Origin of the sequence: Paenibacillus sp. FSL H3-0333, from assembly GCF_038002805.1 — a bacterium.
GTDB classification, from domain to species: domain Bacteria; phylum Bacillota; class Bacilli; order Paenibacillales; family Paenibacillaceae; genus Paenibacillus_AQ; species Paenibacillus_AQ silagei.
On sequence record NZ_JBBODG010000001.1, the window covers coordinates 980417 to 1038087 of the forward strand.

At 53.9% G+C, this 57671-nt stretch carries 44 protein-coding genes (2 of these 44 running past the window's edge); 26 read left to right on the top strand and 18 right to left on the bottom strand.

Annotated features, from left to right (window positions below):
* Positions 1–1614, top strand: the 3' portion of a protein-coding gene (mprF, locus tag MHH78_RS04445) for a bifunctional lysylphosphatidylglycerol flippase/synthetase MprF (RefSeq protein WP_341170277.1). 1041 nt of this gene lie to the left of the window's left edge; only the last 1614 of its 2655 coding nucleotides appear in the window; its start codon lies off the left edge, out of view; the stop codon is at positions 1612–1614.
* Positions 1615–1775: 161 nt separating this feature from the next.
* Positions 1776–2165 carry a hypothetical protein gene (locus MHH78_RS04450; protein WP_341166709.1) on the top strand — a complete coding sequence of 130 codons (390 nt, stop codon included), beginning with the start codon at positions 1776–1778 and terminating at the stop codon, positions 2163–2165.
* Between the two features lie 840 nt (positions 2166–3005).
* Here the strand turns inward: MHH78_RS04450 and MHH78_RS04455 are convergent.
* Complete coding sequence (locus MHH78_RS04455; RefSeq protein ID WP_341166710.1) at positions 3006–3614, bottom strand: biotin transporter BioY; 609 nt, start codon at positions 3612–3614, stop codon at positions 3006–3008.
* A gap of 226 nt (positions 3615–3840) precedes the next feature.
* Here MHH78_RS04455 and MHH78_RS04460 point away from each other — a divergent pair, with 226 nt between their 5' ends.
* Together MHH78_RS04460 and MHH78_RS04465 are read left to right on the top strand one after the other, a co-directional pair.
* Positions 3841–4653 carry an ATP-binding cassette domain-containing protein gene (locus MHH78_RS04460; RefSeq protein WP_341166711.1) on the top strand — a complete coding sequence of 271 codons (813 nt, stop codon included), beginning with the start codon at positions 3841–3843 and terminating at the stop codon, positions 4651–4653.
* Positions 4650–6443, top strand: coding sequence for an ATP-binding cassette domain-containing protein (locus MHH78_RS04465; protein ID WP_341166712.1), 1794 nt, complete (start codon positions 4650–4652; stop codon positions 6441–6443). The genes MHH78_RS04460 and MHH78_RS04465 overlap by 4 nt, the downstream gene beginning before the upstream one ends.
* 75 nt (positions 6444–6518) lie before the next feature.
* Here MHH78_RS04465 and MHH78_RS04470 read toward each other — a convergent pair whose 3' ends face one another.
* The 4 genes from MHH78_RS04470 to MHH78_RS04485 all read right to left on the bottom strand — a co-directional run bounded on the left by MHH78_RS04470 (position 6519) and on the right by MHH78_RS04485 (position 12975).
* The gene (locus tag MHH78_RS04470) at positions 6519–6923 is read right to left on the bottom strand and encodes a hypothetical protein (protein ID WP_341166713.1); all 405 of its coding nucleotides are present in this window, start codon (positions 6921–6923) and stop codon (positions 6519–6521) included.
* A 1649-nt stretch (positions 6924–8572) separates the two neighbouring features.
* The gene (locus MHH78_RS04475; protein ID WP_341166714.1) at positions 8573–10057 is read right to left on the bottom strand and encodes an alpha-amylase; all 1485 of its coding nucleotides are present in this window, start codon (positions 10055–10057) and stop codon (positions 8573–8575) included.
* A 116-nt stretch (positions 10058–10173) separates the two neighbouring features.
* On the bottom strand, positions 10174–11019 hold the full coding sequence (locus MHH78_RS04480; RefSeq protein WP_341166715.1) for a DUF72 domain-containing protein: 846 nt from the start codon (positions 11017–11019) through the stop codon (positions 10174–10176).
* Positions 11020–11382: 363 nt separating this feature from the next.
* On the bottom strand, positions 11383–12975 hold the full coding sequence (locus tag MHH78_RS04485) for a histidine kinase N-terminal 7TM domain-containing diguanylate cyclase (protein WP_341166716.1): 1593 nt from the start codon (positions 12973–12975) through the stop codon (positions 11383–11385).
* 338 nt (positions 12976–13313) lie between these two features.
* On the opposite strand from MHH78_RS04485, the gene MHH78_RS04490 reads away from it, so the two are divergent.
* The 6 genes from MHH78_RS04490 to MHH78_RS04515 all read left to right on the top strand — a co-directional run bounded on the left by MHH78_RS04490 (position 13314) and on the right by MHH78_RS04515 (position 19923).
* Complete coding sequence (locus tag MHH78_RS04490) at positions 13314–14096, top strand: ABC transporter ATP-binding protein (RefSeq protein ID WP_076086420.1); 783 nt, start codon at positions 13314–13316, stop codon at positions 14094–14096.
* Between the two features lie 2 nt (positions 14097–14098).
* A complete protein-coding gene (locus MHH78_RS04495; RefSeq protein WP_340980633.1) occupies positions 14099–14911 on the top strand; it encodes an ABC transporter permease in 813 nt (270 codons plus the stop codon).
* Positions 14911–15765 (top strand): ABC transporter permease subunit, encoded by an 855-nt coding sequence (locus MHH78_RS04500; protein ID WP_083685814.1) that lies wholly within the window; start codon positions 14911–14913, stop codon positions 15763–15765. The genes MHH78_RS04495 and MHH78_RS04500 overlap by 1 nt, the downstream gene beginning before the upstream one ends.
* A gap of 86 nt (positions 15766–15851) precedes the next feature.
* Entirely contained in the window at positions 15852–16961 is a 1110-nt protein-coding gene (locus MHH78_RS04505) for an ABC transporter substrate-binding protein (RefSeq protein WP_341166717.1), read from the top strand.
* Positions 16962–17061: 100 nt separating this feature from the next.
* Complete coding sequence (locus MHH78_RS04510; protein ID WP_341166718.1) at positions 17062–18525, top strand: CoA-acylating methylmalonate-semialdehyde dehydrogenase; 1464 nt, start codon at positions 17062–17064, stop codon at positions 18523–18525.
* Between the two features lie 30 nt (positions 18526–18555).
* Positions 18556–19923, top strand: a complete 1368-nt coding sequence (locus tag MHH78_RS04515) for an aspartate aminotransferase family protein (protein WP_341166719.1) — start codon at positions 18556–18558, stop codon at positions 19921–19923.
* Here MHH78_RS04515 and MHH78_RS04520 read toward each other — a convergent pair.
* Positions 19889–21577 (bottom strand): PucR family transcriptional regulator, encoded by a 1689-nt coding sequence (locus MHH78_RS04520; protein WP_341166720.1) that lies wholly within the window; start codon positions 21575–21577, stop codon positions 19889–19891. The two genes, MHH78_RS04515 and MHH78_RS04520, sit on opposite strands and share 35 nt — an antisense overlap.
* 304 nt (positions 21578–21881) lie before the next feature.
* Here MHH78_RS04520 and MHH78_RS04525 point away from each other — a divergent pair, with 304 nt between their 5' ends.
* From MHH78_RS04525 to MHH78_RS04540, 4 genes are read left to right on the top strand one after another with little or no spacing between them, the layout of a single operon-like run.
* Complete coding sequence (locus tag MHH78_RS04525) at positions 21882–23273, top strand: NAD(P)-dependent oxidoreductase (RefSeq protein WP_341166721.1); 1392 nt, start codon at positions 21882–21884, stop codon at positions 23271–23273.
* 32 nt (positions 23274–23305) lie between these two features.
* Positions 23306–24595 (top strand): NAD-dependent dihydropyrimidine dehydrogenase subunit PreA, encoded by a 1290-nt coding sequence (gene preA / locus MHH78_RS04530; protein WP_340994820.1) that lies wholly within the window; start codon positions 23306–23308, stop codon positions 24593–24595.
* 1 nt (position 24596) lies between these two features.
* On the top strand, positions 24597–26024 hold the full coding sequence (gene hydA, locus MHH78_RS04535) for a dihydropyrimidinase (RefSeq protein WP_341166722.1): 1428 nt from the start codon (positions 24597–24599) through the stop codon (positions 26022–26024).
* A gap of 1 nt (position 26025) precedes the next feature.
* A complete protein-coding gene (locus tag MHH78_RS04540) occupies positions 26026–26265 on the top strand; it encodes a hypothetical protein (protein WP_340994818.1) in 240 nt (79 codons plus the stop codon).
* Between the two features lie 375 nt (positions 26266–26640).
* On the opposite strand, the gene MHH78_RS04545 is transcribed toward MHH78_RS04540, so the two are convergent.
* Positions 26641–26928 carry a GNAT family N-acetyltransferase gene (locus tag MHH78_RS04545; protein ID WP_341166723.1) on the bottom strand — a complete coding sequence of 96 codons (288 nt, stop codon included), beginning with the start codon at positions 26926–26928 and terminating at the stop codon, positions 26641–26643.
* 125 nt (positions 26929–27053) lie between these two features.
* Positions 27054–27728 carry a cohesin domain-containing protein gene (locus MHH78_RS04550; protein WP_341166724.1) on the bottom strand — a complete coding sequence of 225 codons (675 nt, stop codon included), beginning with the start codon at positions 27726–27728 and terminating at the stop codon, positions 27054–27056.
* A 426-nt stretch (positions 27729–28154) separates the two neighbouring features.
* Here MHH78_RS04550 and MHH78_RS04555 point away from each other — a divergent pair, with 426 nt between their 5' ends.
* The 3 genes from MHH78_RS04555 to MHH78_RS04565 all read left to right on the top strand — a co-directional run bounded on the left by MHH78_RS04555 (position 28155) and on the right by MHH78_RS04565 (position 31475).
* Complete coding sequence (locus MHH78_RS04555; protein ID WP_341166725.1) at positions 28155–29258, top strand: YrpD family protein; 1104 nt, start codon at positions 28155–28157, stop codon at positions 29256–29258.
* Between the two features lie 96 nt (positions 29259–29354).
* Positions 29355–30728 (top strand): WG repeat-containing protein, encoded by a 1374-nt coding sequence (locus MHH78_RS04560; protein WP_209989264.1) that lies wholly within the window; start codon positions 29355–29357, stop codon positions 30726–30728.
* 33 nt (positions 30729–30761) lie between these two features.
* A complete protein-coding gene (locus MHH78_RS04565; RefSeq protein ID WP_341166726.1) occupies positions 30762–31475 on the top strand; it encodes a DsbA family protein in 714 nt (237 codons plus the stop codon).
* Between the two features lie 102 nt (positions 31476–31577).
* Here MHH78_RS04565 and MHH78_RS04570 read toward each other — a convergent pair whose 3' ends face one another.
* Positions 31578–32714: a response regulator gene (locus MHH78_RS04570; RefSeq protein WP_341166727.1), complete on the bottom strand. Its 1137-nt coding sequence runs from the start codon at positions 32712–32714 to the stop codon at positions 31578–31580.
* A gap of 2 nt (positions 32715–32716) precedes the next feature.
* Positions 32717–35836 (bottom strand): ATP-binding protein, encoded by a 3120-nt coding sequence (locus tag MHH78_RS04575; RefSeq protein WP_341166728.1) that lies wholly within the window; start codon positions 35834–35836, stop codon positions 32717–32719.
* Positions 35837–36017: 181 nt separating this feature from the next.
* Here MHH78_RS04575 and MHH78_RS04580 point away from each other — a divergent pair, with 181 nt between their 5' ends.
* Positions 36018–36656: a TVP38/TMEM64 family protein gene (locus tag MHH78_RS04580; RefSeq protein ID WP_036728222.1), complete on the top strand. Its 639-nt coding sequence runs from the start codon at positions 36018–36020 to the stop codon at positions 36654–36656.
* Here MHH78_RS04580 and MHH78_RS04585 read toward each other — a convergent pair.
* The 6 genes from MHH78_RS04585 to MHH78_RS04610 form a co-directional block, all read right to left on the bottom strand.
* Positions 36642–38156, bottom strand: coding sequence for an aminotransferase class V-fold PLP-dependent enzyme (locus MHH78_RS04585; RefSeq protein WP_341166729.1), 1515 nt, complete (start codon positions 38154–38156; stop codon positions 36642–36644). The two genes, MHH78_RS04580 and MHH78_RS04585, sit on opposite strands and share 15 nt — an antisense overlap.
* 181 nt (positions 38157–38337) lie before the next feature.
* Positions 38338–38814, bottom strand: coding sequence for a DsrE/DsrF/DrsH-like family protein (locus tag MHH78_RS04590; protein WP_076080972.1), 477 nt, complete (start codon positions 38812–38814; stop codon positions 38338–38340).
* 374 nt (positions 38815–39188) lie between these two features.
* Positions 39189–39500, bottom strand: a complete 312-nt coding sequence (locus MHH78_RS04595) for a hypothetical protein (protein ID WP_339252019.1) — start codon at positions 39498–39500, stop codon at positions 39189–39191.
* Between the two features lie 83 nt (positions 39501–39583).
* Positions 39584–41728 carry a bifunctional diguanylate cyclase/phosphodiesterase gene (locus MHH78_RS04600; RefSeq protein ID WP_341166730.1) on the bottom strand — a complete coding sequence of 715 codons (2145 nt, stop codon included), beginning with the start codon at positions 41726–41728 and terminating at the stop codon, positions 39584–39586.
* Positions 41729–41988: 260 nt separating this feature from the next.
* Positions 41989–42612: an acetate uptake transporter gene (locus MHH78_RS04605; RefSeq protein WP_036692138.1), complete on the bottom strand. Its 624-nt coding sequence runs from the start codon at positions 42610–42612 to the stop codon at positions 41989–41991.
* A gap of 122 nt (positions 42613–42734) precedes the next feature.
* Positions 42735–45104: a bifunctional diguanylate cyclase/phosphodiesterase gene (locus MHH78_RS04610; RefSeq protein WP_341166731.1), complete on the bottom strand. Its 2370-nt coding sequence runs from the start codon at positions 45102–45104 to the stop codon at positions 42735–42737.
* A 171-nt stretch (positions 45105–45275) separates the two neighbouring features.
* Between MHH78_RS04610 and MHH78_RS04615 the strand changes: the two genes are divergently transcribed.
* The 4 genes from MHH78_RS04615 to MHH78_RS04630 are packed head-to-tail and all read left to right on the top strand — an operon-like array spanning position 45276 to position 49014.
* Positions 45276–46196, top strand: a complete 921-nt coding sequence (locus tag MHH78_RS04615; RefSeq protein ID WP_341166732.1) for a prenyltransferase — start codon at positions 45276–45278, stop codon at positions 46194–46196.
* Between the two features lie 48 nt (positions 46197–46244).
* Positions 46245–47018, top strand: a complete 774-nt coding sequence (locus tag MHH78_RS04620; protein WP_341166733.1) for a DUF6081 family protein — start codon at positions 46245–46247, stop codon at positions 47016–47018.
* Between the two features lie 32 nt (positions 47019–47050).
* Entirely contained in the window at positions 47051–48004 is a 954-nt protein-coding gene (locus MHH78_RS04625) for a 1,4-dihydroxy-2-naphthoate polyprenyltransferase (RefSeq protein WP_076080964.1), read from the top strand.
* A 14-nt stretch (positions 48005–48018) separates the two neighbouring features.
* The gene (locus MHH78_RS04630) at positions 48019–49014 is read left to right on the top strand and encodes a Gfo/Idh/MocA family protein (RefSeq protein ID WP_076080962.1); all 996 of its coding nucleotides are present in this window, start codon (positions 48019–48021) and stop codon (positions 49012–49014) included.
* Between the two features lie 110 nt (positions 49015–49124).
* Here the strand turns inward: MHH78_RS04630 and MHH78_RS04635 are convergent, their stop codons facing one another.
* Entirely contained in the window at positions 49125–50495 is a 1371-nt protein-coding gene (locus tag MHH78_RS04635; protein ID WP_341166734.1) for a dicarboxylate/amino acid:cation symporter, read from the bottom strand.
* Between the two features lie 234 nt (positions 50496–50729).
* Between MHH78_RS04635 and MHH78_RS04640 the strand changes: the two genes are divergently transcribed.
* The 3 genes from MHH78_RS04640 to MHH78_RS04650 all read left to right on the top strand — a co-directional run bounded on the left by MHH78_RS04640 (position 50730) and on the right by MHH78_RS04650 (position 55422).
* Positions 50730–51530, top strand: coding sequence for an ABC transporter ATP-binding protein (locus MHH78_RS04640; RefSeq protein WP_076080960.1), 801 nt, complete (start codon positions 50730–50732; stop codon positions 51528–51530).
* On the top strand, positions 51523–53187 hold the full coding sequence (locus MHH78_RS04645) for a hypothetical protein (protein ID WP_341166735.1): 1665 nt from the start codon (positions 51523–51525) through the stop codon (positions 53185–53187). The genes MHH78_RS04640 and MHH78_RS04645 overlap by 8 nt, the downstream gene beginning before the upstream one ends.
* A 225-nt stretch (positions 53188–53412) precedes the next feature.
* The gene (locus MHH78_RS04650) at positions 53413–55422 is read left to right on the top strand and encodes a putative bifunctional diguanylate cyclase/phosphodiesterase (RefSeq protein WP_341166736.1); all 2010 of its coding nucleotides are present in this window, start codon (positions 53413–53415) and stop codon (positions 55420–55422) included.
* 100 nt (positions 55423–55522) lie between these two features.
* On the opposite strand, the gene MHH78_RS04655 is transcribed toward MHH78_RS04650, so the two are convergent.
* Positions 55523–57217, bottom strand: a complete 1695-nt coding sequence (locus MHH78_RS04655) for a methyl-accepting chemotaxis protein (RefSeq protein WP_341166737.1) — start codon at positions 57215–57217, stop codon at positions 55523–55525.
* Positions 57218–57467: 250 nt separating this feature from the next.
* On the opposite strand from MHH78_RS04655, the gene MHH78_RS04660 reads away from it, so the two are divergent.
* Positions 57468–57671, top strand: partial view of a MarR family winged helix-turn-helix transcriptional regulator gene (locus MHH78_RS04660; protein WP_076080951.1) — the beginning only. It continues 228 nt past the right edge of the window; 204 of the gene's 432 nt are visible here — the first part of the coding sequence; it begins with the start codon at positions 57468–57470; the stop codon falls past the right edge of the window.

A 57671-nucleotide genomic window follows, 5' to 3' on the forward strand; every position in this document is an offset into this window, starting at 1 on the left:
TGGCCCGGTCAATATACCTTCCTCAGCGATCTGGGCGTATGGGCACTCGGCAAGCTGGTCTTGGCCAGCGGTCTGCTTCTGCTGCTGTCGGCAGCTACGCCTGAGCTGCTCTACAGGCTGAAGGTGACAGAGGAGCTCCTGTCGCTGCCAGTGATGCAGATCTCGCACCATCTGTCCGTGCTAATCGGCTTTATGCTGATTCTGCTGTCGCGGGGAATCTCCCTGCGTGTCCGCAGGGCTTATGTCTGGACGAGCCTGCTCCTATTGGGTGGGGCGGTCTTTGCATTTACGAAGGGGTTCGATTACGAGGAGGCCTTGTTCCTGCTGGTGGTGGCGATGATTCTGTGGATCTCACGAAGCCGGTTCTACCGGATCAGCGTTCCGTTTAGCGCCAAAAGTACCTTATGGTGGCTGCTCCTGACTTCGGCTGTAGCCCTCAGCTATTACGGGCTGGCGAGTTATACCCATCACGGCTTCCTGAAGCATCTCCCGCCCGGAATCCAGCCGGAATGGCTGCGGCAGCACAGTAATGTGGCCGCCACGGCGGCCGGCGGACTGATTTTCTCTTGGCTGCTGCTGACGATGGTTGTAGCCCTCAGGCCGCAGCACAAGGCAGATACGCTTCTCGCGAATAAGGATATGGCGCGGCTGGAGCGCTTCCTCTCGGAGGGCTGGGGCAATGCCTTAAGCCATATGCTGTTTCTTGGCGACAAAAGCTTCTATTGGGCCCAGGAAGGCAAGGTGCTGTTCGCCTTCGCCAGAGTCCGGGACAAGCTGGTGGTACTGGGTGATCCGCTTGGGCCGATGAATCTGCTTAATAACGGAATCAGTGAATTCAGGCAGGCTGCTGATTTGTATGGACTATCTGTAGTCTTCTATCAGGCGACCCCGGCGCATCTTCCGCTCTATCATGAGCAGGGCTACCGCTTCTTCAAGCTGGGGGAAGAAGCGCTGGTCCCGCTGGCGGACTTCAGTATTAGCGGTTCGCGGAACGCCAGCCTGCGTAATGTGAAGGGGCGGTTCGAGCGCGAGGGCTACCGTTTCGAGATCACAGAGGCTCAGCATTCGAAGGAGCTGCTGCAGGAGCTTCGCCTGTTGTCAGAGGAATGGCTGGCCGGGCGCAAGGAGAAAGGCTACTCGCTGGGCTGGTTCAGCGAGCCGTACCTCCAGCTCGCACCGTTGGCGCTGCTGCGTGGAGCAGACGGCCATTTGCTGGCTTTTGCCTCCATGGCTCCTGGTTATAACGGGCAGAAGACGGTCTCGGTGGATCTGATGCGCCATCACAAGGATACCCCGAACGGGACTATGGACTACCTGTTCCTGTGTCTGCTGGAATGGGCGAAAGCGCGCGGTTACAGAAGCTTCAATCTGGGGTCTGCCCCGCTGTCCAATGTCGGGGGCCGCTTTGGAGCGCTGCGGGAGGAGAAGCTTGCCCGGCTGGTTTTTGAACGCGGAGGCCACTGGTACGGCTTCTCCGGTCTGCGCCGGTATAAGGAGAAGTTCAACCCGGTATGGGAGCCGCGGTATCTGGCCTATCCCGCTGCGGTGACTCTCCCTCTCTTGACTCTGGATCTGGTGAGGCTGGTCTCCAGGCATCCGGAGGAGGGGAATTGAGATGAATAGCCTGCTTGCGATTGGCGAATAAGCCTTGTAGTAGACGGGAGGCCGGATACGGCAATAAGGGGTTGCGGAAAATATTTGATTTTCTGCAACTTTTTATATGTCTATGCGTCATAAACAAGGATTCGAAAATCGCGTAATAGGAGGATTATTCTATGTTCAAGAAGGTATTGGTTATTTCCGCGTTGACTATGGGCCTGCTGATTTCCGCCGGTCCGGCGAACGCCAGTCCCAAAGAGCAGCCGCTTAATGAGCAGACCGATGTGGTATGGATTAGCGGAAATGCAGTGGCACTTGTGGATCATGTGAATAATAAAGCAGATATCGTTGACATACATACAAACACTGCGATTACGATATCAGAGGACTCCAGCCGTATCCTGGACCTACAGGTGATGAGCAGTCCGCCGAAAATTGTACTTCTTAAACAAGGCAAAGGCACTAAAATTTCGAAATCTGTATTCTCCTCTGATGGACGTCTCCTCAGCAAAACGGATATCCCGCTTAAAACGGCAGGGGATCTCGGTGATTGCGAATGCAATTAAATAATGGATATTCCCGGAAGTGGTTTTGCTAACTTTGTTCATGAATCTGTAAGTCTGTAAGACAGTGTTCAAACCATTCTAGGCTGGAAGAAGTTTAAGGCGAAACATACGTGCCTTCCTGTGTCGTTCAGATGATTGAACAAGACTTCGAGGCTGCAAAAGGGTTCGCTCAAGTGCTACTGCTCTTGGAACGGCTGGATGCGTGTCACCCTGCGTCCAAACCCAGCATGCATCTGGTGACGAGAGCGAAATCAAATGTTGTCGCCTACGAGCGTCCCCTAACAAAAACCCGAGACCGTTCCATTGTGTGGCAGAGATGAACATGTTCAATTTCTTTGTCTAAATCTGTTATGGAGCCAAGGCTGTAACAGGAACTGCGCTTTGTGCTGATGTTACAAGAAAGTGGCTGCTCCATTTATGTCAGTACGGATTTGAGTCTGGCAGCCACGGACATCAAGCAGAAAAACGCTGATGTGGAGCGTGATTCGCTGGCTTCTTAAAGGTGTAGAAATTTTGACTGTCCAGTACTCATCCCACCCATCTTCGGAGCGGAAATCATATGAACGAGAGCACATTAGCAGAGGAGTCATATGTGGGAAGAGTCACTGTATAAAAGTAAATTCGTCCTTCGAGTGATTCTGCTGCAAAGAGAGTTACCCCCGACCTTATCCACATTTTATCCACAACATGATTAACATCTGATGGATACCGACAGAGTTCCTATTGTGAATAACACGAAATAGATGAATCCACGCCACAGAGGCTATGAATTCGCCTATTTAAGCTGAGCAAGACATAGCTTGCAGTTAGCATTTGCATTTATTGGTTAATAGCTTGCGGTTAACGAGTTGTGGTTGTGTTGTCCCCGTCAGCCCAGACGCCTGTGTCATGGTTCAGAATACGTTCGATCGGATATACCTTCCATACCGCCGTTACTACAGCCGAACACAAGACTGCTTTGAGCAGGTCCCCCGGAAGAAACGGCCACATTCCTGCCGTCAGTGCCTTGGCGAGTGAATCCATGCCAGTGGAATAGGCCAGCCATCCCACACCGCCCGGATAAACTAACAGTGCCCCGAAGATAAAGTTAGCGGCCAACAGCTTCACGAAGGTGTATTTGTCCTGCTTGATGCGTTCGGCGAAAAAGCCGATCAGCCAGGCCACTAACGGCCAGGAGAAGATATATCCGGCGGTAGGGCCAACCAGGACCGCTAATCCTCCACTTCCGCCCATCACCTGGAATCCGGCAGCAGCGAGTCCGATCACGATCAGTACAGCAAGCGCCCCGTAACGGGCCCCAAGGATCGAACCAGCCAGCATTACCGCGAGGGTCTGCATGGTGATGGGTACCGTGGAGAAGGGCAGCGAGATTTTCAAATAACTCAGAGCTATCATGACAGCGGCGAATAAGGCACTGAATATCAGGCCGCGGGTGGTCCATTTCTTCATGGCCGGGAGGTCCCCCCTTTTTTTAAAAATATAAGCAATTTATATGTTTCACGCTACAAATTATCCTTCTATTTCTCGCCAAAACGGTACCGTCCTTTAAAAGGACGGCAAAGCCGTTTCCACTTGGGATCACTATAACATCACCCTCCAGATACAGCAATCCTGAAATCTTTGTTATAATGGGTAGCAATTGTTGACTAGAGCTGGACGGAAAGCAGGCATGAGGATGATCAGGGCGCATAATGTAAGCTTGTCCGTGCGGGAGGGGCAGCATCGCCGTACGGTACTGCAAGGGATTAACATTCATATAGAGCCTGGGGAATGGGTAGCGCTCACTGGGGCCAACGGCTGCGGCAAAACCTCGCTAATCCGCTCCTTCAACGGACTGAACACCCCCTCCGGCGGCAGTCTGTCCGTGGCCGGACTGGACCTGCGCCTGCCGGAGAACCGGACAATAGTGAAGCAGCGGGTGCAGCTCGTATTTCAGAATCCCGAAGCGCAGACGGTAGGCTCCACCCCCTTCGAGGATATCGCCTTCGGGCTGGAGAACCGGGGATTGGAGCGGGGCCAGATGATTGCGCGAATCCATGAGATTCTACAGCAGGTAGGACTAAGCCATAAAGCGGAGGCAGAGGTATCTACGCTGTCCGGTGGAGAGCGCCAGCGTCTGGCGGTAGGCTGCTGCCTGGCACTGGAAGCCGAAATGATTATTTTCGATGAGGCTACCTCGATGCTGGACCCTGAGGGAAGATCGGATATTCTGGAGCTGGCCCAGGGGCTATGGCAGGCAGGGACTACCATCCTCTGGGTCACGCAGCGGATGGAGGAGCTGGCCGCAAGCCCGCGCATTGCGGTGCTGGGCAAGGGGCAATTGCTCTGTGACGGCAGCCCGCGCAGCCTGTTCTATACCTCGGAGCTGCCGGAGATCCTCGGCTGGCTTCCTTCTCCGGCCGTCCGGGTCGGGAAGCTGCTGCAGAAGCAGGGCTGGCCGCTTCACCTGCTGCCGCTGACCGGACAGGATCTGGAGGAGCTGCTATGAGAATTCGTACGGAGCATCTTTCCTTCTGCTATGAAGGCGGCAGGCCAGCGGTTCAGGATATCTCTCTGGATATTCCTACAGGTACACTCACTGTCCTCTGCGGAGTGAACGGGAGCGGTAAGTCTACGCTGCTCCGTCTGCTCGCGGGCCTTGCACAGCCCTCCTCCGGGCAGATACTTTACGATCACGGGAAGAAGACGGACTACAAGACTGCCGAAGCTGTGTCCATGGTATTCCAGCAGCCGGAGACTCAGCTGTTCGCGGGTACGGTACATAAGGATATCGAATACGGTCTGATGGAGCGCGGGGTGTCCAAGGAGAAGCGGACGGAGATCATCGCCAGCGCCCTGGCTAAGACCGGGCTGGCTTACGATGAATTCGCCGGGCGCTCTCCCTTTCTACTTAGCGGGGGCGAGAAGCGGCGCGTATGTATTGCGGGTGCCCTGGCCGTACAGCCGGGGCTCCTGATTCTGGATGAGCCGACCGCAGGGTTGGACCCGCAGGCAGCGCAGGCACTGCTCGAAATGGTGCAGGAGCTGCGCAGTAGCGGTCTGACCCTAATCATCGGCACCCATGATCTGGACGGCTTCTTGCCGATTGCTGACAAGGTCGTTGTGATGAAGCAGGGCTCTATCCATTATGACGGTCCTGCTCCGGCATTGACTGCTGATCCCAGCCTGCTGGCAGACGCCGGACTCACGCCCCCCGTCTATGCTTCTATGGGACGCAGAGCGGTGCAACATGGCCTGCTGGAAGCAGTCCCGGACAATCTGGAGGAGCTGCTGATAGGGCTGGAAAAGCACCCGCTGCCTATGCCGCAGACGGACAGGTGGCCAGCAGGCACCGGCGCCTCTGCCCGCAGCAGCGCCATGCCACCCGGCAACCAGAATACCAAGACCAGCGAACAACACAGTACGGAATACAGCTTAGAAGGCACCTGGAAGCGAGATAATTCTTCTCGATCCTCCAGAACAGAGAGGGCTCAGACGATAATCGGGCCTGGAAATCCAAGACAAGAACAGAACACCCCGCGCAGGTCCGGCTGGCAAGGACTCGATCCCCGGGCCAAATGGCTGGGGATGATTCTCGGCTCGCTGGCCCTGTTAGGGATGAACACTCTGCTCCCGCTGCTGCTTACCACCGGGCTGCTGGCCGGGCTCGCGGCTTCGGCTCACATCTCCTGGCGCCGGGCCTTCTGCTTCTTCCGCCCGTTCCTGCTGATGTTCCTGTTCCTCTGGCTCCTGTCCGGGCTTAGCTGGAGCTCTCCCGACTTCGCACTCGGGCCGCTCAGCTTCAGCTATGCAGGACTCGTGCGCGGGGGAATTAACGTGCTGCGCTTCCTGCTGTTAATTGCCCTGGGCTTCCTGTTCACCGAGACGACCACCGGAGCTCCCTTGCGCGAGGGTCTGGAATGGGGCATCGCTCCGCTGCGGACCCTGGGCATCCGCACCCGTAACTGGTCGCTTGCCGTATCCGTGACCCTGCAGTTCGTGCCGTGGATTCTCGGCAAGCTGGCCCAGCTGCAGCTTGCGCTGGGCTCACGCGGAAGACGCGCCCGCGGAGTGGCCCGCTGGTCCCCGAGGCAGATCGCCCTAATCATCGTGCCTCTGCTGATTCTTGTCCTGGGTATGGGCGACGAGCTGGCGACAGCCGTAGAATCGCGGGGGTACGATCCCGCCAAGCAGCGGACCCCCGTCTATCAGCTCCGCTGGAGCAGGCGTGATACGCTGGCAGCGCTAGGTATCCTGGCGGTTGCAGCCTTGCTGTGGTGGTTTATCCGGATTAGCTGATTTAAAAACTCCTCATATTCCCAATTTGGGAATATGAGGAGTTTTTTCTTAACATATTAAAGTTTAACCCTTATTTTAATACGTAACGGTAAATGTTCCAGTGAAGCTAGAGGATACATATATTCTATAATATCCAGGACCGCCCCAAATTTGGGCGGTTAAAGAATTTGATCCAATTATTTCACCTAGATCATAATAACTACCTGATTCACTTATAGCGTAAACTACAAAATTACCGCCATTAGGAGCATTAACACTCACTTTTACGGGCTTGGTCGTACTCAAAAATATTGGTGTAGTAGGATCCCCGACTGTTCCACTAATCGTCCACAGCGGTTTGAAAATTGCATTTAATTCTTGAACATCCTGTGCTCCTGATTGATTAGTATTCATAATGGAATCAGCAAAAGCGGCTTGAGCACCTAAAAGCATAGCAATAGCAGTAAGGCCTGAAAAGACTGATTTTTGAAGCTTATTCATTAATATACATCTCCTTCTATCAATCTATTTTTCCTAACAATAGAAATAATACATTATTTACCTTGTAAAATAAAGAGTTTAATTGTTAATTTTATGTGTGTATATAGAAAAATGGATATAGGAAAATTCTATATTGCTAAGAAATAGCGCTCCACATTAGCTTTGTCCTGCTTGAATTTAAATATTTTTTGATTTTGGATAAGTGTGGATTTTGAGCAAACAGGAAATAAACAGATTTGCGTAAATAAGAGGCAACGCTTGCTTTAGAGACTACGGCACAGGAAGGTCGTTCGCAGATAGCGGAAAAAAGACCCGAAGTCCAAACTGAAAACTTTAAGGATTGGAGTATCACTTGAATTGTTTTCTGGGTGCACTTCCTCTTTTCTCAAAGACCGGTTCAGCTTCAGCATGGACTTGCTTCAAGAGTGGTAATTGAAGGCTTGGGTGGCCTGCTTCGTTTCCGGAAACGTACATCCATTTTTGTAATGATAGCTGTACAAACGGGTGATATAGGTAGCTATCAGGCTCGCATTCGTAAAGACTAAAATGGAGTAGGAGTCCTGATTAACCACTAGGGTAATGACTTATATAAGCCCAGGCCCCAGAGGAGATCCAGGCACAGCAATCGAACCGTCTCTTCTTTGCCGTACAACGTAAAGGTTGTGGTTTGAAAATCAGCAGCACAAGTCGTGAACATCTCCCTCGGTTTGCGTGCCAGACCTTTTTTCGGTGGTCGGCCCCATCCTGGTCTTTTCGTAGAGGCGGTTCGTAGGCGACCGCGTTCGCTTTGGATTTGGTCACCAAGTGCATGAGAGTTTTGGAAGTGAGGTGGTAGGCAAACCAGCCGCTCCAAATTCCAAACAGGTAATAATCACCAATACAGAAGCAACAGCACTTTACCGAAACCTTTCGCGTTTCGAAGCCTTATTCAATCATTTTGACGACATGGGAGGGTATCTAGACTTTGCCCTTGGACTTTTTTTGGCCCAAAGATCCCGAATCACAGAAGTCACCCCAGTAAGTCGAAGCGCAACAGGAAGCCAACGAAGATAACGACAAACCACTCAAACGTCGCTTGTCTGGAGAAGCAATAACGGAAGGGTATTTGAGCTTAGAGGATAGCCAGTCGCCGGAAACAGGAGAAACTACTTCTTGTAACCCATGAGAACTGAAGGATAACAGACCACCGCAAGATTGGGTTGTCTTTTTTATGTTACGAGTTTTCAACAAGAAATTTTGACTGTTCGTATGGGCAAATGAGAGGGATAAATCTCATAGCTGGAGCTGGAAATGAGCCAGATGGGTAAATGAGTAATTGTTTGGGTTTATATAGAGTAATATATTTCTTTTTTCTGGATTATTTGTTGATGAAATGGGGGGGGCGAAAGCAGTGAGGTCGCAGAGGAATAGATGTGTTGGAGTACTAAAAGTAAAATGAGTGTACTTGAGGTTGGTTCCTTGATTTAAAGAACAAAAGTGAGCCTGCGAATGAAATAAGGAGCACTAGTGCCCTTGATTTCAACAAAAGTGAGCCAACGAAGAAATGAGGAACACTACTGCACTTGACTTCACTACTCGAGTCACTTCTCACCTATAAAAAAATGCCGCCCCCGTAATCAACAGGGACGGCATTCTTTGTGTCTACAAGCTCAATCCTCCGCGCAGGCATCGGCTGGCTTCGGCTCGGGCAGCGCCCAGACGGAGACGCTGCCGCCGTTCACCGGGAATACGGCCCAGCCGTCTTTGCCGATGGTGACGGACTCCCCGCGGTTATGGGTGAAATCCTCCCATACCTCTCCGCTGCGCGCTTCGCCCACGAACATCCGCTTCTCTCCGTTGTCTCCGTTGGAGATGACTACAGCGCAGCCGGAGCCTTCGATCTCCTGAACGCCGCGCCGGACCCAGCCGATAGTGTTCGGATGGTCGAAGTAATCGTCCTGCTCCCCGTAAGCTTTGGTGTAGCGTGCACAGAGCAGAGGATCGATGGCGTCCTTCTTGCCTTCCATCGGGGCCGGGCCGCCGATGCCGTAATAATCCCCGTAGAAGACCACGGGATATCCGTCGCGCCGCAGCAGAATCAAGGCGTAAGCACTTTGCTTGAACCAGTCGCCCACCCAGGATTCCAGCGCCTCATGAGGCTGGGAATCATGATTGTCGACGAAGGTGACAGCATTCGCGGGATGCGTCTGTACGAGCGTATCATCGAAGATATGCGTCAGGTCGAAATCCCGGCCTGCCAGTGCGGCGGAGTACAGCTTGTAATGAAGAGAGACATCGAATAGATCGATCTGGTAATCTACAGTGTTCAGGAATTCGCGGCAAGCTTCCAGATTGGAGTTCCAGAATTCACCGACGATGTAGAAGTCCTCGCCGCGCTTCTTTTTCATCTCCATGGCGAATTCCTTGATGAACTCGTGGTTGATATGCTTGATCGCATCCAGCCGGTATCCGCTGCATTGCAGCGTATCGACCAGCCACTTGCCCCAGTTCAACATCTCCTGCTTCACATCTGCATTGAGGTAATCAATGTTGGCGAACATCAGATAGTCATAGTTGCCGAATTCGGTATCCACATTCTCATTCCAGCCTTTATTCGTGCCGTCAATCCGGAAGACGCCGTTGCGGCCGTCCTTGGCATCGAAATCCGTTCCGTTGAAGTGGGTATGATTCCACTTGAAGCTGGAGTATTCATCCCCGCGTCCCGGGAAATCGAATTTAGTCCAGCCTTCAATCTCGAACGGCTCGGAGATATCCTTGGTGCGGTCGTTCGGGTCCACCTCAATGACCTCGAACACCTCCGTCTCATCCGCTCCGGCTTTATGGTTCATGACCAGATCCACATAGACCGCAATGCCGTTCTTCAGGCACTCGGCAATGGCATCGATCAGCTCTTGTTTGGTTCCGTATTTCGTGCGCACATCACCCTTTTGATCGAATTCACCGAGGTCATAGAGATCGTAGACTCCATAACCGGTATCTTCGGGCGAGACGGCCTTGGTCACAGGGGGAACCCATACCGAATCAATGCCAGCCGCCTTCAGCTCCGGGGCCATCTGGGCCAGCCGTTTCCAGTGTTCTCCGTCCGCCGCGACATGCCATTCAAAAAATTGCATCATAGTATGATTTCTCTTCATATAGGTAGGCCTCCTTTACATGGGTAAGACGACTCCGACAGTTATCTGATCTGGAGATTCTGGTAATACTGGCACTTCAGCAAGGAGTAGAAGAGATTTATGTAGACCTCTGTACATCAGTTGAATAAGTCCAGTTGGCGCGGGGCCAGCCCGCCGTCGATCCCAAGCAGCGATTGCAGCTCCTGAGCATTGGGAGTGGCATCCCCGGCAGAATTATTATTAAATACCACGTAAATATTCTTACAGGTCTGTTCAAGCTCCAGCAGCCGGTCCCGCCACTGCGTTAACTCTTCGGTGCTGTAGCGGTACAGATAGCGAAGCTTGCGCCAGTCCGGGTGGCTGCTCTGATTCCAGCCTGCAGTGTTGCGCCCATGCAGCCGCACGTAGGTGAGGTCCGGCCGGGTGGCGACAGGGACAATCGGGATGGAGCCGGAGCCTGCCTGCGGCTCGTCGGCTATCGTATGAATCCAGCCTTCCTGCTTCAGGAACCCGAGGGTCCGCTCACGCATCTCAGGGCTGTACCAGGAATCATTACGGAATTCGATGGCAGCGGGCACATCCAGCAGCCGCTCCTTCGCGTCACGCAGGAAATCCACGTTGTCTTTGGTGCAGTCGAACCAGGGCGGGAATTGAAACAGTGCCATCGCCAGCTTCCCCGCTGAGCGGACAGGAGCGATAGAGGTATGGAAGGCCCGGTACATCTCCTCCGGCGTATCGTAGTAATTCTTTTTCCCCCGCAGATGTCCGGTCATTCCCTGATAAGGCTTCACAATGAACTGGAACGCCTCCGGCGTCTGGTTGACCCATTTCTCGTAATTTCGGACCGGCTGAACCGCGTAGAAGGAGCTGTCAATTTCCACAATGGGAAAATGGGCGCTGTAGGCGGGCAGGCGGTCGGCAGGTTTGATTTTGCCGTACAGCTCCTCATGGTCTCCGAAGCCGGTCAGCCCGATCTTGATCATAGAACCCCCTCCATGTCGCATGAACCTGAATTCTGCCGAACGGATCGGCTAACTCTTATTAAACTGAAAACCCGCCTATGCAAACAACAGGAGAACAGGAATGACGGAAATCAGTCCAGGGACAGGAAAGAACTGGAGAAAAGGGGCTATGGAAGCTGGTATCACCAAAAGAGTAGGCGGATATACCCGGCGGGTGCCATTTATTCAAATATAAGAATTTTTGTTTCACGCTATAAATTATCCTTCTATTTCTCGCTGAAACGGTACCGTCCTTTGAAAGGACGGCGAAGCCGTTTCTACTTGTTATGCAGAGGGAAAGCGTGAGGTGACGCGCGGGGCAGGAAAAGATGGGCTTCTCCTCCATCACATGGGCTTGAAGCGGGTGATGGAGGAGACGCCATACAGATGAACGCTATTGCGGCCGTTACGCTTGGAGGAGTAGAGGGCATGGTCTGCTTCCGAGAGCAGCTCCTCCAGTGAGATCGAACGGCGGAAGGCTTCAGCCACGCCGAAGCTGGCTGTGATTTTAATTGTTCCTGTGAAGGTGGAGAAGGTGCTCTGCTCGATGTCCCTGCGGATACGCTCAGAGATCAGGGCTGCTTCCTTCAAGGGGGCTCCCGGCAGGCTTAAGACGAATTCTTCACCTCCGTACCGTCCGAAGACATCCCCCTCCCGGACATGCTGGCGGCATACGCTTACTACATGCTGTAAGGCCATATCCCCGTGATGGTGCCCGTAGTGGTCGTTAATGCTCTTGAAGAAATCGATATCTAGCAGGATGACCGAGAAGGGGGCGGCTGAGCCGGCAGCTTCCTGCAGCCGTTGCCGGCTCAGCTCCATGAAGTGGGTCCGGTTGTAGATGCCGGTCAGGCTGTCGATGGTGGCGAGCTGCAGCAGCTTTTCCTGGAGCAGGGTGCGTTCGGTAACATCAATCAGCATGATCATCCGCCCGGCAAGATGGCCGTCATGCTTCTGGACTGGAGAGGAACGGACCTGATAATAGCAGACTTCTCCGCCGGAATGCCATACCAGCTCCTGCTCCTCGCTGATCTGCGGATTGGAATTCATTACATAATCGACAGCTTCCTTGCCGGCAGGCAGGAAGAGCTGGGCCAGCGGGCGGCCGATGGCGGAGGCATCCAGATCCTCAAGCATCTCGGCAGCGGCCCGGTTATAATCCACCAGCTTGTCGGAGAGGTCCATGACCAGTACGCCGTCGCGCATGCTCTCGAACAGATTCTCGCGGGCAATCGGTGCGGCGGTCAGCATCCCTCTGGACAGAATGGCCCATATATACAGGGAGGAGGTTACGCTCATCACAACGGGTACAGGGTCTGTTCCGTATGGAGTCAGGTCCATCAGATAGAGGAAGGCCCCCAGCGCAGGCAGGAATTGTCCGACAAAAATAATCAGCATCTGCCGCAGATAAGCCCGCCGCATCCGCCCCCAGCGCCAGAGGATCAGGCACATACCGGCCAACATACAGCCGAAGGTCAGACTACCCTGCACGATATACCAGGGTCCCATGACGATATCCACCAGCGGTGCAGGCGCGCCTTCCCGGAAGTAGATAGCCTTATAGAACAGGTGATGGGAGTCGTTGGTCCAGACAAGCACCGTGGAGATCACGGGGACGGAGTAGAGGAGGACCAGCAGTTTTCGGGAGACTAGCTTCTCTAAGCCCACGAAGTGCATGATCATCAGCAGACTGGAGGGCGCGATGTACGGCATTCCGAGATACTCCAGCTTGATCCAGAACTTAATCTGTTCCATCGAGTTCCCCGAGAGCTCGAGCGCGAAGGCGAATGTGTATACCGCCGAGGCGGCGGAGCTGACGATGAATGCGCGCAGGCCCGAGAAGTCAGTCTTCCTGTAAAAAGCAAACAGGGCGAGCAAGGCGTTCAGCACACCGGAGATCGAAACGATAATAATGTAGTTGGAAATCAGAGATGCCATGGGGAGCGCCTCCATGAATTGAGATAAGCATTGGACATTGTGAATAGTCTCCTGGCTGAAACGTTACCGTCCTTGAGAGGACGGCAAAGCCGTTTCCACTTATAGTTACTTACTATTTTTATCGGCAATCAGCTCTATTATTTACACTGTAAGCGGCTCCCTAGACAAAGTGACGGAATTTCACAGTCTCAATGTTACGCTTTGTCTAATGTGGGATTCGCAGGCAACGTGTAACATGTTAATTAATCCTACATGAGATGAGGGAGAAGACGAGGGTTAAGATAATTATGTGATGTTAATTAACATTGAATAGATTCAGGGATGGAGGGGGACTGGAGATGTCACTAGTAGCAGCAAAAATTCCTGAAATACAGCTGGAGCATGTCGAAATGCGTTACCAGACGGAGACGGCAGATGTGCTGGCCCTGCATCAGGTAAGTCTCGATATTGCCAAGGGGGAGTTCGTCTCCCTGCTGGGTCCTTCCGGGTGCGGAAAGACTACTCTTCTGAGGCTGATGGCAGATCTTATAACACCAACGGCTGGAAATATCATGGTGGCAGGCAAAAATGCCAAGGAGGCCCGGCTGGCACAGAAATACGGTATCGTGTTCCAGAGTCCGGTGCTGTATGACTGGCGGAAGGTCAAGCATAATATTACACTGCCGCTGGAGCTGCTGGGCGTCAAGAAATCGATCCGTGAGGACAAAGCGCTGGAGCTGCTTGATCTCGTGGGCTTGCAGGGATTCGCCGATAAGTATCCCTGGCAGCTCAGCGGGGGGATGCAGCAGCGTGTAGCGATTGCCCGGGCGCTCTCCATGGAGCCGGAAATCCTGCTCATGGATGAACCGTTCTCGGCGCTGGATGAATTCACGCGCGAGCGGCTGAATGAAGAGCTGCTCTCCGTCTGGAGTAAGGTACAGAGCACGATTGTATTTGTTACCCACAGTATTCCCGAATCGATCTTCCTGTCGGACCGGGTGTTCGTCCTGTCTCCGCATCCGGGCAGGCTCTCGGCGGTTGTCGATATTCCGCTGCCCCGTCCGCGTACGGCGGACATGAGGAACCGTCCGGAGTTCTTCGAGCTGATTGCCCGTATCCGCGACAGCTTCGAAGGGGTGTAGTGATGAAGCTGAACCGTGCGTTAATGCGGAACCGCGCGCTACCGCTGTTTGTCTGGATCTGCGGTCTGCTGGTGCTGTGGGAGGCGGTCTCCTGGTGGCTGCTGCATGTGGCGAAGACGCCGCTGGCCCAGTCCAAGCTGCCTTATGTCCACGAGGTGGCGCTTACTCTGTGGCAGTACAGCGGCACCCTTCTCCGTGAAGGGGGAGCTACCTTCGGCAATGCCGGGGTGGGCTTCCTGATCGGAGCGCTCTCTGGAGTGCTGCTGGCCGTGCTGATGAGTCTCTCCCGGACGATAGAGCAGCTTGCCTTCCCGTATGCGGTTGCTTCGCAGATGATTCCAATTCTGGGGCTGGCGCCGATTATATACGGGATTGTGCGGGATGAGCAGCTGTCGCGGATCATCATCTCCGGCTATATCACCTTCTTCCCGGTGGCGCTGAATATGCTGCGCGGTCTGCGGAGTGTGGACCCCTCTGCCCTGGAGCTGATGCACTCTTATGCCGCTAAACCGTGGGCTGTATATTGGAAGCTGCGCTTCCCGGCAGCGCTGCCGGGGCTGTTCAGCGGGCTAAAGATTGCAGCGCCGCTGGCTGTAACGGGTGCAATTCTGGTTGAGCTCATGGGTGCGCAGCGCGGGATCGGGGTCATTATGCTCCGCAATCTCTATTACGGACCCTCCCATACGTATATGTTCTGGTCTACGGTACTGGTTGGTGCTCTGCTGGGCATGGCCAGCTATTGGCTGATGAGTCTGGTGGAACGTCTGGTAGCCCCCTGGCAGCCGGAATTCCGTCCCCAAGGAGGCAGCCGCTAATGGAAAGTAATACGGTTCGCGAATTCCCGTCATCTAACAACGTTATTGCGCCAGATACGGATCAAGGCGGAGATCCATGGAAATTCCTGAAATGGCTGAACCCCGGGTTCGTGCTGCCGCTGCTTGCCGGAGCTTTGTTCCTGCTGCTGTGGGAGCTCCAGATCTTTCACCGCATCTTCGATCTGAAGAAATATCAGCTCCCCTTGCCCTCCGCCATCGCTGAAGCGATGCGGGACAATCTCAGTCTGCTGCTCTCTTATACAGGGTATACCCTCACTGAAGCCGTTCTTGGTATGCTGATCGGCTCCGGCTGCGGCTTCCTGATTGCCTTGGCTGCTACGGCCTGGCCCCGCTGGGGCGGCGGCAGTCTCACGATGGTAGCTGCGCTCAATGCCGTGCCCATAGTGGCGCTTGCCCCTATCATGAACCTGTGGTTCGGTGACGGCATCGGCTCGCGGGCGGCAATTGTGACCGCGACCACGATGGCGGCTATGGCGATCAATGCCTACAAGGGCATGGCGGCTGTGGACCCGCTGGCGCTGGACCTGATGCATTCCTATGCGGCAGGCAAACGGGCGGTATTCCGCCATCTGCGGATTCAGAACAGTCTGCCTTATGTATTCACCGCCTTGAAGATCAACGCTACAGCGAGCATGATCGGGGCGATTGTCGGGGAGTTTTTCTTTTCCTCGCGGGGGCTGGGTTATCTGCTCTCGAATTCCATCAAGGTGGCGAAGATGCCGCTGGGCTGGGCCTGTATCGTGCTTGCCGCGGTTGCCGGAGTGATTTTTTACCTGGTCGTGGAGCGGCTGGAAAAGGTGTTTATCAAGTGGCACCCTTCCCGGCGTACGTAGTGTGTAATTCCTGCAAATAGCAACAAGAGCGCAATCATACTGTGTCAGGCCGTCTTACAAAAAAATGATGGGTAGGGGGAGTTGCTATGATGAAGGGAAAACAGGACAAAACTCGTGGAGGATTATGGCTTGCAGCGGCTCTAATGCTGATCTCACTGCTTGCGGGCTGCAGCGGCAACAACAACGCCAGTCCCTCCGGAGCAGAAGCGACTGCGGGGAATGCGGCGGCAGCTTCACCGGAAGCTGCGGTAACTACAGAACCGGCGGCTGAGCCGGTTACCGTGAAGCTGCAGCTCAAATGGGTGCCGCAGGCCCAGTTCGCAGGGTACTTCCTGGCGCAGGACAAAGGGTATTATGCGGCGGAGGGCCTGAAGGTCGAGATTCTGCCGGGCGGGCCGGATATCGTGCCTGAGCAGCAGGTGGCCGGCGGTTCGGCTGACATCGGGGTGGACTGGGTGGCGAGCCTGCTGACCAGCCAGGAGCAGGAGATGCCGCTGGTGCAGATCGCCCAGATCTTCCAGAAGAGCGGGCTGGTGCTGGTATCCAAGAAGGAGGCGGGCATCACTACACCGGCTGAGCTGAAGGGCAAGAAGGTGGGCAACTGGATGGGCGGCAATGAGTTTGAGCTTCTGGCGCTTTTTGATAAATACAAGCTGGATTCAGGCAAGGATCTGAACTTCACCAAGCAGGGCTTCACGATGGACCAGTTCCTCGGCGGTGAGCTGGATGCGGCCTCGGCCATGACCTATAACGAATATCAGGTGGTGCTGGAGTCAGGCATTAAGGCAGAGAACCTCAGTGTTATCGACATGAATGACGAAGGTGTGGCGATGCTCGAAGACAATCTGTTCGCCAATAAGGAGTGGCTGGAGGGCAACAAGGAGACGGCGGCCAAGTTCGTCCGCGCTTCTCTGAAGGGCTGGGCGGATGCGATTGCTGATCCCGAAGCGGCTGTGGACAGTGTGATGAAGCTTGCCGAAGCGGGCAGTACAACCCGGGAGCATCAGCTGACGATGATGACAGAGGTTGCCAAGCTGATCCAGCCGGAGGGCTTCGATGCTTCCAAGCTGGGCTATACGGATGCTGCCGCTTTCCAGCAGACTGCCGATATCGCGCTGAAATTCGGGGTCATCAAGACGGCTTCCAAGGTGGAGGAGGCTTACACGAACGAGATTGTGGAGATGGCGGCGAAATAACAGGCAACAGGATTCCTTCATAGCTGAAGCAGATGGCCGCCTGGTAAGGCGGTCATCTCTTCTAGGGTAGCGGACGAACACAGGAAAAGAGGTGCGGACGATGACACTGCTCACGGGGCAGGCCAGTAAGGTGAAGAACTATATAAATGGAGCTTGGGTGGAGTCCTCCTCCGGGCGGCAGGAGGAAGTGTTCAACCCGGCGACCGGCGAAATCATTGCCTATGTGCCGATCTCCAGCCGGGAAGAGCTGGATGCAGCCGTGCGGGCAGCTTCCATAGCCTATTCCGCGTGGAAAAGGGTCGCTGTTCCGCGAAGGGCCCGCTATTTCTTCCGGTACCAGCAGCTGCTGGTACAGCACAGCAAGGAGCTGGCCGAGCTGATTACGCTGGAGAATGGAAAAAGTCTGGAGGAAGCGCTGGGCGAGGTACAGCGCGGCATCGAATGCGTGGAATTCGCCGCTGGCGCTCCCACGCTGATGATGGGCAGCCAGCTGCCGGATATCGCGACAGGCGTAGAGTCCGGCATGTTCCGTTATCCCCTGGGCGTTGTGGGCGGCATCGCCCCGTTCAACTTCCCGATGATGGTGCCCTGCTGGATGTTCCCGCTGGCGGTAGCCTGCGGCAACACCTTTGTGCTGAAGCCCTCCGAGCGGACGCCGCTGCTGGTGAACCGGCTCGCGGAGCTGTTCGCAGAAGTGGGCTTCCCGCCGGGGGTGCTGAATGTGGTACACGGGGCGCATGAGGTGGTGGACGGCCTGCTGGCGCATGAGGAAGTGAAGGCTGTCTCCTTCGTGGGCTCACAGCCGGTGGCGGAATATGTCTATAAGCAGGGGACCGCGCACGGCAAGCGGGTGCAGGCGCTGGCCGGCGCGAAGAATCATTCGATTGTGCTGAAGGATGCCGATCTGGACCATGCGGTGAAGAATATCCTATCCGCAGCCTTCGGATCGGCGGGTGAACGATGCATGGCCTGCGCTGTAGTGGTGGTTCAGGATGACATTGCTGAAGAGCTGGTGAGCCGGATTACTGAGGCCGCGGACGGGCTGAAGATCGGGAACGGTAAGGAGGATGGGGTGTTCCTGGGCCCGGTCATCCGGCAGGCGAACAAAGACCGGACGATCGATTACATTGAAGCTGGGCTTGCCGAGAAGGCGGTGCTGGTGAGGGATGGCCGCAAGGATGCTGCAGCCGCGGGCAACGGCTATTTCCTGGGCCCGACGATCTTCGATCATGTGATGCCGGGCATGAAGATCTGGCGTGACGAGATCTTCGCGCCGCTGCTGGCAGTGGTGCGGGTGAAGGATCTGGCGGAGGCGATAGCGGTCACGAATGAGTCGCCCTTCGCCAACGGGGCCTGCATCTATACGGACAGCGCCAGGGCAGTCCGCGAATTCCGTGAGGAGATTGACGCCGGGATGCTGGGCGTCAATCTGGGGGTGCCTGCGCCGATGGCATTCTTCCCTTTCTCAGGATACAAGAAATCGTTCTATGGAGACCTGCACGCTAATGGCCGGGACGGTGTTGAATTCTACACCCGCAAGAAAATGATTACCGCGCGTTACTAAAAGAAGGAAAGCCAAGGAGGAGAGTGTGCCGTGCAGAGTCTGGGCAAAGAAAGCGAGCTGGCGGTGAAGAAGGACCAGCGGTATTTGTGGCATAATATGACCCCTTACAGTGAGCAGCATCCGCCGATGATTGCAGCATCCGCAAGCGGCTCGTGGGTTACCGATATCGACGGCAACAAATTCCTGGACGGCATGTCCGGCCTGTGGTGTGTGAATGTGGGGTACGGGCGCAAGGAGCTGGCGGAGGCGGCGTACAACCAACTGCTGAGCCTGCCGTATTTCCCGCTGACGCAGAGCCATATGCCGGCCATCGCGCTGGCCGAGAAGCTGAATGAATGGCTGGAGGATGAGTATGTCATCTTCTTCTCCAACAGCGGCTCGGAAGCGAACGAAGCAGCCTTCAAAATCGCCCGCCAGTACCAGCAGCAGACCGGCCAGCCTGACCGCCATAAATTCATAGCCCGCTACCGGGGCTATCACGGAAGCTCGCTGGGCGCCCTGGCGGCGACCGGGCAGGCGCAGCGCAAGTACAAGTACGAGCCGCTGGGCGGCGGGTTCCTGCATGTAGCGCCGCCGGACAGCTACCGCCGTCCGGCCGGCATGAGCGAAGAGGCGTTCAACCTCCAGTGTGCGCAGGCGATTGAGGATATGATCGTCTGGGAAGGCGCAGAGTCTGTAGCGGCGGTAATTATGGAGCCGGTCATTACCGGCGGGGGCGTAATCGTGCCGCATCAGGTCTATATGGACCGGGTGCAGGAGATCTGCCGGACCTACGGCGTATTGCTGATTATCGACGAGGTGATCTGCGGCTTCGGGCGGTCCGGCCGCAAGTTCGGACACCACAATTTCGGGATCAAGCCCGATATTGTCACAATGGCGAAGGGGCTGACGAGCGGCTATCTGCCGTTATCGGCTACCGCTGTGCGCAAGGAGATCTATGAGGCCTTCAAGGATAACAGCGATGACTACGGGCATTTCCGGCATGTGAACACCTTCGGCGGCAATCCGGCTGCCTGTGCGCTTGCCCTGCGCAACCTGGAGATTCTGGAGCAGGAGCGGCTGGTCGAACGCGCCGGAATTCTGGGCCGCAGGCTGGAAGGCGGGTTCGCTGGGCTTCTGGAGCATAAGCTGGTTGGCGATATCCGCAGCTTCGGGCTGGTCCTGGGGATTGAGCTGGTGGCGGATAAGGCCACCAGAGTGCCTGCTGAGCTAAGTGTGGTTAAGGGAATTATTGCCGACTGCAAAGCCAAGGGGCTGATTATCGGCAAGAACGGCGATACGGTGGCTGGCTTCAATAATGTGCTCACCTTCGCTCCGCCGTTATCCTCGACGGATGAGGATGTGCAGTTCATCATCGATACCTTCACAGCTGTGCTGAACGGGAGCTGGGCAGAGTGAATTTCTCCGGGTACAGGAACTGGTAGGCGCGCAGGGCGACCTGAATGGAGATCCGGTTCTCCGGGAGCATGAAGTCCTCGCCGAGCAGCTCGGTGATTTTGTCCAGCCGGTAGTAGAGGGATTGCCTGACGATGAAGAGGCTGCGGGCGGCGATCTGCTTCGACCCGTCATGATCGAGGTAGACGCGCAGCGTCAGCAGCAGCTCACTGCCCTTCGCCTCATCGTGGTCGATCAGCGGGCCGATATAGCTGCGGATGAAATTCTCCAGCGTCTTGCCGTCGTTCAGGCTGAGCAGCAGCTGGAAGACGCCTAACTCCTCATACATGAGGACCGGCTTCTGGTAACAGGAATAAAGAGACAGCGCTTGTACGGCTTCCTGATAACCGGCATGAGCGTGCTTCAGGCCCCGGTGGGACTTGCTGACTCCGATGACGAGCTGCAGGTCCTTCAGCTTCTCATCCGCGCGGATATGCTGCAGGGAATCAAGCGCCTGCTGCAGGCGCAGCTTGCCGGGCAGCTTGGACTGGATATCCAGGGCAATGACGGTCAGCCGGTTGTTCTTCAGGGTGATCAGCGGCCGGAGGGAGTGCTTCTCGAAGATGGAGCGCAGGATGAGCGAGAGATGGAAGGTGATGGATTCCCAGTCATTCTCCGAGCTGTTCCATTTGACATCCCGGGGATTCTCGATCTCGATCAGGCAGACCCGGTAGGGCAGCTCATTAACCAGGTTGAAGTCCGGGCCGACCAGCCCCTTGAGCCGGTTGTCGTCCTGAGTACGTCCCCCGACCAGCTCATCCACCCACAGATTCTCCGAGAAAAGCCTTCGTTCCTCCATGTACCGGGTGCGCAGCAGCTCCTGTGCGATGGATAAGGAGGCGGAATCGAGCAGCAGACAGTCGAATTCCTGCGGCTTGTGATGACAGACCATCAGGATATAGGCCCAGGTCTGGTCCAAGGCTCCTACGGGCTTCACGGCGATGGTCTTGTGGCCGTATTCGCGGATATAGGGGGCGGCCTCAGGCGCTGCTCCCTCCATCTCTTCGCTGAAGGTCTCGAAGAAGCCCAACAGCGGGCGCTGCTCCTCGGGCGCGAGGGCCGGGAAGAAGAGAGGTTTGCCTTGCAGCTGCATATAGAGAATCTGAGTGCGGGTGCTTTTACATAACAATTGCAGGACCTTAAGGGTTCCCTGGGAGGTTAGCGTCAGCCGGTGGAATTCGCGGGAGATGCTCTCCAGCTCTTGCAGCATCCGGTGGTGGCGGTTGATGATGAGGGAATGCAGATCGAGTGTAATGTCGACGAACCGTACAGTGCGGGTGAATTGGATCAGCGGAAAATCGTGCAGGTTCGAAAGAGCGATCATCTCCTGCGGAATGGCACTGAAGTAGGCTCCCAGCTCGATGCACAGGCAGGCGGCGTTCTTATCAATCAGATTCTGCATGAAAGACAGGGCAGCGTCCAGATCCGTGCTTGCGCTCATTCCGGTGGTCAGAATCATCTCTTCGCCGTGAATCAGACTCTCCAGGCTTGCGCTCTCCAGCACATGCACCCAGCGGACTGCCCGGTTCAGGCCGTTTCTTCCCCCGATCAGCTCAGCTTCAGCGAACAGCGGCCGCTTCAGCGCGTCACGGATCGTAAATACAAGTTCCCAGTCCATAAGCTTCCCCCTCATTCACTTCGTTCTCAGACCATTCTCACAGGTAAAAAAGTGACTTTTGAAATTAGACAATCTGTCTAATGTAACGAAAAAACGGATTGGCTATAGTTTGAATATAATATGTCAGGAAACTTAACTCAAATTGGAGTGCGATTAGCGATTTTATCGGCTTGAAGTTTATTTTACTACAATAATTCTTACAAGTATGCAAAATAATAAGGCTATCATCGTAATAATGTTATATTATATAACATAAATCGAAGCCGAGAGTGGAAGCTACTTTGGCCAGAAGGAGGGGTACCCGATGGAGCAATTTTCACCGTTAACCACATTGACGCCTGAGCTGTTCATGCGTAATTTTGCCGAGGCAGAGCCGGGGCTTACCCGCAAGGGGGCTATCGAGGAATCCAACCGCTGTCTGTACTGTTATGATGCGCCGTGCATCAAGGCCTGTCCGACCAGCATCAATATCCCTTCCTTCATCAAAAGAATCGCTACCGACAATCTCAGAGGGTCGGCGCAGACCATCATGGAGGCAAATCCGGTCGGCGCAAGCTGCGCAAGGGTATGTCCTACGGAGGAGCTGTGCGAGGGAGCCTGTGTGCTGAACGGCGCTTCCGCACCGATTGAGATTGGCCTGCTGCAGCGGTATGCCACGGATTGGGCGATCCGCAGCGGACTTCAGCTCTTCCGGGCAGGTGAGCCTAACGGCAAGAAGGTAGCGGTGATCGGCGGCGGACCGGCAGGTCTGTCAGCGGCCAGAGAGCTGGCGCGCGAAGGCTTCCAGGTGGTGATCTATGAGGCGAAGCCGCTGGCCGGAGGCCTGGATACCCACGGGATTGTCTCCTTCCGGCTGCCGCAGGACATTTCGCTCTGGGAAGTGGAGCAGGTGGAGAGGCTGGGCGTAGAGATCCGCACGGGAATGAAGGTGGGCGTGGATATTTCCATAGAAGAGCTTAAGGCCGGATATGATGCCATTGTGCTGGCGGCCGGGATGGGTTACGTCCCTCCGCTGGGGATTGAAGGCGAGAAGCTGTCTGGTGTCTATGATGCGATCGAACTGGTGGAGACCACTAAGACCGGTATTCCTGCCCTAGAGCTGATGGGACAGCGTGTGGCTGTCATTGGTGCGGGCAATACGGCCATTGATGCGGCCACCTGCTCGGTGCGGCTCGGCGCGGCGAATGTGAAGATGATCTACCGCCGGACGCGCGGAGAGATGACGGCTTATGATTTCGAATATGAATTCGCCAAGCAGGAGGGGGTGGAATTCAACTGGCTGACCCTGCCGAAGCGGATTGTCGGGGATGAGCTGGGGAATGTCGCGGCACTGGAATGTGTGCGGATGGAGCTGAGCGGTGAGGCCGGGCCGGATGGACGCCCCTCTCCCGTCCCGGTGGAGGGCTCGGAATTCCTACACCCGGTGGATGCCGTAGTGGTGGCTATCGGCCAGAAGCGGCGGATGGACCTCATTGAGGCGCTGGGGCTTAAGCATAAGCGGGGCGTAGTTGAGATTGATCCCGCGACCGGCCGTACCTCTGATCCGCAGATTTATGCTGCCGGCGATATTGTTTTTGGCGCAGGGACGGGGGAGGCCATGGTGGTATCTGCCGCGCAGCAGGGCAAGGATGTTGCCTATGCGATTGTGAAGCAGTGGTCAGGGCGTCAGGATGGCGTAGTCGGCTCTGCCGTATAACGCGGATTTCATAGAAGAGGGAGGGAATGGCAATGGCAGATCTCAGTATTGATTTTGCAGGCATCAAGTCACCGAATCCGTTCTGGCTGGCCTCTGCGCCGCCTACCAATACAGGCTATCAGGTGCAGCGTGCGTTCGAGGCAGGCTGGGGAGGCGCGGTGTGGAAGACGCTCGGAGAGCCGGTCATCAATACCTCGGCCCGGTTCGCCGCCGTTCATTTTGGCGGCCAGCGTGTAGCGGGCTTCAACAATATTGAGCTGATTACCGACCGTCCGCTGGAGGTCAACCTGAAGGAAATCTATGAGACGAAGCGGAGATTCCCGGACCATACGATCATTGCTTCCCTGATGGTGGAGCCGAAGCGGGAGAAGTGGCATGAGATTGTGAAGCGCGTGGAGGCTATCGGCGTAGACGGTCTGGAGCTGAACTTCGGCTGTCCGCACGGCATGGCTGAACGCGGCATGGGCGCGGCTTCGGGCCAGCAGCCTGATCTGGTGCAGGCGCAGACCGCCTGGGTCAAAGAGGTGGCAACCACCCCGGTCATTGTGAAGCTGACGCCGAACATCACCGACATTACCGTGGTGGCCCGGCACGCCGTCAAGGGCGGAGCGGATGCGATCAGCCTGATCAATACCATCAACAGTCTGGCCGGGGTGGACATCCACAGCTGGAATACAATTCCGAATGTCGGCGGCCAGGGAGCGCACGGCGGTTATTGCGGCCCGGCTGTCAAACCGATTGCCCTTAGCATGGTGGCGGAATGTGCCCGGGACCGTGAAGTCGGCGTGCCGATCTCCGGCATCGGCGGCATCTCCACCTGGCAGGATGTCGTCGAATTCATGCTGATGGGCTCGACAGGAATTCAGGTCTGCACAGCGGTTATGCATCATGGCTTCAGGATTGTGGAGGAGATGATCGACGGTCTGAACCATTACCTGGACGAGAAGGGGCTGGCTTCGGTAACCGAGCTGATTGGCAAGTCGGTGCCTAAGTATTCCAACTGGGGCGATCTTGACCTTAACTATCAAGTCGTTGCGCAGATCAACGAGGAGAACTGTATCAACTGCAATAAATGCCATATTGCCTGTGAAGACGCCTCTCATCAATGCATCGATATGCTGACGAATGCGGAGGGCAAGGCGATTCTGCAAGTGCGCGAGGAGGATTGTGTAGGCTGCAATCTGTGTTCGATTGTCTGCCCGGCAGACGGAGCCATTGATATGATTGCCCTGGAGGGCGGCGCGGCCCCGATGAGCTGGAATCAGCGCAGCCGGATCATCAGCGGAGTCAACGGTGCTTATTCGGAAGTGGAGGCGGGTTAAGATGAAGAAGATCATCAAGCACGGGATTATCGTTACAGCGGCAGATACGTATACGGGGGATGTCCTGATTGAGGATGGAATCATCAGCGGAATCGGCTTGAATCTGGAAGCGCCGGGCGCGGAGATCATTGATGCTTCCGGCTGTTATGTCTTTCCGGGAGGGATTGATCCCCACACCCATCTGGATATGCCCTTCGGCGGCACAGTTACCGCCGATGACTTCGAGACCGGCACGATTGCTGCTGCTTACGGCGGAACCACCACGGTAATCGACTTCTGCCTGACCACGAAGGGGCAGCCGCTCCAGCAGGCCGTAGATACCTGGCATCATAAATCGCAGAATAAAGCAGTCATCGACTACAGCTTCCACCTGATGGTGTCAGAGCTGAATGACAAGGTGCTCAGTGAGCTGCCGCAGATTATCGAGCAGGAGGGCATCACCTCGCTGAAGGTGTTCATGGCCTACAAGAACACGTTCCAGGCCGACGACGGGGTGCTGTATAAGACGCTTCAGGCGGCGAAGCGCGAAGGGGCGCTGGTTATGGTGCATGCCGAGAATGGGGATGTCATCGAATATCTGGTGGACCAGGCGCTTGCCGCCGGAAACACCGATCCGCTCTATCATGCGCTGACCCGTCCCCCTGAGCTGGAAGGCGAGGCGACTGGGCGGGCGGCTTATTTGACCGGGCTGACGGATTCACAGCTCTATGTGGTGCATGTTACCTGCGCCGAGGCGGCCTGGAAGATTGCAGAGGCCCGCAAGAAAGGGCTGCGCGTCTACGGCGAGACCTGCCCGCAGTATCTGGTGCTGGATCAGTCGGCGCTGGCGAAGCCGGATTTCGAAGGCGCCAAGTATGTCTGGTCTCCTCCGCTGCGCGAACAGTGGAACCAGGATGTACTCTGGGATGCCCTCTGGAGCGGGACGCTGCAGACCATCGGCTCTGACCAGTGCTCGTTCAACTTCAAGGGGCAGAAGGAGCTGGGCCGGGGCGACTTCTCGAAGATCCCGAACGGTGGACCCACTATTGAAGACCGGTTCATTGTCCTCTACTCCGAAGGGGTGCAGAAGGGCCGGATCACGCTGAACAAATTCGTGGATATCATCGCCACCTCAAGCGCCAAGCTGTTCGGCCTGTTCCCGCAAAAGGGTACGATTGCCGTGGGCAGCGATGCTGATATCGTGATCTTCGATCCTGCAGTGGAACGGACACTGTCGGCAAAGACCCATCATATGAATGTGGACTATAATGCGTTCGAGGGGCTGGAAGTCAAGGGAGAGCCGGTCTCTGTGCTGAGCCGGGGAGAGTTCGTGATCCGGGACAAAGTATTCGTCGGTGCCGCAGGTCAAGGCAAATACTTGCACCGCAAGCGCTTCGAGGCCGAAGCTCCCCATCCAGCCCAGGCAGAAATCAGCGGAGGAGTGGTCTGAGATGTCAGCATTTGCAGAGTTCGACCGGGAACGGCAGGAAATCGACAATCTTGTCGGGCTGGGCTATAACGTTGCCGGAATCTATGAGGATCTGGACGGTGCCAGGGTTACCTTCATCCGCAGGGAGCCGGCCGGCGGACCGGTGGAGCTGCTGCTGCTCACAGCAGACGCGCGCAAGCATGTGACGACGCTGCTTGTTGGCCGAACCAGACCCGTGGAGTCGATTGAAGCCCAGACGTAAACCGGAACAACGGAGATCAAGCTCCAAACGTCTCTGACGTTGGCTTGGTCTTTTATTTATGTTGAGGAGAGTAAGAGTTCATAATGTATGCGGAAAACCGAATATAATGGGCACGCAGGAAGCGAACGGGCCAAATGTATGCGGAAAACCGAACACAATGGGCACGCGGGAAGCGAACGGGCCAAATGTATGCGGAAAACCGAACACAATGGGCGCGCGGGAAGTGAACGGGCCAAATGTATGCGGAAAACCGAATACAATGGGCGCGCGGGAAGTGAACGGGCCAAATGTATACGGAAAACCGAATACAATGGGCGCGCGCTGGAAGCGAACGGGCCAAATGTATTCGGAAAACCGAATACAATCTTCTCATGGCTAATGCTGTATCCCTCTAATTTGCAGGTTGGCATTGAGTTCATCCGTACGTAATTCATGGCGCAGGATAGACATGATCTGGAGTGACTCAAATCCACCCTCCGTCCGGATACATTCGCGGAGGGTGCCTTCCTTTTTGAAGCCGGCCGCTTCATAGACATGCTGCGCTCTGACATTGTAATCCTTAACGTCGAGCCACAGCCGGTGCGTATCCGTGTGATTGAATGCCCAATAGATCAGCAGCTTCAGCGCCATTGTCCCGTAGCCGCGGCCCTTGGCCTGAATCACAATCCGTTTGATGCACAGTGTGAGATTAGGGTGTATATACACCATAGTACAAGAAATATAGACGGCAGCTAATTATGTAAGGGATATGTATGTGGATGGAGCTGCCGCAACTGTAGGATTCACTGCTACGTAAGACGGTTAACAGACTCCAGTGCAGAGAAGACGGAGACGGACGGAGATTGGGTAATTTCGATCCTTGCCGGGGAGTTCGCTGTGACATCGGGCGAGTAGAGATAGATGCTATTTGCGGCTTCAGAGGTGCGGATTCTGGTGAATTCATTGGCCAGGCTGATCATTGAGGAGGAGGCGAGCGTAAGTGCTTTGACCCGCAGCTTGAACGTGACCAGAGTCTGATCTACTGCCGGAATCGCCTGCTGCCCGCTGCCCGCTTCAACCTGAATATCAATGCCGCGCATACTTGTGTTTTTTCCGAGATAGATGCTGCCGTCCACGGGACTCTGAAAATTGAACTGGAACAGGTTATCGACCTCATTGCCAGCCGTATAATTTCCTTCCGTATAGATCGAATGCTGTGTATATTCAAGGTTATCAAATACCTGGCTGTCATATTGGATAATGAAGTTAAGATAGCTGTAGCCAAGGTCATTTGGCGCGAAGTCTTTTAAATGCACCAGCACGGTAACTTCATCCCCCGGATTATAGGCCTCTTTGTCAGTGGTCACCTCAACAGACATCGCAGGAGCGGTGGTATCCACTGCAGCCTCACGAATCATGGACATCATAAGCGGCAGTACCTTCATCCCTCTGATTGCCCGCTTGAATCTATTCCTTTTATTCATGTTACATCCCCCATTGCCATCATAATGATGCATCCCTATGCATGAATGATCTTGTATATGAACAATGGTAACAATTGTCACTGATAAAATACTGATAAACGTCGAACTATGGCGTAAAATATCAAATTTTTTGTATTGGAAATACATTCTCGTACAAAAATGCAACACTAAAAGCAATTTACCTCTGCAGCACTTTCCCTAAAGACAACCTTCATATGAAAAACTGCCGAATACAATGTCGTATTTTACAATATATTGATAAAGCTAGTTTAAAACATTACAAAGCCTATATTTTCAAAAAAATGTTTGCAAGATAACAAAAAATGGAATAGTATGAACTTTGAAATGACAAATATTTCTTTTAATGAGAGGGTGGTCGAATAAAAGTATTTTATTATAAAAATTTAAATTATAAGGAGAAAAAAGATGAATTTTAAAAATGTGGCAATGTCATTAACGATTATGAGTTCTTTGTTATTTTCTTCGTCTGTAGGAGCAGAGTCAGCAAATCCTTTAGAAGTAGCTAATGATCCAGAAAATGGTGTTGAAATTCTAAATGAGATAGGGATTTCACAGAACGTGGTTGATCAATTTATCTCGGAGGCTGCTAGCGAGGTTCAGAAGGAGAAGCTTATAAAAAGTTTAAAAGGATTTGCTACTGCATCATACTCAGAGCAAGTGTATGATTATATAAGTGTTGCAGAAGATGGTTATTATTTTTATGAGGAAGATGTTAATCATGAAAAGAAAGCGTATTTTGTTCCTGTTGATCACTCGGAATTAAATATGAGAACATCAGTCGATACTAGTAATGTTACAGAAGACGTTTACTTAAAGCAAGATTTAATCACTCCATTCGCAAAAACTGGAGCTGACTTACCAGATGGTATCGGAGGTAGACAGTATGTAGTGCAGAAAGGTACATATATATCAACTTCTGGGACTATTGCTGCACCATCACAAGTAGTTAAAGAGACTGGTGAGAATGCTTATACCTATGTCGGTTTTATGGCTGGAGCTAACTCTGCTGATATGGGATTAATGTATGATGATTCTGTGGGTATAGGTAATGCTGAGAAAGGGTGGAAGCCTGCAATTCAAATTAATGGTAGTACCACTAATGCTTCATTTGAAGCGCCATATAATCAAGTCCAGAGTGCTAATGCCTACATGGCAGGTTCTCAAGTTACTTTTTATGCATGGTATAATAATAATAAGAAAATCCGTTTGAAAATTGATGGTACTGCTATTTGTGGTGATATTGGATGTAGTAGTTCAGCTGATAAACCGTTGACAACAATAATAGTATCCAATACCGATTATAATATTCAATCATCAAGTTTTCAGAAGTGGAAGCTCTTATCAGTTGTGACTGGAGATAATGACGGAAGAAATAAGTCGGAATTTACTAATATCAAAGTTGACGGAGTGCCTGTGCCTAGCAATGTTTTCCCTGCTCCAGACCAGGATTTTGCCACCGTAACACGTGATTCTAGCAATAATGTTATAATTACCGTAACTGGGGAGTAATTAATAATATGGCCAATTCCTTGGGATATTAGGGAGTTGGCTATATCACTTTGATTCTTCGATGAAATAAAAATCAAAGGAGCTGAATTGTAAGATATGAGCAAACCAATAAAAGTGCTGTTCTCATTTTTTCTTGTTATATTCTTTATTGCAATGGTCAGTAAAGAGTCTGCTTTAGCGAAAAATGGAATTAGAGTGATTTTGTATGGAAATCCCATTCAAGAAAAGCACTCACCAATTATGAAGAACAACACGGTATTGGTTCCATTTAAAGGGATATTCGAAAAATTGGGTTTTAATGTTAGTTATGATTCAGCAAGCAAAACAATTTCTGGTCAGAAGACAGGCACTACTATTAAATTAGTAATTAATCAAAATACGGCTTGGATAAATGATACACCCACTATACTTCAAGTAGCTCCACAGATAATTGATGGAGCAACATTTGTACCACTTCGTTTTATAGGGGAAGCCAGCAGACTCGAAGTGAAGTGGTACGGGGACTCTCAGATTGTTTCATTATATTCTAAGCAAAATCTTTTTCCGGTATCACGCGGAGGGAAATTTGGCTATATTGATGCGGAAGGCAAAATTGTTATTGATTATCAAGCAAAATTTACAGATGCCTATGCTTTTAATGAAGGGCTAGCCATTGTTTATTCAAATGCTAAATTTGACGGATTCATCAATCAACAAGGGAATAAAGTAATACCTAAGGGGAATTATTATGATGCCAAGGAATTTTCAGAAGGACTTGCAGCGTATAGAACGCTTAAAACTGCAACTGATTTTGCTGTATCTAACTATGGTTATTTGGATCTTACAGGAACTAGTGTTATTAAACCGCAATTCAAAAAAGCTAATAATTTCTCCGAAGGATTGGCTGCTGTCCAAGTGGGGAGTGGATATGGATACATTAATTCTTCCGGGAAAATGGTAATTAAAGCCCAATATAACAGCGCTGAGGATTTCTCTGAAGGTGCTGCTCTGGTTACAATAAATGGAACTTCCCATTATATTGATAAGAAAGGGAAGTTTTTGTTCAATTCAAGCTATAAAAACGGGGAGTCTTTCTCGGAGGGATTGGCGGCTGTTAAAGCAGGAGCTAACTATGGCTTTATTGATAAGAAAGGGAAATTAGTAATTCCTGCTAAGTATGAGGAGGTCCACTCTTTTTCGGAAGGGTTGGCTGCTGTTAAAGTAAATGGAAAGTCAGGTTATATAGATAACAAAGGAAAACTAATTATTCCTAACCAATTTGATGCAGCGAGTGACTTTCATGAAGGGCTTGCAGTTGCCGAATCGGGAGGGAAGACCGGATTCATTAATAAAACAGGGGCTTGGGTTATTCAACCAACGCTTGATTGGGCTGGACGCTTTTCTAAGGGGCTTTCTTACGCATATAGTGTTGATGGAGAAGTATACATTAATAAAAATGGTCAGATTGTGTGGAAAAGAAGCCAACCTTAACAGCGGAATGAGAAATGAGGAAAATGCGACGATATGAACAAAATTAATTTTCGTAGTAAGTCTTTTTATCCAATTATAGCGGTATTAGCTATTATCGTAATATCTCTAGGGCTTATTGTTGTATACAATAGTAATTCGCCTGAAATATCCGCATTGGAGAAGATGCCGAACTATACAGAAATTAAAGGGAAGTATAATGCTGAAGGGTTGAAATACGAAAAACAACCGCGTATGGGAAATGCCAATGCTAAAGTAAAGATTATTGAGTTTGCAGACTTTAAATGTCCAGCATGTAAAAAGTGGAAGGAGGCAAATTGGGATAGTTTAAAGAAGGAGTTCTTAGATACTGGAAAAGCGGAAATTTATTTTATTAACTATGCATTCATAGACCGTGATTCTATTCTTGCAGCAAGCGCAGGAGAAGCTATCGCCAAACAAAATAATGAGAAGTTTTGGGAATACTATGAAAAGCTGTATGACCATCAAGGGGATGAAACTGAAATTTGGGCAACTCAAGGATTCCTTTTGGATTTTGTGAAGAATAATATTGATGGTATTGATTATAAGTTATTTGAGGACGATTTCAAAGGCCATAAATATATGTTGGATGTTAAGGAAGATTATAAAACAGCTGGACATTATGGAATTAATGGAACACCACAGTTTATGGTTGACGGGAAGCTCCTTCCTGATTCTTCTTATCAGAGCTTGGCCTCTGCTATCGAGTACCAACTATCATTTAAATAATACTTAAAAGGACGACCATCATTTTCCAATTTCGAATGATGGTCGTCCTTTTACTGTCAGTCTCTCAAAAGATATTATGGATTTACATTGGAGTTTCGGCCCCTATTTACCCAGCCGCCGGTATTCGTCGACGAACCAGTCCGGCAAGGCGTCGCCGGTCTCTGCGATGTAGGATTCACTGAACTGGGTGAATTTGCGCTGGGCGCGCAGGGGCTTGGCGGTCTCGTAATAGATGGCGATTAACCGCAGGGCGTAACTCTCCTCCAGCGGCTCCAGCTCCGTCAGGCGCACGGCGTAATCTTCGGCCTCGTGTGGCCGTGCAGCCTGCACCAATCCCAGGGTAAGCTGCTCCAGCAGCTTGAGGTACAGCCGCCGGTATTTGTCACGGGCGGAATATACCCAGAGGCTGTCCAGCGACTGAAGCAGATCACCGGTGTACAGGGCGCAGGCCTTCTGCAGTTCCTCCAGTTGGCTGTTCTGCATTGCAAGCGCCGCAGCTTCCTGGAATTTCTCAATGTCCCCCTCAATCTCCCTCGATTCCAGCCTGTAGTTCTCCCTGCCGAAGGTCAGCTCAATCTTGTCCTCCAGCGCGGCTTTCTTCAAGGTGGTGCGGATCTGGTAGACCGTAGTGTGCAGATATTGCTTGCCCTTCTCGTAATTCCACTGCGGAAACACATCATTCAGAATGACGCTGACACTGCCCTGCCTGTGAATCCACAGATACGCAAATAATTCCTGGGCCTTGTGTGTTCTCCACTTCACCAAGCCCTGAGGGCTGGTTAGCTCATAATCCCCCAGGAGCCGGAACGCAGTTGTCCTCCCGGCTGCTCCAGTTGCTCCAGTTGCCCCGGCAGCCCCGGCAGCTGCAGGCGATAGGCGTTTACTGAGCAGCTTGTTCCAGGTCTTGAGCAGCCGCGAAGGATCAACGGGCTTCAGCAGATAATCCATCGCAGACAAGTCGAAGGCTTCGACAGCATAATTCCGGTAGGCGGTTACGAATACGATGTCTGTGTCCGGAGATACTGGCAACAGCTTTTCGGCAAAAGTGAGCCCGGACAGCTCCGGCATCTGGATGTCCAGGAATAGAACATCCGGCTTCAGTTCGGAAGCAGCAGCGAGGGCTTCGCGCGGGTTATCGTACGTCAGGACAGAGGATACTCCTTCACACTGGAGCAGCAGCCGCTTCATCTGATCCAGTGCCGGCCATTCGTCATCAATTACCATTACAGAGATGCTCATACTCAGGAGACCTCCTCCTTCCATGGGATTGTTATCAGTACATCTATACCTCCGCTGGCTCCCCGGGTAAGAATCAGCGGACGCCCGAACTGTGTGAGCAGCCGGCGGTTAATGTTCCGCAGGCCGATTCCGGTGCCTTCGCCATGCGAAGATCGGTAGTCGTCCTTCATCCACGAGGCTAGCTGTTCATCGCTCATTCCCTTTCCGTTGTCCGAGACGGTGATCAGGATATCACCGCCCTCCTGCCGGGTGGAGATGATCACTGTTCCTCCGTCAATTTTCTCCATCAGTCCGTGACGAACAGCATTCTCTACAATGGGCTGCACAATCAGCGGCGGCAACGGGAATTCACTAACCTCAATATGATACTCGGCATTCAGCCGCTTCCCGAACCGGGCCTGCTCCAGTGACAGATAGGCTTCGATCAGCTCCAGCTCCTTCTCGAATGGAATGGCGGTCTCCTGGTTGCTGAAGTCGAAGCTGCCACGCAGGAAATGGCTCAGATCGTATAGCAGCAGCTGCGTCTTCTCGGTGTCACGCGTACTCATCCAGATGATTGTATTAATAGCATTGTACAGAAAATGCGGCTTGATCTGCGCACGCAGCATGGCGATCTCCGAGCTGAGCCGCTCGGAGACAGACCGCCTTAGCTGAACCAGCGTGTTAACCCGTCCCTTAAGATCGCTCCAGATATAAGGCTTATGGATAAAATCATTGGCTCCGGCGCGGAAGGCCGCCTCGTTGAAGTGAAGCTGCTGCCCGGCCGTAGCCATCAGGATCGGCAGGTCCAGCGGGGTGTAAGTCTGGCGGATGATCCTGCATAGCTCAAGGCCGGACATCTCGGGCATCATAACATCGATCATACAGAGATCGAAATTACGGTCAACAGCCAGCAGCGCGAGCGCCTCCTTGCCGCTGCTGCGGCTTGCGATGCTGTAATTCTCCAGCGACAGCAGGTTGGTCAGAGCCTTCAGGCTGGCATAATCGTCATCTACGATCAGGATACGCGGCGCATAGGGAACGGCTTGTCCGCTGGACTGCGGCGGATTAGCCGACCGGTATTTCCAGAGGTCATCCAGCATTTCCGGCTGGGTATACGCTTGTCTTAAGAGCGCCTGTTCTCCGGCTTGGGCGGCAGCGGCGGCTTCCGATTCCTTGCCCGGAAGCGTGAAGGTGAATGTGCTGCCCCGGCCAACCCGGGAAGAGACGGAGATGCTCCCGCCATGCAGCTCTACCAGCTTACGGCTGATCGCAAGGCTCAGTCCGAGGCCTCCGGTCTCAAGGGAATCGGCCTCGCTCAGCTGCTCATAGTCATGGAAGATATACTCCAGCTGATCCTCGGGAATGCCCTTTCCGGTATCGGTGACGGCAATGGAGAGGAACTCCTCCTGCCAGGCGGCCTCGATGACCACGCTGCCGCGGTCCGTGAATTTCAGTGCATTATCCAGCAGGCTATAGAGGATCTGCATCAGCCGCTGTTCATCAGCCTGGACCAGGAAGCGGCCCGGCGGGATGTGATTTTTGATGCGGATGCTGCCCTTCTTGTTCAGGAACTGGAAGACCTCAATGACAATGGCTGCCACCCCCTGGACATCGACGGTCCCCCATTGCAGGGTGATGCGCTGGCGCTTGATCTGCTCATAATCGAGAATATCCCTGACCAGGAAGGCCAGCCTTCTGCCCGTACCGAGAATCAGCCGCATATCCTCCCGCTGGGACGGGCTTAGCGGTCCTCCGGCTCCCTCATGCATGGATAAAGCCACGTTAATGATGGCATTCAGCGGCATACGCAGCTCGGCGGAGGTCTTCAGCAGGAACTCATCCTTATCCCTGTCCTTGCGCTCCAGCTGCCGGGACAGCTGCTTAATGGTCTCGTAGGCATGGGCGTGGCGCGCAGACAGGAACAGCCCTTCGGCAAGAATGAAGATCGGACCGGCTATCGGCGGAACAGCGTAGAGTTCGGTACCGAAGAACAGATTGCTGGCTAAGGATAAGGTGAAGATCACTACAGCAATGACACCGATCAGCAGATAGTAGGAACCGGTCTCCCTAAGCAGAATGGCTTTGACCATAACATAGAACATATAGCAGACAGAGATGAAGCTGAAGGCCAGCAGCAGCCCTGTAATCCGCGAATACACAGTCAATGAGCTTAGCAGTACAACGATGCAGAAGCTTAAGGCATACACAGAGCAGATCCGCTTAAAGAGCCGGGAATAGAGTGCGGGAAACAAAGAATAGGTATAGCTGGATACACAATAGAACCCGACTACACCGGATACCGCCTGCAGCTTGTTGAATCCTTCATAAGAGAGGGAAGGAAGGTACTCGAGCAGCAGCTTCTCACTGTGCGTCAGCATATATAAGGCGATCATGAAGCAGAAGATAGCCAACTGAAGCGAGGACTTGTCCTCTTTGCGCTGAAAGCCCTGGCCGATGAAATAGCAGCCGATAAAAGCAAAGCCTGCCACCAGCAAAGTGTCGTAGGTCCGGTTCCGCTGGTCGATGGCAGTTATAGCAGCAGGGGTGCCAATCCGGATAGGCTCCGCAATGCCTCCGCTTGAATAGGTGAAATTGGACGTATGTATCAGAATCTCCGCCAGATTATCTCTGCTGTGAAAAGTCAGGGAATACGGATGATTGCGCGGCTTGGTGGTCTCCCGGGATTCCCCCGGCGTTCCGCTTCCGCCCAGCCGCTCGCCATTTACATATACCTCGCTGGCATTGCGGATATTGCTCACCTTGAGGGCGAAGGCGGGAACCTCCGGCGGCAGCTGAACCAGCAGACGGTAGGTTGCATATCCGTAGCGGGAGAAGCCGGTAGCCTCCGATGCCCGGCCCCAAGCGCCGGGCACGGACATATAGGCCGGTGCCTCTGCTGTTCCGGATAAGGTATCCAGCGGTTCCAGCAGCTCCTGCCAATAGAATTCCCACTTCCCTTCAAGCGGGTAGACGGCAGAATTATCGAAGGTGCAGGAGGATAAATCGGCCCATCCTGACCTTGGGCTGTAGCAGGCAGACGAGGAGCCGAGCAGGGGGATCAGCGCCACTGCGGCGAGCAGGCCGATGCATAACAGGGCGAGCACTCTTTTGGCCAGCAGACTATAATCAAATGTTCTCATAATTTCATCATATCTCCGGCAGCTTGCGCTTGTCCAGCCTGTTGATTACATATCCTTCTATTTCCCGCTGATACGGTATCGTCCATAAATTAGACAGTAAAGCCGCGTCCGATTGGCATCAGAGAAGCAGAAAGTATTGTATAATTGAAGCTCACTAGAGTACTTGAGGAGCGCTGAAGAAATGTTCTATATAGATATTATGTCATGGCTGACCGAGGAGCGCCTGTTGCAGCTGCTGGAGCAATACCGCTCGTTCGGGCCGCTGCCGGGTGTGGGGCTTACCTTCATGAAATCGTTCGTACCTCCGCTGCCGACTATAGCGATTGTAGGGCTTAACGGGGCGGTGTACGGGTTATGGCTGGGGTTCCTGTATTCCTGGATCGGTCTGGTCGCAGGCTGCACGGTCACCTTCCTGATTATCCGCAAAATTGCCGGACATCCCTACCTCACCAAATGGGCCAAGCGGCCCAAGGTAGCCAAAGCGATGACCTGGGTCCGCCAGAGCGGGTTCAGCTATGTGTTCCTGCTTAGCCTGTTCCCGGTGGGTCCGTTCGTGGTGATTAATATGGCGGCGGGTCTGGCCGGAATGCGGCTGCGTTCCTATCTGATTGCACTGTGTGCCGGCAAAGCCATTATGGTATTTGCGGTATCCTACATCGGCAATGATGTGCAGCGGTTCATCCGTCATCCGGCGGAAATCATCTATGTGCTGCTGTTTATCGGAGCTTCTCTGTGGGGGGTTAAAGCGATTGAAGCCAGGTTCGCCCGGCTGGCGCGGGAGCGGGAGCTGCGCGGCCAAGCGCCGCTACAGCACAAATAATTCACGAATCTCCTCGTCCTCTGTAACGCCTCTCTCCCCGGTATGAAGCCAGCTATTGGTGACAGCATTGTAGCGGTAATCCTTGCTCCATTCTCCAATATTGCTGACAATAGACTGTACGGCGAAGACCATATGCTCTACCTCCCGGTCCGTCATGATCGGGTGCAGGGACAGGCGGATCCAGCCCGGCTTCAGCGACTGGTCCCCGGCGTGGATCGCCTGGATAAATGCCTGGGATTGCGCCGGATTCAGCCCGAGCAGCTGATGGCCGTACGGACCGGCGCAGGAGCAGCCGCCACGCGCCTGAATGCCGAAGCGGTCATTCAGCAGCCGTACCGCGAGATTGTAATGAATCTCCTTCAGCGTGAAGGAGACAATGCCATGCCGCTTACGGTGTACGCCCTCCAGCACGGAGCAGCCGGGAATCTGCGCCAGCCCCGAGAGCAGCTTCCGGCATAGCTCTTGTTCACGGACGATCATATATTGTCCGGTTCCGTTCATCTGCTCCTTCAGCTTCACGCAGAGGGCGGTGCGAATCGCCTGCAGGAAGCCGGGGGTACCCCCGTCTTCGCGGACCTCAACATCATCGATGTAGCGGCGTCCGCCCCAGCGGTTCACCCATACCACGGTGCCGCCGCCGGGCTCATCCGGCAGCCGGCCGGTGCTGAGCGCGGTGTCGAACAGCAGCACGCCGCCGGTTCCCGGACCGCCGAGGAATTTATGCGGAGAGAAGAAGATGGCGTCCAGCTTCTCCTGCGGGGCTGCCGGATTCATATTGATCTCCTGATAAGGGGCGCTGGCTGCGAAATCCACGAAGCATACCCCTCCATGCCGGTGCATGAGTGCAGCGAGCTGATGATACGGGGTCTCCATGCCGGTGACATTGGAGCAGGCGGTGAAGGAGCCGATCTTGAAGCGGCGGTTCCGGTAGATCGTCAACAGCTCCCCGAGCTGCTGCAGATCCACCTCTCCTCCCGGCCCGGAGGGGACGGTAACCACATCGCCGAAGCTCTCCTGCCAGGGCAGCAGATTGGAATGATGCTCCATATGACTGATGAAGATAACCGGGCGCTCCTCCGGTGCGCAGAGGGTTTCCTGCTTCAGCCATTCCGGCAGCTTCAGGCCCATAATCCGCAGCAGCTTGTTCACCGCGCCGGTGGTGCCGTTGCCGCAGAAGAGCAGGGCATCTGCGGGGGCGGCGTTCACATGCTGCCGGATGATGCTCCGTGCTTCATGATAAGCCAGGGTCATGGTCAGGCCGGTGGTGTTGGAGTCGGTATGCGGATTGCTGACATAGGGGCCGAAGGTCTCCTGTATTTTGCGCTCGATCGGCTCATACAGCCGGCCGCTGGCCGTCCAGTCGGCGTACAGCAGCGGCTGCCGTCCGTAGGGGGTGGAGATCAGATGGCGGCTGCCGACAGTGTGCTCACGGAATGCCGCGAAATGCTCTTGCAGTGAAGACGGCGCGTCTGCCGCAGCGGCGCGGTGGATACTCAGCACGGACAATCCCTCCAGGCAATGAATGCTCTATCATTTGAGACGGATTCCGGCAGGCGCTGGTGCTGCGCAAGGCAAGTATCGTGTGAGTCGCAGCCTCTGCGTGCCCGCCGGGGGTAACCAATCCGTCTTCGTCTGCCTCAGTATATGCCCGGTGGCGTAATTAGGTTAAAGCCCATAGCCATCAGATGAAGAGCTGGATATCGCTCTCCAGCGCATCCTTCAGATACGCGGCGGCATCGATAATCTCCACCTCGGGCAGCAGCTCCTCCGGCTTGAAGCCCATGATCTCCACCGAGAGCTTGCAGGCGTAGAACTTGATGTTCTTTTTGCGCGCGCCCTTCAGGAAATGTATAAGCTTCGGTGCTCCCTGATCCTCCATCATCTCCTCCAGCATCAGCTTGCCGAGCCCGCTGAAGTTCATCCGCGAGAGCGGCAGCTGCTCCGGTCCCTTCGGAGTAATGACATCCATCAGCTTCTCATAGATACTCTTATCCTCTAGCGTCATAGTCTCCGGGTCCCGGACGAGAAACAGCCCCCAGAACGAGAAGAACATCGTAACCTCCACCTCAATATCCCTAGCCGCATTCGCCAAAATCAGCCCGGCCATCGCCTTGTCATACTCCCCGCTGAACATCAGCAGATTCAGTTTTTTGCCCATTCATCAGCCCTCCATCGGTATCCATAGAATGTCATTAGTATGGTTAGGGAGAGGGAAAGTATGCCTGCAGCCCGGCCGGAAGACACAGAAAAGGCTCCCTGGCGGGAGCCTGAAAGGTAAATAGCAGCTGGTACAGCGGCGTATGGCCGAATGTATGCGGAAAACAGCATACATTGTGCTCACATACTGGCATATGGCCGAATGTATGCGAAAAACAGCATACATTGTGCTCACATACAGGCGTATGGCCGAATGTATGCGAAAAACAGCATCTACTGGATGCGGATAGAGAGGGGGGGCGAATGGTGGACGGGTTACTCCAGGTTGTCTCCAGTCAGCTATCCCCGCTCCAAGCAGCAAATGCACCGTGTTCCTCACTGCTCCTCTCCCTGCTCGGCCTCAGCCCGGCGGGCATTGTCATAGCGGCGGGCGGACAGCCAGATGCTGCCGGTGAACAGGACGATCAGGCCGAGGATAATGCCGAAGCGCCAGTCTCCGGCCTTGAAGTTGAGCTGAAGGACGGTAAGCACCAGGGCGACCTGGGTCCAGACGAGGGTCCGTTTGCGGAAGGCGGTAATGTCTCCGGCCATCTTCGGCATGCCGCGGATAATCCGGTACGCCAGGAGGGCGAGGATCAGCGCAAACAGGGCGGTTCCGGCCATTTCGCCGGTAGTCAATCTATTCATGTTCTCAGAATCCTTTCGGGTTAACATCGGATGAAGCTAATTATAACGATCCCCATACCCGCGTGCAAAGCATCCGGACAGCTTCAGGAGAACAGCTTGCGGATCTCATCGGCAGGCAGCGGAGGGAAGAACAGGAATCCCTGAATATGCGGGCAATTATGCTGCACCAGGAAGGCCAACTGCTCCTGCGTCTCGACCCCTTCGGCAATCAGGTCATAGCCAAGCTGGGAAGCGACGAAGACGATGGATTTGATGATGGTCTCATCTATGGAGCTGACGCCGATGCCGGTGATGAAGGTGCGGTCAATCTTGATTTTGTTCACGGGAAAATGCTTCAGGTAATTCAGCGACGAATATTTCGTACCGAAATCATCGATGGAGACGATGATCCCGTGATCGCGCATCTGCTGCAGCAGCGGATAATGCTCCTCTAGTAGTGCGGTGCTCTCGGTGATCTCGAATTCGAGCACATCGGTATCCAGCCCGTACTCGTCAAGCACGGCGAACAGATTCTCAATCAGGTTACGGTTGTAGAACCAGCTGTTGGAGATATTGATCGAGGTCCGCAGCAGCGGCATCCCCAGACCGCGCCACTCGCAGAGCTGGCGGCACACCTCGCGCAGCACCCAATCGGTGAGCTGGATCATCAGTCCGGCTTCTTCAACGGCAGTGATGAACGTCCCTGGTCCAATCAGCCCCTTCTCGGGGTGATTCCAGCGGATCAGCGCCTCTATGCCGATCATTTCCCCTGTGATGGCGTTGATCTGGGGTTGATAATAAAGCACGAATTCTTCCCGTTCCAGGGCGGAGTGCAGATATTTGGCGATCATCGTCTTCTGCTCCAGCTTCTCGCGCAGCTCCCAGTCAAAGATGAAGTAATTGGTGTCCTCCTGCGACTTGGCCTGATACATCGACATATCGGCGAATTTCAGCAGATCGTCCGTATTCTGCGAATGCTCGGGGTACAGGGAGATGCCAATGCTGGTGGACAGGCTCAGATGCGCTCCCGAGATCAGGAGGGTCTGTGAGATCAGCGTGCTGATCCGCCCGGCGATCACAGGAATATCCGTGTGCGGCAGACCCGCGAAGATCATCACGAATTCATCTCCGCCGGTACGGGCGAACAGCTTGAAGGGCAGGCTCCCGGATTTGAGCCGTCCGGCCAGGGTCTTGATCACCTGATCCCCCGTAGAGTGGCCGAGCGTATCGTTGATCTCCTTGAACCGGTTCAGGTCGAAAAAGAATAAGCTATAGGTCTGTGTGGGCTCCGAGCTCTGCAGCAGACGCTCGAATTCGTCCATGAAGAACCGCCGGTTGGGGATCTCCGTCAGACTGTCGTAGTGCGCAAGCTTTTCATAGAGACGCTTGGAAATACGCAGGTCCCGGGTCCGGATGCTGACCACCCGTTCCAGCTCACGGTTGAAGCGGCTCTGATACCAGAAAATATATAGAATGAAGGCAATCACCAGCAGAAAAGCAATATCGATCCACAGTACGCTGAGCAGCACCTGCCATTTCTTATGCGGGGGCATGGAAGTACCCATCAGCCAGTGCTGATTATAGGTGTTCACGGGAACCGTAAGCTGCGGGTCCTTCGAATGGGCTTCATTGCCGAACAGGAAGGTATGATCCTTGGTGGTGACAGATATTTTGCTGTCCTTATACACAAGCTGGTTAACGATATTATCTATCTTCACGGTGACGGAGACGATGCCCTCCAGAGAGTTATCCTTATAGATGGCCTGCCGGATCACCATGCCATAGCCGCCCTGGGCAAGTGTGCGCGGACCGTCTATTGTAATGCTGCGGGAGCGGAGCGTTTCTTGGATCATGCCGGGAGAGGCCAGGGAGGAATCCAGCAGCAGGCTTCTGCCGAGCAGTGTCGAATTACCTTCAAGCGGGTAGAGGTAGCGGATCAGACCATCCGGAGCGATCATGATATTCGTGACATTGCTGGTGTTCTTGGCGTGTGCGGTGACCAGGTAGCTCTGGATTAGTGCAGGATCGGCATCGAAGCCGACGGTTTGGATAAAGGAGCTGACCCCTTTCACAATGGCCACCCGCTCTTCGATGTTCGAGGCCAGCATGACCGCCTGTGAGGCCAGATCCGCCTTCTCGGCTCTATATTCCCGGGCCAGGGATACGGAATAATAATAGAACAGGCAGAGCTGCAGGATGATGATGAAGCCGATGATGATGCTTAAAGGCTTTTTACTAAGGAAAGCCATGGATTGCCCCCGATACCGGAAAAATAAAAGCCGCAGATGTCAAAGTGTATAATAAGCGGTTCCTAAACCGCAGGGAAATGTCGATTAATGTCGTTTGGGTCTCTATAGCATGTCATTATTATCGTGTTTGCGCAAGGGAATTCCTAACAAAACCCGCCTGAATCCAAAAACGGATAAACACCATCTGCATAAAAGGGCAGTAAGCATTTATCCGAGTCTTTGGAGAGAAGGGCATGGCCCTGCCCGGCTGGAAGCCGGTGCTATTTTTTGAAGATGCCCAGCGGGGCACCAATCGGCAGGAAGGTACGTCCGAAGTGGGCGTTGAGCACAGATGCGCCGCAGCCGTAGAGCGATACGATACCGATAGCCATTTCCGATACGGCAGCCAGCTTGTGGAAGAATTCCGCAGCGACGCCGAAGGCATCCATCGAGAGTCCGAGGAACAGAAAGTCGATCAGGATGAAGATAATCAGCAGTACACGGTTTGCCTCAACAGCGCCGAGCGTCATGAAGAGGGTGAACACAAGATATCCTGCAAAAACAAATCCCAGCTGCTTGGGGTCCACGCCCTCTGCCAGCACTGCACCGAATACACCGAGCTTGATCAGCCAGCTTGCCCCCATGCCGAACCAGAAGAACGCATAGGCGCCAAAGGCAGTCATGCCGAAGGTATTGTTGTGCTTGGCATCCTGGATGGATGCGAATAGCTGGGCGAAGGCTCCAAGGAAGATGGCCCATGGAATACAGTAGCTGAGACCTGTTGTAATTTCGAGCTTTTGTGAAGAAGCGACCAGGGTAACGATGGCTAGTCCGAATAAGCCGATGGCGCTGGGGTCGGCGGTAACGATTTTGACGGACTGTGCGGTGTGCGGTTGCGCTGACATAACAATGAAAGCCTCCAATTTTCATAAGTGTTCGCATAGGATAACAGCACCCTAAGCCGGGTGCTGTTATCAGCCTGCCTATCATATCATATCGCCAGTAGCTTGCCTATAAAAGAAGTCTCTTAACGGCCGGTGTAATAATTACCCTGCTCCAGAAAAGAATACAGTGCCTGGGCCTGAAGCGGCCTGCTGATATAGTAGCCCTGAAGCTCGTCGCTGCCCAGCTCCCGCAGCATATCGAATTGCTCTCTATGCTCAATGCCTTCCGAGACTACGCGCAGCCCCAGATTATGGCTCAGCTCGATAATCGCCTTGACGAGCACATCGCCCTGGGCCTCCCGTGACATCTCGGAGATGAAGGAGCGGTCAATCTTGATCACATCCACCGGGAAGCGGCGCAGATAGCTGAGGGAGGAGAAGCCAGTGCCAAAATCATCCAGCGAGATCCGGAACCCGTGGGCCCGAAGCTGCTGCAGCGACAGGAAGATGCCGTCCCCGGAGACGAGCACGCTCTCCGTGATCTCCAGCTCCAGGCTGGAGGCGGGCAGCTCATATTCATCGAGCAGCTCTAAGAGCAGCTCCAGCAGGCCCGGCTGCATGAGCTGCAGCGCGGAGATATTCACTGCGGCGGTGAGCTCAAGGCCCCGGCTGCGGAAATCGCGCATATCAGAGCAGACCTGGCGCAGCACCCAGCTGCCGATGCCAACAATGGAGCCGCTGCTCTCTGCCAGCGGGATGAATTCGGCCGGGGAGACGGGGCCATAGGCTGGGCTGTGCCAGCGCAGCAGGGCCTCCACCTTGGATACCTGCAGTTGTCCCGTGTTGAGAATCGGCTGGTAGTGCAGCTCGAACTCGTTCCCGGCGGCAGCGGAGAGGAGCTGCTGGGCTAGTACCTTTTTGCGCCGGATGCCTGCTTCCAGATCCTCTGAATACTGGAAAATGTTATTGCGGCCGGTCTCCTTGACATGGAACATGGCCAGGTCTGCCTGCTTGACCAGATAATCGGCGTCTTCCCCGTTCTGCGGATAAATACTGATGCCGATGCTGGCGGTATTATATAGAAGATGCCCCTTGATCCGATGCGGCATAGAGAGGGCTTCCTGAATCCGGGAGAGCTGCCGGGCAATGCTGCCTTCATCAGGCACATCATAGAGCAGAATGGTGAATTCATCCCCGCCGAGCCGGGAGACCACGTCATGCTTGCCGACAACCTGTGTGATGCGGAAGGCGGTCTCCTTCAGGATGGCATCTCCGAAGTCATGGCCGAGGGTATCGTTCACCGTCTTGAAATGATCCAGATCAATGAAGACCAGCACGATCTGCCGGTCACTTCCCTTGACGGCGGCAATCGCTTCATTCAATTTGTCGAAAAACAGCGAGCGGTTGGGCAGACGGGTCAGCGGGTCCAGCATCGATTGCTGCCGCAGCTCATCCTGGGTCTGCTCCAGCGAATCAATCATCCGGTTGAATTCAACCTCGACTTCACTGAATTCATCCTTGCCTGAGCTGGGAATCCGGATGGAGAGATCCTTGCTGCTGCCGATCATTCGGATGTTGCGTACCAGAGTGGACATCCTTCTCAGAATGAAACGGTTCACGAAGAGGAGGCTGGCACCCAGCATTAGCAGAATGGAGATGAAATAGAACATACGGAAGGTGGAGAGCGACTTGAGCCCGCTGTTGTAGAACTGGCGCGGCTCCTTAAGGGTGAGGACCATCCCGGGATCTTCGAACAGGTCGTCCAGTATGGTGTGGATGGACATCTGCCCGCCCCGGGCGGGGCTGGTCCAGACGCGTTCCCCTCCGCTGTCCGCAAGCAGCGGGGTAGTGAGACGCGACATCTCCATTGTGGACAGGGTATCCTCCCAGATCTGTGCGATTCCATCCTGGTGCAGCATCCGTCCGGCAATGGCCGTTCCGATGACCGGCTTGTTCTTGCTGCTGTTAAGAATAGGCGTAAGGGTAATTAGCATAGTCCCTTTATCCAGATTAACGAAGCCGCTCCGGCTCTTGCCGGGAGATCCCGGCACAGGCAGACGGCTTCGGATCAGCTTGATTAACGTCAGTTGCTCCTCAGTTAGCGGGGTGACTATTCCTGCCGGAAGGTCGTAGGAGCCGCCGTACAGCGGTTGTCCGTCCAGATCAAGCAGGGCAATCATATCGAAATGATTCATTGGATAAGCAGCCGGTTCAAGGCTGCTGCGGATGAAGGCGGCAGCCGTACTGCCGGAGTCCGCAGAGCCGGTAGCCGCTACGTTCTCTATGAAGCGGTAGGTTTCATCCCGGACGGCAACATCAAGGAGTCCCGTTCTCAGGTTGTCCAGCTCTTGATGATAAGCTGCGGTAGCCTTGCTCAGGTTGCGCTTCAGCTCTGCCTCGTCCAGCTTCTCGAAGCGGTTCAGCAGAATCACATGAAGCATCAGATAGGTGGCGCCAATGCCGAGGATAGCGACAAAACTAATGAAGATGATTATTTTTTTGCGGAGTTTCATCTGATCCCCTTCATTATTTAAGATTTAATAGGAAATAAGTACCATCGGTTATAGTGTACCACGATTAGGGAATATTTTGCAGCGTAAATCTGCCCGAAGTGTCGAATTTTGATGTATAATAATTTAATGATAATAATTATCAAATAATAATAAAAGGAGATTTTTCTTGGCATGCTGGAGAAGTGGACCCTTTTTAAGAAAGCCTCACGGTTTGGAGTGATCCCCGTTATGCTCATACCGGTTGTCCTGGGAACAGCCGGGGCCTATGTATGGCAGGGAGTGTTCCATCCGTTTTTATTTGTAATAACGTTCATCGGAGCGGCTGCGGCCCATTTATTCTCCAATATGGTGAATGACCTGTGGGATTTCCGCAACGGCACGGATACAGAGGCACAGCATACACCTGGAGCCATCTCTACGAACTCCGGGTTGCTGTCCGGGGGCGTCATGCGTGAGTCGCTGTTTGCCCTGCTGACCTGGGGGCTGCTGGCCGTTGCGGCCGGGTGTGGCCTGCTGCTCAGCCTGTACAGCGGCTGGGAGATTCTGTGGTTTGTAGCCGGCGGTGCGCTGATCGCTTATTTCTATGTGGCTCCGCCGCTGCGGTTCGGATACCGGGGCAAGGGCTACAGTGAGCTTGCGATCTTCCTGGCCTTTGGACTCATGCCGGTTCTCGGCGCTTATTTCGTTCAGACCGGGGGGTTCAGCCTGAAGCCGGTGCTGTTATCGTTGCCGAGCGGCCTGCTCACAACCCTGCTGCTGTTCAATCATCACTTTCTGCACTGGAGAGCCGACCGGCAGGCCGGCAAACGCACACTGGTCGTGGTATGGGGTGAACGCAGGGCGCTGATCTTCTCGCAGGTACTGCTCTACATCTCCTATGCTTCACTGATTGTATGTGTGCTGCTTCATATCTTGCCGGTATACGCGCTGCTCGCTCTGCTGACAGCCATTGCCCCGATACGGATTTACCTCAGCCTCCAGCCGGAGAATCCTTCTGAAGCTTATCTGCCGCTTATGGGTGCCTCACAGCGCGCATCGGTACGCTGCGGGGCGGTCATGACGGCAGCCTTGCTGATCCAGGGGCTATTTTAAAATATAAGAAATGGATAGGCTACAACACTAGAGAAAGCGGGAGAATTCATGGACAAGCATCTGCCAGCGAACGAAGGTATGCCTGCAACACAGGGCAAGCAAACGGTAATTGGGGATTTCCATACCATTCTGGAGGAAGGGAAGGTCTGGCAGACGGGCGGCTTTAAGCTGCCGGACGGCTCGTTCTGGGCGTATCGTGAGCCGGAAGCAGTGGTGATTGTGCGTAATGAGTATCTGTATGTGCGGGCTCAGCTGAGCCGCCGACATGATCAGGTGCAGATTCTGGATAATGCCAAGCATATGTACTATTCGGCCCAGCCGGTAGAGATTCCGGAGGAAGGCGAAATCCGCTTCGAGCTCCAGATCCGCGCCCGCACACAGGGCACTGCACCAGGGGATCTGTATGACGGCTATGTGTCGCTGAATCTGCTGGACTTCACCACAGGCGCTGCGCTTGATTTCTTCGCCGGCAACGAGAAATACGCCAGTGTGTACGGCATCCTTCCGTTCCCCGGGGTAACCGTACCCGAGACGGGAGGGACCAAATACTTCTGTATTTTCAAGGAGGATACGGACTTCAAGCCGCGCGAATTCAACACGTACACCATCACCTACCACCGGGGCAACAATGAGGCTGTCTTCTATGTGAATGGGAATGAGGTGCGGCGCGAGCGGAATGTGCCCGTGAAATTCAACAGCTTCACCATCGCGCTGGGCATTATGACAGAGAAGGACCTGACCCCGGAAGGCAGCGTGTCGGCGCACGGACAGACGGTTATCGCTGAATGGTCGCCGGTTACCATTACAACCACTGCACAGTAACGTGCTCATATGACTGATAAGGATGAATGGCCGTGAATATAAGAACTTTCTTCAAGTTTGTCGAGCTGCCGACGAAGGTGGCCAGTATGCTCCCGCTGCTGCTGGGGACGCTGTATGCCCTGTACCGGTTCGAGGATTTCTATATCCTGCGCTTCGTGCTGATGCTGGTGTCCCTCTTAAGCTTTGATATGGCGACAACAGCGATCAACAACTATTATGATTACAAAAAGGCCGCCAAAACCCATGGCTACGGGTATGAGACCCATAATCCGATTGTCCGCTTCAAGCTGAAGGAGTCTACGGTGGTGGCGCTGATCGTCATTCTCCTTGTGCTGGCGGCAGGCGGGGGCATTGCCCTGGTGTTCCAGACCGGACTGCTGGTATTCCTGCTCGGGGGACTCTCCTTCCTGATCGGCATCCTGTACTCCTTCGGACCGATCCCCATCTCGCGGATGCCGCTCGGCGAGCTGTTCTCCGGGCTGTTCATGGGGTTCGTCATTATTTTCATCTCGGCTTATATTCATTCGGATCAGGCGGTGGTCACTCTGTTGCTGAAGGGCGAATGGATCAGCCTGCATATCAATTTCCTTGAGGTGCTGTATCTGTTCTGGTTCTCCGTCCCGGCCATTCTGGGCATTGCGGGAATTATGCTGGCGAACAATATCTGCGATATCGAGGATGATATCGAGAACCGCAGATACACGCTGCCGGTGTACATCGGACGGGAGAATGCGCTGCTGCTGTGGAAGCTGCTCTATTATGTGTCTTTTGCCGATCTGATTGTGCTGGTGCTGCTCGGGGTCCATCCGGTCCTGGTCCTGCTGCTCCTGCTGACCCTGATTCCGCTGCGCCGCAATATTGCACGCTTCTATCAGGAGCAGCATAAAGGCACGACCTTCATTCTGGCGGTGAAGAATTTCGTGCTGATGAGTGCGGCAAGAATCCTTGTGCTGGGTATAGCTGTTATATGGGTCACACTAAGATAAGGAAGGTGATAACTATGGCAGAGAAGCTTCGCTGGGGAATTATGGGCTGTGCGCAGATCGCTACAGGCTCGGTAATGCCGGCTATCCAGGAGTCTGAGACCGGGGTGATCCGGGCGGTGGCCAGCCGCGGACTCACGAAGAGCAGCAGCGTAGCCGCCGAATTCGGCATTGAGCAGGCTTACGGCAGCTATGAAGAGCTGCTTGCCGATCCGGAGGTGGATGCCGTCTACATTCCGCTTCCCAATCATCTCCACTGTGAATGGGTGATCCGCGCGGCGGAAGCGGGTAAGCATATCCTATGCGAGAAGCCGATTGCGCTCAACAGCCGTGAAGCGGCCGAGATGGTAGAGGCCTGCCGGAAGGCGGGCGTTCACCTGGCGGAGGCTTACATGTACCGGCATCATCCGCGCATCAATGAGCTGCAGGTGATTATCGCCAGCGGCGAGATCGGCGCGGTGCGTACCATCCGCGGCACGTTCACCTACAACGATGCTACGGATACCTCCAACATCCGCTTCAACGCTGCCTGGGGAGGCGGGTCGCTCTACGATGTCGGCTGCTACCCGCTCACGGCCGCGCGGCTGCTGTTCGGTACAGAGCCGGAGGCGGTAACCGTGCACGCGCTGTTCTCGCCGGAGCATGACAATGTAGATATGATGGCCTCCGGGCTGGTGGAGTTTCCCGGCGGGAAGAGCCTGATCTTCGACTGCGGGATGTGGGCGTACAACCGCCAGCTCCTGGAGGTGCTCGGTACGCAGGGGCGGATCGAGATTCCGATGCCGTTCAATGCGAGATTCGATGATGCGGAGTTCTTCGTATACGGCGGCGGAGAGCCCCGGCGTGTCGAAGCCGTCGGAGCCAATCCTTACGTCCAGCAGGCCGACCATTTCGCTACGGCAGTCTTCAGCGGCAAGCCCTGGATTGCGGAGGAGGACCCGCTGCTGAATATGAGGCTGATCGAGAGCTGCCTTACATCAGCCCGGAGGCGTGAGCGGATCAGCTTGACGTAATCATTTGTTCATTATACAAACAACGCCAAAAAGCAGCGATTCTTCCAGTCACGGAGGAATCGCTGCTTTTTGGCGTCCTTATGGCTTTTACGGAAAGGAGAGGGGCTTGCTTAGATTGGGTTCAGGAGGAGCTCATCATCCTCTTTATCCCCACGGTTGAAGGCTTCGCGGTCGAATTCGCCCTCTGAGTTCGCCACCAGCAGGGCTGTTACGGTAGTCCCGGTAGCATTAACTGCGGTGCGGCCCATATCGATAAGAGCTTCCACCCCGGCAACGATGGCTATACCCTCAAGCGGCAAGCCGAGCGCTGTCAATACAACGGTGGTAGAGATTACAGCCGGTCCAGGCACTCCCGCTACCCCAATAGAGGAGATGATGCTGACCAGCACCAGCGTGATATAGTCAGTCCCGGTAAGCTGAATCCCGTAGACCTGAGCGGTGAACACAGCCACAATGGCCGGCCATACGCCGCCGCAGCCATTGAAGTTGACGGACGCGCCGAGCGGAGCCACGAAGCTGGCAATGCGCGGTGAGACATGCAGACGTTTCGTGATGACCTCCAGATTGATCGGCAAGGTGGCGTAGCTGCTTCTGGTGGTGAAGGCCACGGTCAGCATCGGATAGATTTTGCGGAAGAAGCGGATAGGGTTCACCTTGGCAACGAGCAGCACCAGTCCGCCGAAGATCAGGACAAAGTGCAGAATCAGTGCGGCGTAAGAGGTAAGGATGACACTGCCCAGCTCCTGAAGGGTATCCCAGCCGTAGCGTGCCGTAATTCCGGCAATCAATGCGAACACGCCGTAAGGCGTCAGGCGGATGACGAATTTTACAACCTGGTGCAGCACTGTCGTCAAGGATTCAATAAGATCGCGGACAGGCTTCACAGCCTCCGGCTTTTTGGAGCCGACCTTAATAATGGCCACGGCTAGGAAGATGGCAAAAATCAGCAGAGGCACAACCTTGCCGGTAGCGGCTTCATTCACCGGGTTGGAAGGGACAAGGTCCAGGATCACCTGTGAGAAGGTGGGAATTTCACGTGCGGTGAAGTCCTCGGGAACGGTCTGCTGGATGCCTTTGCCCGGGTTGAACAGCAGAGCTACAGACAGACCGATGATGGAGGCAACACGGGTGGTGCCGAGGAACCATGCGAAGGTTTTGATTCCGATTTTGCGCAGGTATTCAAGGTTAGTTAAGGAAGAGATACTGTTCAATACCAGAATGAACACCAGCGGCACAACAAGCATACGGATCAGACTGACATAGATGCTGCCGAAGGTGCTGATGGCCTTGGTCTCCAACGTGAAATATTGAAAAAATATTCCTGCAATCAGTCCGATGCCCAGCCCTGCCAGAACACGGGTGCCGAAGCCGATTCTCTTGCGGGCCAGGAAATAAAGGATACCGAATACGATAATAGAGACCACAAAGCCATGCCAATTCGTCTCAATGGCGGTTAATAGATTGTTGTCGATATTATTCATGCTGCTCTAAAACCTCCTAATAATAGTTTTTTGGTCGGAATTATGGGTTTAAATGTATATGGTAATTTTATGAATGTCAATGTATGAATATGTTAATTTCCGTTTCCAGGTTGATGCAGAATTCCGGCTGCGATAAATCACAGGAATCAAGTGCTAAAATTTGCTAGAATAGGGTTAATGGTACTTTCTGTTGCTTGAAGGAAGAGTGTGCTTACCGAAGGGAGAGAGACGTCAATGGGCTTAACTGAAGAGCCGGTGATTTCAATTGAGGGCTTGTGGATGAATTATAGTGACCGGATGGTGCTGCGGGGGATTGATCTGAAGGTATACCGCGGGCAGATTATCGGATATATCGGACCCAATGGGGCCGGTAAAAGCACGACAGTCAAGATTATGCTCGGTCTGGTGGAGGGTTACAACGGGACCATACGGATTTTTGGCAGGGATATCTCGGACGGGGATACGGCTTACAAAAAAAGAATCGGTTACGTGCCTGAGGTAGCAGAGCTGTATGACAGCCTGACAGCGCGGGAGTATCTGACCTTCACCGGTGAGCTGTACGGACTGAAGCAGGCGGATGCCGATGACAAGGCGCGGAAGCTGATGGGGCTGCTGGGCATGGAGAAGGCCTATGATATGCGGATTGCCTCCTACTCCAAGGGGATGAAGCAGAAGGTGCTGCTGATTGCCAGCATGCTGCATGACCCGGATATTCTGTTCCTGGATGAGCCGCTCAGCGGGCTGGATGCCAATAGTGTCATGGTGGTCAAGGAGATCTTCGCCACGCTTGCCGCCAGGGGCAAGACCATCTTTTATTCCTCGCATATTATGGATGTGGTCGAGAGAATCAGCAGCCGGATCATCCTGCTGGACGGAGGCGATATTGTAGCGGACGGAACCTTCACGCAGCTGCGGGAGCAGAGCCGGGAGGGGTCGCTGGAGGAGATTTTCAATCAGCTGACCGGGTTCGATCAATACAGGGATATTGCAAGCGAGTTCGTGGCTGTGATAGGCGAGGGTGCGGGGCATGAATGAATTCCTGATTCTGAAGCTGCTTGACCGGATACAGTGGATCTTTAAGGGCCTGGGAGCCGATTATGCGCTCATGCGCCGTATTCTTCAGGTCAAGCTGACGATGGATGGCAGACGGACACCTACCCTGTTCTCCGGGTCGCACAATTCCAAGCTGGAGATGGAGGGCTCCCCCTTCAGAGTCCAGTGGCTCTATCTGCTGCTGGGGCTGATGCTGATCGCTATGGTTGCGCCTAGAGACCACCATATCCTGATGATGAGTCTGCTGTTCAGTATCGTGATGTTCCTGATCACCACGACGCTGATCTCCGACTTCTCGACGGTGATGCTGGATTTGCGTGACAAGAACATCCTCTTCTCCAAGCCGGTGGACCGCCGTACACTGAACATGGCCAAGAGCTTACATATTCTGATCTATCTGCTGACCTTAACGCTGACTTTCACCGGACCTTCGCTGTTATTCTCTTTATTCCGGCACGGGCCGGGCTTCTTCTTCGTGTACGCAGCTGAGATTCTGCTGATGGACGGCTTCATTCTGGTGTTCACTGCGTTAATCTATCTGCTGATCCTGAGGTTCTTTGACGGGGAAAAGCTCAAGGACATCATCAACTACGTTCAGATTATCCTGTCTGTGGGGGTAACTGTCGGCGCGCAGCTGGTTAGCCGGATGTTCAATCTATCGGAGCTGGGGTTGGATTTCACTCCCGCCTGGTGGCATTTTCTGCTGGCTCCGGTCTGGTTCGGGGCGCCGTTCGAGCTGCTGAGCGGCGGAACAGGAAGCCGGTCCGTGGTTATTCTGACAGCGCTCTCTGTGGTGGTGCCTGCCGTGATGTTCGCCGCCTACATCCGGCTGATGCCGGTATTTGAACGCAGCCTTCAGAAGCTGGCTGAGCATGGCGCAGAGGGCCGGGATAGCGGGCGGCTTGCCCGTGTGCTGTCGGAGACTGTGTGCCGGAACAAAGCGGAGGCCATGTTCTTCCGCTTCACCTGGTCGATGATGAAGAATGAACGCGAGTTCAAGCTCCGGGTATATCCGACCATCGGCTTCTCGCTGATCTTTCCCTTTATCTTCATCTTCAATCAGGTGTGGAGCGGCGATCTGGCCGGGATCAGAAGCTCCAAGTCCTTCCTGTTTATCTATTACAGCGCGCTGCTGCTGATGACAGTCGTGCAGATGGTCCGTTACTCGGCCAGCTATAAGGGGGCATGGATCTATCAGGTGATTCCTTTGCCGGGCAAGGGGCTGGTCTACCGGGGAATGCTGAAGGCAGCGGTCGTGAAGCTGCTGGTGCCGCTCTTTCTGCTGGAGGCGGCAGTGTTCACCGCTCTCTTGGGCTCCTGGATTATTGCAGATATGGCAGTCGTCCTGCTGGCTCTGCTGCTGTATGCCGTGATTTGCTTCCTTACGTTCCCGAAGGTGCTCCCGTTCTCGGAGAAGTACGAGGCGGCGCAGCGGAAGGAATTCACCGGCAGTGCTTTTGTACAATTGTTCATTCTTGGGGGGCTGGCCGGAGTGCACTATGTCTTCACCCTGATTCCTGCAGGAATATACATCTACATGGTAATTCTGGTAGCTGCAAATGCCTGGATCTGGCGCAGGGCCTTCCTGCCGGACACCTCCCGGGACAACGGATTTCCAACCCTTCGCGCAGGCGGCTGAGGACAAATATGGACAATTTTTGCCGGCGTTCAAAAAAGGGTCCAAGTTCCATTATTTACTTAGACAGCCCGGTAATTACAAGGTAAAATACAGCTAAAGTTAGTTTTCAGAGAATACCTGCAATCATTATATACTCTTCCATTTATCCGCTATCCGTATATTGATTTATAACTTAAGATAGACCCTGAAACGACGCTGATACTATAACCAGTGAAGAGGTCAACTATGGATCAAATGGGAATCCACTATAATATCTGGATCGTTTTACTATCCTATACGCTAGCTGCCGCAGCAGCGTACTCCGCGCTTAATCTGATTTCACAGGTTTCCCATTCCGCGGGCCGGGTCAGACGTCTCTGGCTGCTCTCAGGTGCCTGTGTCCTTGGCGGCGGGATCTGGGCCATGCATTTTGTCGGCATTATGGCCAGCCGCCTGCCGTTCAAGGTCAGCTACCATCCGGTGATGGCTGCCGTGTCCCTGCTTATTATTATGTCCTCCTGCTATGCAACCCTTCAGCTGGTTACGGCTCCCCGCCAGAGAAGCTGGCGGCTTCTTGCGGGCGCCGGTATACTCGGCAGCGGCATCTCGTTCATGCATTATGCCGGAATGTCCTCGATGGAGATGGAGGCCAAGATTCATTACAGGGCAATGGATCAGGCTGTATCGGTACTGATTGCCCTTGCTGCTTCCTACATCGGAGTTCTAATGTTCCGCAGATTCAAGGATCATACAGGCTTCAACCGCTGGAAGCTGTATTCGGCTCTATTCATCGCCCTGGCGGTTACGGGTATGCATTATACGAGTCTGAGAGCAAGCGACCTGCATAGTTACAGCTGGCAGGCGCCCGCCCCGATGCTGATGGAGACCGATGTGGTTCTGCTGACAGGGATTTCACTGGTTACCCTGTTCGTGCTGGCAGTCTCCGGCGGGACTGTTTTTCTGGACAGGGATGTATTGGAGCGCATGGCCTATCATGACCCGCTCACCGAGCTGCCGAACCGGCATGGTCTGGAGCGCTACTTCAAGGATGATTTCTTCGGCGGGATCTCCGGCGCCGTGTTTTTTGTTGACCTGGACCGCTTCAAATCGATTAATGATACGCTGGGCCATGATATTGGAGACTTGCTGCTGTGTGAAGTGTCTGCCAGGCTGACCTGCTGCGTGGGCGGGAAGGGGAAGGTGTTCCGGCTTGGCGGGGATGAATTCCTGATTGCGCTGCCGGATTGCACCGCCGTGGCGGCGGAGGGAGTAGCACAGCATATCCTTCAGGAGCTCAAGAAGTCTTACAGCATTGAAGGTAACGAATTGTACGTAACTGCGAGTGTGGGAATCAGCATGACTCCGGCGCACGGCACCGACCGTTCGGCGCTAATGAAGGCAGCCGATACAGCGCTCTATACCTCCAAGGATTCGGGCAAGAATAAATTCAGTGTGTTCGATCTGGAGATGAACCGTCATCAGGTCCGGCGGATGTCACTGGAGAAGGATCTGCGCAAGGCGCTGGCCCGCTCGGAATTCATGGTGGTCTACCAGCCCAAATGGGATTCGCTGCTGAATGTCACCGTGGGGCTTGAAGCGCTGCTGCGCTGGAGACATCCGGAGCATGGCGTCATCTCTCCGGGAGAGTTCATTCCGATCGCCGAGGAGACCGGCCTGATTGTCCCTATTACATACTGGATGCTGCATGAGGTGTGCGGACAGAATATGCTCTGGCATCAGGCGAAGGTTGCCAGTGTAGCGGTCTCGATTAATATGTCGGCGCGGATGTTTGAAGGCGGAAGCCTGTATGAGGTAGTGGAAGAGGCGTTGTCGCGTTCGGGCCTTGCGCCGCATTTCCTTGAACTGGAGATTACCGAGTCGATTGCGATGAACAATATGGAAGAGACGGTTGCCCAGCTCTCCAAGCTGCGGGATCTCGGTGTGCGGGTGTCCCTGGATGATTTCGGAACCGGTTTCTCTTCGCTTGGCAATCTGGATGAGATTCCAGTGAATACCCTGAAGATTGATCAGGTCTTCATCCGCAAGAGCAAGATGCATTCCAAGAAAGCGATCATCAGCAACATCATTGCCATTGCCAGCAATCTGAACATGGAGGTTGTGGCTGAGGGCGTGGAGACTACGGAGCAGATTGAACTGCTGCAATCGCTGGGCTGCAGCGTGATGCAGGGCTACTATTACGGCCGTCCGATGCCGGTTAACGAATTAGGCCAATGGTTCATTGAGAATACGGCATAATGCTCCTGGTTGCTCTTGCACCAAAAGGCTGTCCTGGAAGTGGAGGGTTATTCCACATCAGGGCAGCCTTTTTCATAAATATAATATATAAAGCTCCGGTCTAGATTTTGAAATTCTCGACCAATACCTGCAGCTTCTCTGCCAGGGAGGAGAGGAATGCGGCGGAGGATTCGACCTCCTGCATGGCGGCAAGCTGCTCTTGAGACGAGGCGGACAAGGTCTCGGCGCCCTCGGCCGTCTGATTGGAGACCGCTACGATCTTCTGGATCGAAGCGACAAGTCCGTCAGAGAGCAGGGCCAGTTCACGCACGGTGGCTGAGATCTGCTGGCTATGTGCAGACATATCGGAGACGGACGACTCAATCTCGGAGAAGGAATGGCCGGCCGCTATAATCATTTCTTTGCCGTGATGCATTTCTTCCGTGGAGTGCCTCATGGTCTCTCCGGCCTTGTCCATCTGCTGGACAATCAGACTGACCAGCTCACCGATCTGGCGGGCAGATCCGGCAGATCGCTCGGCCAGCTTACGTACTGAGCCTGCCACAACAGCGAAGCCGCGGCCCTCTTCTCCGGCCCGTGCGGCTTCAATTGCCGCATTGAGGGATAACAGGTTCGTCTCCTCGGCAATACTGGCAATGGTGCCGACAATATTCTCAATCTCTTTGGAATGGCTGCCCAGCGTCTCAATAATGCCGGAGAGATCCGAGATGCTCGCACCTACAATGGCCATCTGGGAGGTGGTCGAGTCCATAGATTCCCGGCCTGTCCGGGCCTTCTGGGAGTTGATGGCTGCCTGGTTCATTGCGCTGTCCGCATTGCCTGCAATTTCAGTAATGAAATGCGACATATCCTGTACGGCCTTGAAGCTGCCCTCCAGATTCTGCAGCTGGGTATGCGCCCCGTCGGCGAGATCCAGGGTGACATTAACACTGTGCTCTCCGGCACGGTTGGTCTCCTGGGCACTGGCGGACAGCTCCTGGGAAGAGGAGGCAACCAGCATGGACGTATCATTGACCTGTGTAATCAGGTTGCGCAGATTCAGAGTCATCGCATTGAAGTCGCGGGCAAGATCGCCGATCTCGTCCTTGGCTGTGAAGAGCAGCGGTTCCCGGGTCAGATCGCCTTGGGCTACCGTGTTCACGGATGCGGACAGCTTGGTAAGAGGGCTGACCATCCGGCGGATCAGCAGATAAGCGGCGAGAATCGCAATAATCAGAATGGAGCTGCCGATCAGGAAGGGCTGGGTGATGATATCCATGGTCCGGGATTGAATTAAGGGGCCGTCGAAGTTAATCGCCATTAATGCAATGATGGGTTTGGTAGGGTCATGGTCCTGATAGATGGGGCCGTAGCCGGTTTTGAGGGAGGTGCCCTGATATGTATACACCTTCGAGTAGGCGGAGTGCTTCATCGTGGTAATCATTTCTTTATCTTCATCTGCGAAGTAGAAGGGGTCTCCAGCTTTGTAGCCGCGTTGTTTGAAGTTCTTGTCAGCGGCCAGCACCTTGCCGTCCAGTGATAGAATGAAGGCTTCTTTGAAAATAGGCTTGTGATCACTGATCCATCCGATGCGGTCTTCGATCGCAGTCAGCTTGCTGGTATCGCCGGCAGCCAGAGCGGTTATGTCGGCAGGATCGATAAGACCGGTAGTGATATTGGCGCAGCCTACCAATTCAATGCCGGCAGCTTCATCGATCTGCTTGTAAGCCGCATGATAACCGAAGAAGCCTATGGATGAACCAACCAGCAGCAATACGATCAGCATCATCCATGTTAATTTTGTTGCCAATTTCATAACAAATATCACCAGCCCTGACTCTAAAAGATTAAGTGAATTATGGGGTTCACTGCTACGATTATAGCGCATGCGCTGCGGTTTGAGCATACGTCAAAAAAAAGAATTTTTGTGTCGGAAAATGATGGATTATGTATAAAAAATCATTGAAAATAGACGCTTAATCCTATCTTAAATTCAAAAAATATTGTATGCCGGACCGGTATAATGGTACGCTTGAAGCAGAACAAACGGACTGGGAGCTGAAGGAATGTCGCAAGAAATCAATCCTTTGATCGAACGTGTGGGATTATCCATGTGGAAGGTTCAGCGCAGAATCATGTCGCAGATGTCATTTCATAAGGAATTGGGCTTGACTGTGCCGCAATTCGGGCTGCTGCATATGATCTTTCAGGAGCAGCAGGCACGGGTGATTCAGCTGGCGGACAAGATGGAGGTGAAGTCCAGTGCAGTC

What these genes read in the sequence shown, in the direction of transcription:
- MHH78_RS04450 (WP_341166709.1), top strand. Translation starts at nt 1,776, where the DNA reads ATGTTCAAGAAGGTATTGGTTATTTCCGCGTTGACTATGGGCCTGCTG.
- MHH78_RS04455 (WP_341166710.1), bottom strand. Translation starts at nt 3,614, where the DNA reads ATGAAGAAATGGACCACCCGCGGCCTGATATTCAGTGCCTTATTCGCC.
- MHH78_RS04460 (WP_341166711.1), top strand. Translation starts at nt 3,841, where the DNA reads ATGATCAGGGCGCATAATGTAAGCTTGTCCGTGCGGGAGGGGCAGCAT.
- MHH78_RS04465 (WP_341166712.1), top strand. Translation starts at nt 4,650, where the DNA reads ATGAGAATTCGTACGGAGCATCTTTCCTTCTGCTATGAAGGCGGCAGG.
- MHH78_RS04470 (WP_341166713.1), bottom strand. Translation starts at nt 6,923, where the DNA reads ATGAATAAGCTTCAAAAATCAGTCTTTTCAGGCCTTACTGCTATTGCT.
- MHH78_RS04475 (WP_341166714.1), bottom strand. Translation starts at nt 10,057, where the DNA reads ATGAAGAGAAATCATACTATGATGCAATTTTTTGAATGGCATGTCGCG.
- MHH78_RS04480 (WP_341166715.1), bottom strand. Translation starts at nt 11,019, where the DNA reads ATGATCAAGATCGGGCTGACCGGCTTCGGAGACCATGAGGAGCTGTAC.
- MHH78_RS04485 (WP_341166716.1), bottom strand. Translation starts at nt 12,975, where the DNA reads ATGGCATCTCTGATTTCCAACTACATTATTATCGTTTCGATCTCCGGT.
- MHH78_RS04490 (WP_076086420.1), top strand. Translation starts at nt 13,314, where the DNA reads ATGTCACTAGTAGCAGCAAAAATTCCTGAAATACAGCTGGAGCATGTC.
- MHH78_RS04495 (WP_340980633.1), top strand. Translation starts at nt 14,099, where the DNA reads ATGAAGCTGAACCGTGCGTTAATGCGGAACCGCGCGCTACCGCTGTTT.
- MHH78_RS04500 (WP_083685814.1), top strand. Translation starts at nt 14,911, where the DNA reads ATGGAAAGTAATACGGTTCGCGAATTCCCGTCATCTAACAACGTTATT.
- MHH78_RS04505 (WP_341166717.1), top strand. Translation starts at nt 15,852, where the DNA reads ATGATGAAGGGAAAACAGGACAAAACTCGTGGAGGATTATGGCTTGCA.
- MHH78_RS04510 (WP_341166718.1), top strand. Translation starts at nt 17,062, where the DNA reads ATGACACTGCTCACGGGGCAGGCCAGTAAGGTGAAGAACTATATAAAT.
- MHH78_RS04520 (WP_341166720.1), bottom strand. Translation starts at nt 21,577, where the DNA reads ATGGACTGGGAACTTGTATTTACGATCCGTGACGCGCTGAAGCGGCCG.
- MHH78_RS04525 (WP_341166721.1), top strand. Translation starts at nt 21,882, where the DNA reads ATGGAGCAATTTTCACCGTTAACCACATTGACGCCTGAGCTGTTCATG.
- preA (WP_340994820.1), top strand. Translation starts at nt 23,306, where the DNA reads ATGGCAGATCTCAGTATTGATTTTGCAGGCATCAAGTCACCGAATCCG.
- hydA (WP_341166722.1), top strand. Translation starts at nt 24,597, where the DNA reads ATGAAGAAGATCATCAAGCACGGGATTATCGTTACAGCGGCAGATACG.
- MHH78_RS04540 (WP_340994818.1), top strand. Translation starts at nt 26,026, where the DNA reads ATGTCAGCATTTGCAGAGTTCGACCGGGAACGGCAGGAAATCGACAAT.
- MHH78_RS04550 (WP_341166724.1), bottom strand. Translation starts at nt 27,728, where the DNA reads ATGAATAAAAGGAATAGATTCAAGCGGGCAATCAGAGGGATGAAGGTA.
- MHH78_RS04555 (WP_341166725.1), top strand. Translation starts at nt 28,155, where the DNA reads ATGAATTTTAAAAATGTGGCAATGTCATTAACGATTATGAGTTCTTTG.
- MHH78_RS04560 (WP_209989264.1), top strand. Translation starts at nt 29,355, where the DNA reads ATGAGCAAACCAATAAAAGTGCTGTTCTCATTTTTTCTTGTTATATTC.
- MHH78_RS04565 (WP_341166726.1), top strand. Translation starts at nt 30,762, where the DNA reads ATGAACAAAATTAATTTTCGTAGTAAGTCTTTTTATCCAATTATAGCG.
- MHH78_RS04570 (WP_341166727.1), bottom strand. Translation starts at nt 32,714, where the DNA reads ATGAGCATCTCTGTAATGGTAATTGATGACGAATGGCCGGCACTGGAT.
- MHH78_RS04575 (WP_341166728.1), bottom strand. Translation starts at nt 35,836, where the DNA reads ATGAGAACATTTGATTATAGTCTGCTGGCCAAAAGAGTGCTCGCCCTG.
- MHH78_RS04580 (WP_036728222.1), top strand. Translation starts at nt 36,018, where the DNA reads ATGTTCTATATAGATATTATGTCATGGCTGACCGAGGAGCGCCTGTTG.
- MHH78_RS04590 (WP_076080972.1), bottom strand. Translation starts at nt 38,814, where the DNA reads ATGGGCAAAAAACTGAATCTGCTGATGTTCAGCGGGGAGTATGACAAG.
- MHH78_RS04595 (WP_339252019.1), bottom strand. Translation starts at nt 39,500, where the DNA reads ATGAATAGATTGACTACCGGCGAAATGGCCGGAACCGCCCTGTTTGCG.
- MHH78_RS04600 (WP_341166730.1), bottom strand. Translation starts at nt 41,728, where the DNA reads ATGGCTTTCCTTAGTAAAAAGCCTTTAAGCATCATCATCGGCTTCATC.
- MHH78_RS04605 (WP_036692138.1), bottom strand. Translation starts at nt 42,612, where the DNA reads ATGTCAGCGCAACCGCACACCGCACAGTCCGTCAAAATCGTTACCGCC.
- MHH78_RS04610 (WP_341166731.1), bottom strand. Translation starts at nt 45,104, where the DNA reads ATGAAACTCCGCAAAAAAATAATCATCTTCATTAGTTTTGTCGCTATC.
- MHH78_RS04615 (WP_341166732.1), top strand. Translation starts at nt 45,276, where the DNA reads ATGCTGGAGAAGTGGACCCTTTTTAAGAAAGCCTCACGGTTTGGAGTG.
- MHH78_RS04620 (WP_341166733.1), top strand. Translation starts at nt 46,245, where the DNA reads ATGGACAAGCATCTGCCAGCGAACGAAGGTATGCCTGCAACACAGGGC.
- MHH78_RS04630 (WP_076080962.1), top strand. Translation starts at nt 48,019, where the DNA reads ATGGCAGAGAAGCTTCGCTGGGGAATTATGGGCTGTGCGCAGATCGCT.
- MHH78_RS04635 (WP_341166734.1), bottom strand. Translation starts at nt 50,495, where the DNA reads ATGAATAATATCGACAACAATCTATTAACCGCCATTGAGACGAATTGG.
- MHH78_RS04640 (WP_076080960.1), top strand. Translation starts at nt 50,730, where the DNA reads ATGGGCTTAACTGAAGAGCCGGTGATTTCAATTGAGGGCTTGTGGATG.
- MHH78_RS04645 (WP_341166735.1), top strand. Translation starts at nt 51,523, where the DNA reads ATGAATGAATTCCTGATTCTGAAGCTGCTTGACCGGATACAGTGGATC.
- MHH78_RS04650 (WP_341166736.1), top strand. Translation starts at nt 53,413, where the DNA reads ATGGATCAAATGGGAATCCACTATAATATCTGGATCGTTTTACTATCC.
- MHH78_RS04655 (WP_341166737.1), bottom strand. Translation starts at nt 57,217, where the DNA reads ATGAAATTGGCAACAAAATTAACATGGATGATGCTGATCGTATTGCTG.